We start from the raw sequence: 57,671 nt of genomic DNA, 5'->3' as shown, positions 1-57,671 counted from the left end.
CGGCATCCTCACCGGCACCGTCCATGTCGACGCTGCTGAACATGACGCCGGCTTGCCACATGCCGCCCTTCCAGATCAAGGTACCACGTATCAGAGAGGGGTCGGCCTCAGATACGATGCCAAGATCGTAGCTGTTGTAGGCCAGTGAGGCATAGAGCGGCCCATTGCTGTAGATACCGGCGAGCGAGATGTGATCGAACAGACCAACCAGTGCGTCATCGTCACCGGGATTGGCGCCGTCACCCAGCTCACCGGCGATTGCTGCGCCGACGAAAGACAAACCGCCCATCGATGGGGATACGTAGGCGATGACGTTGTCGACCCGATCCTCGCCCGGGATCACAGTCTTGATATCACCCGCCACATCGCCGAACTGATCGAACTTGCCCTGGGACATCTTCAGCGGTGTGTCGTGACGACCCAGGAGAACCGTACCGAACCCCCCGGCCAGTCCGGCATACTGGTTTCGGTCGCCGAGGCCATCGCCATCATCGTGGTTTATCTTGAATTCGAACTTGTAGACAGCCTTCAGGCCGCCACCCAGGTCTTCGCTACCTTTAACACCGACGCGGGAGTCGATGCTGTCGACACTCCAGACATCATCATCATTGGTACCGTCATCTTCAGAGGTGTTCTGGATAACCATATGGGCCTTGCCATACAGTGTTGCATCAGCCATGGCAGCAACAGGCGCTACCAGCGTGGCGGCAATCGCCAGTGAGAGAATTTTTTTCATTGGATACTCCGTGAACGGAAACAGACAATAGCTTCGAGCGCGTATTCTCATGAATTGAAGTTAAGGGAATACTATCCCTTTATTGCGATTCAGCTACAGTTCGCGGGCAAGTCTTATTAAACACGTTTCGCACAATCCAGCAGGCGTCATACAGTCTAATATTCAACCGCGGCTTGAAGCCCACAGCACGTCAGCTGATAAACGAATCGAACCGTAACCTCGCCGCATGGCCGCCAGCGAATCATCAACCGCTTTGTCAGGCAATCGGATGATTGCGTATACTATTAGGTTGGTTCAATTCAATGCTGTACTACCTCATCAAGAATATGGACACCATCAGTATTCGCGGCGCCCGCACCCACAACCTGCAAAACGTCGATCTCGAGCTGCCGCGGGACAAGCTTATTGTCTTCACCGGACTCTCCGGTTCGGGTAAATCATCACTCGCCTTCGATACCATCTACGCCGAGGGCCAGCGCCGCTATGTGGAGTCGCTCTCCGCCTATGCGCGGCAGTTCCTGTCATTGATGGAGAAACCCGACGTGGACCATATCGAGGGACTCTCGCCAGCGATCTCTATCGAACAGAAGAGCACCTCCCACAATCCACGTTCCACCGTCGGCACCATCACGGAGGTCTATGACTATCTGCGTCTGCTGTTCGCCCGGGTGGGGACGCCCCGCTGCCCCGAGCACGACACCACCCTGGAGGCACAGAGCATCAGTCAGATGGTCGACCAGGTGCTGGCGCTGCCCGAGGGCGAACGCATGATGCTGCTGGCGCCGGTGGTGCAGGAGCGAAAAGGCGAACACCACAAGCTATTGCAAGAGCTGCATGCCCAGGGCTATATCCGGGCACGCATCGACGGTGAAGTGTTCGAACTCGATGATGCCCCCACTCTGGAGCTGCACAAGAAGCACACAATTGAGGTTGTGGTCGATCGATTCAAGATACGTGAGGATCTCGCCACCCGTCTGGCGGAGTCCTTTGAGACCGCGCTCAACCTGGCCGATGGGCTGGTGCGGGTGGCCTGGATGGACGGCAGCCAACCGGAGCTGCTCTTCTCTTCCCGTTTTGCCTGTCCCCATTGCGGCTATAGCCTGACCGAGCTGGAGCCCAGGCTGTTCTCCTTCAACAACCCGGTCGGCGCCTGCCCCACCTGTGACGGCCTCGGAGTGGAACAGTTTTTCGACCCGGCAAAGGTGGTTGCCCACCCGGAACTCTCTCTGGCCGGTGGCGCGGTGCGTAGCTGGGACCGGCGCAACGCCTACTATTTTCAGATGATCACATCCCTTGGGCGTCATTGCGGTTTCGATCCTGAAACCCCCTGGGAGACCCTGACGAAAAAGGTACAGAAGATCATTCTGCAAGGTAGCGGCCGCGAAACGATTGAGTTCAGCTACTACAATGAACGAGGGCGTTCGGTGAAAAAGCGCCACCCCTTCGAAGGGATCATCCCCAACATGGAACGGCGCTACCGGGATACCGAGTCCAACGCGGTACGCGAGGAGCTCTCCCGCTATATCTCCAGCCAATCCTGTCCCGATTGCGCCGGCACCCGACTGACCCAGGCGGCGCGGCATGTCTTCATCGACAGGCACAACCTCCCCCAGATCACCTGCATGCCCATCGGTCTGGCCAAGCACACTCTTTCGTCCCTAAAACTGCCAGGGAAGCGGGGCAAGATCGCCCAGAAGATCCTCAAGGAGATCGATCAGCGGCTCCATTTTCTGGTCAATGTGGGGCTTGATTACCTGACCCTCGACCGCAGCGCGGAAACCCTCTCCGGGGGCGAGGCCCAGCGCATCCGCCTGGCCAGTCAGATCGGTGCCGGCCTGGTCGGCGTCATGTATGTGCTTGATGAACCCTCCATCGGCCTGCATCAGCGTGACAATCAACGTCTTCTCGACACCCTGACCTACTTGCGGGATCTGGGCAATACGGTGATCGTTGTGGAGCATGACGAAGAGGCGATCCGCAGCGCCGACCACGTGGTGGATATCGGCCCGGGAGCCGGGATCCATGGCGGTCGCATCATCGCTCAAGGCACCTCTGACGAGATTGCCAAAAGTAAATACTCACTGACCGGAGAGTACCTCAGCGGCAAACGTATCATCGACACACCGGCTTACACCAACGCGATCGATCCGGCACGCAACCTGGAGCTTCTCGGCGCTAGCGGCAATAATCTCAAGACGGTAGATCTGGCGATTCCGGTAGGCAGTTTCTGCTGCATCACAGGCGTGTCGGGCTCCGGCAAATCAACCCTGATCAACGACACCCTCTACCCGATCTGCGCCGCCGCCCTGAACAAGGCCAACACCTCCCCCGCACCCTACAGTGAAATACGCGGGCTCGATCATTTCGACAAGGTGGTGGACATCGACCAGAGCCCCATCGGCCGTACCCCCCGCTCCAATCCCGCCACCTACACTGGGCTTTTCACCCCGATCAGGGAGCTCTTCGCCGGCACCCACGAAGCCCGCTCCAGGGGCTATACACCAGGGCGTTTCAGTTTCAATGTCAAGGGCGGGCGCTGCGAGGCCTGCAGCGGCGATGGGGTGATCAAGGTGGAGATGCACTTCCTGCCCGACATCTATGTGCAGTGCGATGTCTGCAAGGGCAAACGCTACAATCGTGAAACCCTGGAGATCCGCTACAAGGGTAAAAGCATAGACCAGGTGTTGGGGATGACTGTGGAGGAGGCACTGGCCTTCTTCGATGCGGTGCCGGCAATCAAACGCAAACTGCAGACCCTGATGGATGTGGGACTCTCCTACATCTCCCTGGGACAGAACGCCACTACACTCTCCGGGGGTGAGGCGCAACGGGTCAAGCTATCCCGAGAGCTCTCCAAGCGGGACACCGGGAAGACCCTCTACATCCTCGACGAACCGACCACCGGACTCCACTTCCACGACGTCAACCATCTGCTGGAGGTGCTGCATCGATTGCGTAACCACGGCAATACCGTTGTGGTGATAGAGCATAACCTGGATGTTGTGAAGACCGCTGACTGGATCATCGACCTGGGACCCGAGGGTGGTGACCGGGGTGGTGAAATCGTGGCCCAGGGAACACCCCTGCAACTTGCGGACAACGCTGACTCGCACACGGGGTGTTATCTGAAAAAACTCAAAAAATAGACGGTTGAGAAGAGTCAGTCTCAGTGCCATCCCTGCAGTGCACGCCGAATAGTGTCACTGAATTGCTCGATGCGGACTGTATTCAAGTTCTCACTCTTGTAGAGGCAAAGATAGGTAAGTTTGCTCCTCTTGGCGCAGGTTCCCAGTAAAGCATGTTTGATTACCCGCCTCACCGGTTGCCGCAACAACAGCCGGTCCACCCACCAGGGCGAACCCAAAGTTGTAATCACAAGTACCCGCCTCAAGCGGTCCAAACGCGGTTTGATCGGACCGAAATCACTGGCATGATCATAAGCGAAGCCAGGCGCCCAGACCCGGTCAAACCAACCCTTCAGTATGGCGGGAAAACCGAACCACCAGGTTGGAAACAAAAGTACCAGTCCTTCCGCTTCGCACAAACGCTCCAGCTGTTCTGTAATATCCGATATGTGATAGCTGCCGCTGTAGTAGCTGGCTCGTTCGTCCACTGTCAGCGCCGGATCGAAGCCCTGGCCATAGAGGTCTTCCGTCGAAATCTCATGCCCCATATCCTTCAACTGAGCGATCACCTGGCGGGCAAACTGCTGGCAGAGACTCTCAGCCAATGGATGAGCCGTAACAACTAGGCACTTCATGCGCTTTTCCCGGTCCTACTATCTACTGTGCGGATTTGATTATACGTGTCCCAATTTTGATTCCTATATTTTTACCGGTTGAAACATGACAAAACAGTACGATTTAATCGCCATCGGCGCGGGCAGTGGTGGACTCTCGGTGGCGGAACGCGCCGCCAAGTACGGCGCCAAGTGCGCGGTTGTCGAAGCCAAGCGGATCGGCGGCACCTGCGTCAACCTGGGATGCGTGCCGAAGAAGGTGATGTGGTATGGCGCCGGGATCGCCCATACCCTGCATGACGCCGCGGATTACGGTTTCGACATCGATGTCAAAGGCTTCTCCTGGGAGACCCTGAAGCGGCAGCGTGACGACTATGTGGGAGGGATCAACAGCTGGTATCACACCTATCTGAAAGACTCCGATATCGATGAAATCACCGGTTATGCCCGCTTTGCTGACGCCCATACACTGGATGTGGATGGTGAGCAGCTAAGCGCAGATCATATTGTCATCGCATCCGGCTCCTACCCGGTGGTCCCGTCTGTGCCGGGCGCCGAATACGGCATCACCTCGGATGGTTTTTTTGCCTTGGAAGCGTTGCCGCAACGGGTTGCGGTTGTCGGCAGCGGCTATATCGCGGTTGAAATCGCCGGTCTGCTCAACGCAATGGGCGCGGATGTCACAATGCTGTTACGTGGCGAACAGTTGCTGCGACCATTCGACGCCATGCTGCGTGAGTGCTTGATGGAGGAGATGATCAGTGCCGGCATCAATATCGTCACCTCATCCCGGATCGGTGAAGTGAGAAAAGCGGCGAATGGGAAGCTGGACCTGATCTGTGCCGATACCGGGCAAAGCATAGGCCGTTTCGACCAGCTATTATGGGCGATCGGCCGGGCACCCGCGAGTAGCGGCCTGGATCTGGCCAATGCCTTCGTCACCACGGACGAAGCAGGCTACATCCCCACCGACGCCTTTCAAAACACCAATGTTCCCAATATCTATGCGGTCGGGGATGTCACCGGCCGGGCTCAGCTTACCCCGGTGGCCATCGCCGCCGCCAGGCGACTGGCCGACCGGCTTTTCGGCGGTATGTCTGAGCGCAGGCTCGACTATGAAGTGATCCCTACCGTGGTATTCTCTCACCCGCCCATTGCAACAGTTGGCCTGACCGAGTCCGAGGCAAGGGAGATCCATGGCGATGCGGTCAAGATCTATCAATCCCGCTTCACACCGATGTATCACGCCTTTACCCGACACCAGAGCAAAATGGCCATGAAGCTGGTTACCGTCGGCGCGCGGGAAAAGGTTATCGGTTGTCACGTCATCGGCACCGGAGCGGATGAGATGCTACAGGGCTTCGCGGTAGCGATCAGGATGGGTGCCACCAAGCTGGATCTCGATGACACAATAGCCATTCATCCCACTGCTGCGGAAGAATTAGTGACCATGCGTTGAAAGGAGTGACGATGGCAGAGCGGATTGCCTCACTCACGCCGCTTGGCCAATACCAGGGCGTCATAGAGCATGATGATCACTCCGACAGTGATTGCAGAATCGGCTACATTGAAAGCGGGAAAGTAGTGTTGCTGATAGTGAAAATGGAGAAAATCGATGACTTGGCCGAACAGAATCCGGTCGATGACGTTGCCGATGGCGCCGCCGATGATCAGGGAGAGGGCCACGGCGACCCACAGCTCATCCCGCTTCAGACGCCATAGCCATCCCACCAACACGATACAGACGACGATCGCCAGGACAATGAAGAACCAGCGCTGCCAGCCACCCTGGTCGCTGAGAAAGCTGAACGCCGCCCCCTTGTTATAGAGCAGGGTCAGATCGAAAAAAGGCAGCACACTGACCGATTCGTAGAGGGTCAGAGTGGACTCGGCCAACTGCTTGGTCGATTGATCCAGTAGGATCACCAACAGTGATAGCCATAACCAGCGTGTCATCCTGTCACTCCTCCCAGGCCGACTCAGGCAAAGTGGCGAGGTTCACCATCACCATCCACATTCTCGACACAGCGACCGCAGAGCTGCGGGTGTTCCGCATTGGATCCCACATCCTCTCGATGGTGCCAGCAGCGGACACACTTTTCATGACTCGACGCGGCGATGCTTACGGCAAGTTTCAACTCCTCATCAACTACCGCATCCGCCGGCTTCTCCTCAAAACCGGATACCCGGGCATGGGAGGTGATCAGCACAAAGCGTAGCTCATCCTCGAGCTTGTCCAAATCCGCCTTCAGTTCGTCGGAACAGTAGATATCGACATCGGCATCGAGAGAAGAGTTGCCCGCGGCGCGAAACGACTCCATCGCCTTGCCCACACTCTCCCTGACCGCGATGACCCGGCGCCAATAGTCGCGATCGAAACGGTCGTCGGCATCGAGGGGGAACAGATCGCCATACCACTGTTCGAGGAAGACACTCTCGCCACGCTCCCCCGGCATGGACTGCCAGATCTCGTCTGCTGTAAAACTCAGGATAGGCGCCAGCCAGCGGGCCATTGCCTCGATGATATGATACATGGCCGTCTGACAGGAGCGGCGCGGCAGGCTGTCCGCCTGGGTGGTGTACTGCCGGTCCTTGATGATATCGAGATAGAATCCGCCCAGCTCATTGACGCAGAAGTTGTGGATCTTCTGGTAGATGAGGTGAAACTGGTAGTTGGCGTAAGCGGCGACAATCTCCTGCTGCAGTTGCAGGGTACGATCCACCACCCAGCGGTCGAGTTCGATCATCTGCTCCGCTGCAACCTTGTTCTGAGCAGGATCGAAACCGTTGAGGTTGGATAACAGAAACCGCGCCGTGTTGCGGATACGCCGGTAGGCATCCGCGGTGCGTTTGAGGATCTCATCCGAGACACTCATTTCGTTGCGGTAGTCGGTTGCCGCCACCCAAAGACGAATGATGTCGGCACCCAGTGTCTTGAGCACCTTTTGCGGCGCCACCACATTGCCCAGGGATTTGGACATCTTGCGCCCCTCGGCATCCACGGTAAAACCATGGGTCAGCACTTCTTTATAGGGCGCGCAATCATTCATGGCCACCGAACTCATGAGCGAGGATTGAAACCAACCACGGTGTTGGTCGGAACCCTCAAGATAGAGATCAGCGGGAAAGTGCAGTCCCTCCCGTGCATCCAGTACACAGTGGTGCGATACACCGGAATCGAACCAGACGTCGAGGGTATCGGTGACCTTTTCATAGGCCTCTGCCCGGTCACCCAACAGGGTCTCGGGGGAGAGTTTGAACCACGCCTCGAACCCCTCGTCCTCAACCAATTTCGCGACCTGTTCGATCAGCTCCGGGGTCTGCGGATGGAGTTCGCCATCCTGTTTGTTGATGAACAGCGTGATGGGAACCCCCCAGGTCCGCTGTCGGGAGATACACCAGTCGGGGCGATTCTCCACCATGCCTTTGATCCGCGCATGCCCCCAGTCCGGCATCCATGTCACTTTGTCTATCTCGCGCAGTGCGGCCTGGCGCAGGCCATTCTGATCCATGCCGATGAACCATTGTGGTGTGGCGCGGAAGATAATCGGCGTCTTGTGTCGCCAGCAGTGAGGGTAGCTGTGGCGCAACCGCTCCTCGTGCATCAGGGCACCGCGCTGTTTCAGGACATCGATCACCTTCTCGTTGGCCGCCAGGACATGTTCACCGGCAAACAACTGGGTACCCTCGACGAAGCAGCCATTGCTCCCTACCGGGTTGTCCACCGGCAGATCGTAGCGAACGCCCACCATATAGTCTTCCAGGCCGTGGCCGGGGGCAGTATGTACCGCACCTGTACCGGCTTCAAGGGTGACATGTTCACCCAGTATCACCGGCACCTGTCGATCGTAGAAGGGGTGCTGCAGCTGCAAACCCTCGAATGCCTCACCCTTGGCATAACCCACCACCCGATAGTGCTCCACGCCATATCGATCCATGACATCCTGGAGCATCGCCTCGGCGATCACCATTCGTTCCTTACCGTGCCTGCCCTGGAACTCCACCAAGGCGTATTCGAGGGACGGATTCAACGCCACTGCCTGGTTGGCGGGCAGGGTCCAGGGTGTGGTGGTCCAGATCACCATCGAGATCGGCCCCTCGCCACACCCCTCGGGATTGTGGTGACAACGGGAGACCAGGTCAGTTTCATCGATGACGTAGAAGCGCACATCGATGGCGAAAGAGTCCTTATCCTGATACTCCACCTCGGCCTCGGCCAGCGCGGAACCGCAATCGGTACACCAGTGAACCGGCTTATAGCCCTTCTGTACATGGTTGTTGGCGACGATCCTGCCGAGGGAACGGATGATGTCGGCCTCGAATTGATGATCCATGGTCAGATAGGGATTATCCCAGTCACCCAACACCCCGAGACGTTTGAAGTCCTCCCGCTGCCCCTCTACCTGCTTGGCGGCATACTCACGACACGCCTTACGGAATTGCCCTGTGGTCACCTTCTTGCCGGGTTTGCCAATCTTCTTCTCCACCTGCAATTCAATCGGCAAACCATGACAATCCCAACCCGGTAAATAGGGGGCATCGTAACCATCCAGGGTACGGCTTTTTACAATCATATCCTTGAGGATCTTGTTGACTGCGTGGCCGATATGGATCTCTCCGTTGGCATAGGGCGGTCCATCGTGAAGGATAAAACTGGGCCGACCGGCGCTGACTTCGCGAATCCGGTTATAGAGCTCATTCTGCTGCCACCTTTTCAGCATTTCAGGCTCGCGTTGAGCCAGATTGCCTCGCATCGGGAAATCGGTTTTTGGGAGATTGAGGGTTTGCTTGTAATCGCTCACTGCCGGCTGCCTGTTGTGGGTGCGAAAAAATAGCGTATTGAAACTCAAAATCGCGCTTGGCGCAAAATTTCCCGGCTCAACTACAACTGTTTCTGTCCGGTAAGCACTTCAACCTTTGCAGGCTCCAGGTGTTTGTCTTTCATAATAGCGGCAGGTAAACCGCGTAAGGCCAGTCAACACAGGAATGTGCTGTCGGGGCGTTGAAGAAAGAGAAGCATCTGGCGCCGGCTGTCGAAGTGACGCACGCTGAAGAAATGCTCGGGTGTTAGTTTACAGTAGAAACGGATGAAATCGTCACTGAAAACAGCTAATTCATGCCAAAACAACCAAAAGCCCATCACAGTTGCATGCGTACACCGTGTTAATCGCCGGTACCGCTCAGGGATTGTCGGCCACAGCCAATATCTCTCTGGCCCGTTCCGCATCCCGCCATATCTGCTGCCGCAGCAACTCGAAGGATTCAAATCGTTGTTCATCCCTCAGTTTTTGCACGAACTCCACGCTGACGTGTTCGCCATAGACATCCTGATTGAAATCGAATAGGTGTACTTCCAACAGGTAGCGGTTATCCCCTTCCACCATGGGTCGATTGCCGATATTGGCCACGCCTGGCAGATCCTTGTCGCCTATCCCCTCAACTTTAACCGCATAGACCCCATGCAGCGGACTCACCAGACGATGCATGTTGATATTCATGGTGGGAAAACCGATTGTGCGCCCCCGCTTATTTCCATGCGCCACCCGCCCGCATAGCCGGTAGGGTCTGCCCAGGCACTGGGCGGCGCCATTCAGGTCGCCGAGGGTGAGAAGTTCTCTGATCCGAGTGCTGCTGACACGATCCGCATCCACTTTATAGGTGTTCATGTTCTCAACTTCAAAACCGTGCTCCTTCCCCATGTTCCGTAAAAGATCGAAATCACCCTCGCGGCCCCGACCAAAACGGAAATCGTCACCGACCGAGAGAAAACGCGTCCCCAATCCCTCCACCAGCAACTCCCTGACAAAGGCCTCAGCCGGCATGCCCGCCAATCGCTTGTTGAACTCCAGCACCACCACCCGCTGCACACCGGTCTCCTGAATCGCCTGCAGCTTTTCCCGCATGCGTGTAAGCCTGGCCGGCGCGGAGGCTGCCTGAAAAAACTCACGGGGCTGGGGCTCGAATGTGACGACCGTGGTGGGCAGATCGAGTTCCGTTCCCATTTCCATGAGGTGGCGGAAGACCGATTGATGGCCCAGGTGAACACCATCGAAATTACCGATAGTGGCCACACAGCCATGATGATCAGGTTTCAGATTGTGAAGTCCACGAACTATTTGCATTGATTAACCGCCCAAACTCGAGCGGTCAATTATAGGGCCTGTAGAGAAATTGGGCATCCCCGATTGGAAAAATGCTCATGCCGCGCATCGCGGGTGAAATTACAGCTGCTAAAAAACGCCTGCCAGGACAACTCATTGCCCTGACAGACAACACGCACCCATTCATCTGCTCTCAGGTGTCTGGTCAACACGCCACTCGGCATAGCGATCATGATTGAACACCATGTCTCCACCTGGTGCGCCCTGATGACAAGCGACACAACCCTTTGCCATCCCTTATCCAACGCGTCCCGCCAAGCTGACACCTTTGGGACTCTTTAACACCGATCCGTCCGGTGGGTGCTTGACCCAAAACCAATCCTTGATAGCGGCATCGAATCCTAACCTTCTTACATCACGGTAAGGGTGCAGAGATTGTCGTCCCTTTACCGGTCAATTCTGCTGCGCTTATACCTCTCCGGATGTCGTGGCATGATCAAAGTCAGGGCGTTGCCGTCGAAAAGGATGTCCCCATTATCTCATTATCCGACACTGCGAGTTGGGGATGGGACTGATCACGATTGTGTATCGCACCCAGAACAGGTGATCCCAACAAGCCCAGCGTGATCTGCAATGACAGTAAACGCACAACTTGCGGGGACATACTCCTCTCCAACTTGACCGGTAGAGATGCCCACTGCACCTCGATACTGATCTATACGCGTGAGAGAAGTCTATAGATTCATTTTTTTATCCTGATTTAACAGTTCCCCGAGTATCTCGTTTGGGTTGAACATTCAGAGTTTTTATCCTGTTCTTCAAAACTCAATAGATTGATAGGCAAATGGAATATGCAAAATCAAGCTCTATCGTTCTACACTGCGGAAATGGCCGGGACGGGCGCCAAGGAGAAACAGTGTCAGAAAGTAGACCATGATGGCTGAAGCAATCAGCCCGGCAAGCCACCATACCCTTGAGGTACCGGAACCCGCCAGCCATTCGCTGATATCCCCTGCCCCCCACCAGATAAAGATCCCCATGGCCAATGAGGCCAACAGGACTCGCAATAGCAATGCCGCCCAACCCGCCGCTGGGGAATAGATCCGTCCTATTATCAGCGCCCGAAAGAGCAGATAGGCGTTCAATCCGGAAGAGATTGTGGTCGCCAATGCCAATCCGGCATGGGCCAGGGGGAATACCAGTATGATATTCAACACCATATTTACGCTCATGGCGATTACACCGATCCGCACCGGTGTCTTGGTATCCTGGCGGCCATAAAAACCGGGGGCGAGGACCTTGATCAACATGATCGCCATCAACCCCGGGGCATAGGCCATCAGACTCCTTGTCGCCATCTCCACATCGTGATGATCGAAGGCATCGGAAAAGAAGAGTGTGGCCAACATCGGTCCTGCCAGTAGAAACAGACCTACCGCGGCCGGGAGCCCGAACAGGATATTCAGTCGCAAAGCCCAATCAAGGGTGCGGGAGAAGGCCTGTGGCGAGTTTTCGGCATGCCGTCGTGAGAGTGTGGGCAGAATAACCGTACCCAGGGCCACACCCAGCACCCCCACAGGAAACTCCATCAAGCGATCCGAATAGTAGAGCCAAGAGATACTGCCACTGACGAGAAAGGATGCAATCAGGGTGTCGAGCAACAGGTTGATCTGACTGACAGAGACACCGAACAGTGCAGGTACCATCAGACGCATGACACGCACCACACCCGGGTCCTTGAATCCCACTCTGGGTCTCGGAAACAGCTTAACCCGCCAGAGGAACGGCAACTGAAACATAAACTGTACAATACCTGCTATCAGCACCCCCCAGGCCAGCGCCACAATCGGCCTCTCCATCATAGGGGAAAGCCAGATAGCACAGCCTATCAGGGAGAGGTTCAACAGCACCGGCGTAAAGGCCGGCACCCAGAAGCGGTTATAGGTATTGAGAATACTGCCGGCGAAGGCGGTCATGGTGATAAAGAAGAGATAGGGGAAGGTCAGGGTGAGCATCTCAACAGTCAGCTCATATTTACCCTCACTCTCATTCCAGAATCCCGGCGCAAATATCATTACCAGGATCGGTGCCGCGACCACCCCGACCAGGGATACCAGCAGAACAACCAGCCCCAGTGAGCCCGCCATACGATCGGTGAATGTCTGAAGCTCCAGCTTGTTCCGCTTGGTCCGGTATTCGGTCAGTATGGGCACGAACGCCACTGAAAAAGAGCCTTCCGCAAACAGTCTGCGCAGGAAATTAGGGATTTTAAAGGCGACAAAGAAAGCATCGGTGGCTGCACTGGCGCCGAACCAATGGGCGAACACCAGGTCCCGTACAAACCCGAGTATGCGTGACAGCATCGTATGGCTGCCCACTGCGGTAAAGGCGCGAAAAAACGAGGCCAGGATAGGGTCCTTCTAAATTGTGTGAAAGAAACGATTCGCCTATCTGCGGAGCAAATCGGTTTCAACCCCCCGGCGAACACCAGCGCGCCTCACCGAGAGGCCAATCCAATGCCCGACTTGGGCAATCCAGATGCCTGAATGCACCCGCAGAGGCGACCATACCAGCAGAACAGAAAAGGATCAAAGATGTTGACACGGTGGAGAATATTAGGGAGAATTCGCCCCCTTTAAAAAGCTAGTTTCATCCCAGGAGAGAACCTTGGCCAACTCAGCCCAAGCACGAAAACGCGCCCGCCAGGCCGACAAAAGGCGTAGCCGGAACCAGGCACAGCGCAGCGAAATGCGTACCCATATCAAGCGGGTAATCAAACAGATCGCAGCGGGATCCAAAGAGGGCGCCGAAGAGGCCTACAAACAGGCTGTACCGGCGATCGACAGCGCTGTCAGCAAAGGTCTAGTCCATAAAAACAAGGCAGCACGCCATAAAAGCCGCCTGAATGTCCAGATCAAGGCCATGTGAACAAACACTGAATCAGAAAAAAACCGGCCACTGGCCGGTTTTTTTTGCCCGGCATATCGGCAGCCGCCGGATGCAGAATCGATTGTTATTCTGCCCCTCTGCGCCGATCCAGCAACAACAAGCCAATTACACCGCAACCCAATAACCAGAACGCGCCAGGCAGCGGTACGGGCGCCACGAGGTCATCGCCAGTGAAATCCTGGGTCCAGTAGGCATGTAGCGGAAAGGATATCTCACCGTGATCCCCCAAGATAGGGATTGTATCGTCCGGCTCCCAGAAATAGCCGACCCCTATCTCGTCAAACAGGACGCTGAGAATGTTCTCCCGATGGCCGTGGCTGCCCATCCAGCCACCGTCTCTCTGGTTATTGGTGGTTTGCCTCATAAAATTATGCCAGGCATTCCACCCATCACCTGAGACGCCCATGCCCACATCATCCCAACTGATCCAACTCTCCTGTGAGTTGGCAAAAAAGAATGCGTTCAGCTCATCCAGCTCAGCTGTGCCGTACATGACACTCCGCGCGGCATCCAATGGCTGCATCTCGACGGCGGGCGGGGAGGTGCGTCCATGTCCCCCAGCGATATTCTCACCGCCGTATGTCCAGCCGATATGGCCGGCCTCCCTGATACGATCGACAAAGGTGGTGCCATTGCTGCCTGCCAGTGTTGTATGGCTAAAGAAATTATTGTCGGCCATTGACTGTGAGTGGCCCAGCGCCGAAGCATGGAGTTGTTCATTCTGAATCAGGTGAGGCAGATTGTTGATTGATCGCTGCTGGTTGACCAGATCAAATACAGCTGCCTCACGAGGTGACCAAACCGCAGCAATGGAGCCGATCGGCGTGGCAAGCCCTGTAATTAAGGACAAGCCTATACAGAATATGCGCCAACTTGATTTACGACTATCACACAATCCATAAATACAGTGTTCCATCTATCCCGCTCCTTGAGATCGTGTATATGGGATCCCTACTTATTAATAAACCATCATCATGCTGATTTCAGTACCTACATTGTGATCACTCTCATGGCGCCGGTAAAATCCAATTCCGTGATCACGCACACACTTCAATTCTTTGTAACCAAATTCTCAAACTGGCAGTTGTGATTCAGGTAAGTCTCTTTATTTCGAATGGATATACAGAAGAAGTTAATATCACCGCTTTGGCGGTGTCAATTCAAACATTGTTCAGCATTCGATTTCATTGAAACGACACTTGCTCGTCTCACAGCAAGACGAGATTATCCCGATGGATGAGCTCATCTTCATCCACATAGCCGAGCAGTTCTTCAATCCGATGACTGGGCTTACCCATGATCCGCAAGGTCTCCTGGGCATTGTAATTAACCAGGCCACGGGCTACCTCGCTACCGGCCCGATCGAGACAGACCACCACTTCACCGCGGGCAAAATCTCCATTCACTCTACTCACGCCGACGGCCAACAGACTGCTGCCTTGCTCACGCAGTACACGTACCGCGCCATCATCCAGGACAAGACTACCGCGTGGTTGTAGCTGACCGGCCAACCACCGTTTTCTTGCTGCCTGGGGTTCCTGCACCGGCACCAGCAGGGTACCCACCGTTTCGCCCCGACTGATCGCCTCCACAACCCTGTTGCGCAATCCGGAAGCGATCACTGTCCCGGTGCCCGAGCGGGCCGCCAGCCTGGCGGCCCGCACTTTCGTAACCATACCGCCAAGCCCGAGTCCACCGACACTCCCTCCTGCAACAGTATCGAGTTGAGGGTTATCGACCCGGGTCTCATGGATCAGACTGGCTGAAGGATTAAAGCGAGGATCCGCATCAAACAGACCCTCCTGATCGGTCAGTAAAACCAACAGATCCGCTTCAATCAGGTTCGCCACCAGGGCGGCCAAGGTGTCATTATCCCCAAAACGGAGTTCGTCGGTGGTCACGGTATCGTTTTCATTCACCACCGGTACGACGCCCAACTCGAGCAGGGTGCGCAGTGTCGAGCGTGCATTCAGGTAACGGGAACGATCATCGAGATCGTTACGGGTCAGGAGAATTTGTGCCGTGTGCAGTCCATACTTTTGAAAACAGGCTTCCCAGGCATGCACCAGGCCCATCTGGCCGATCGCTGCAGCCGCCTGCAACTCATTCAAATTATGTGGACGGTTACTCCAGCCCATACGACTCATACCTTCCGCAACGGCACCCGATGAGACCAATAAAATCTCATGCCCCGCATGCCGCAGGGCCGCCATCTGCTCGACCCAGCCGGCGAGCACACCGTGGGAGATCCCTTTACCGTCAGCGGTAAGCAGCGCACTGCCGATCTTTATCACCCAGCGCTTGGAAGTCGCGATCTTTTCCCGGGAAATCATCAATCTGTCACCGTTAAATTCTATGCATCCGCTCTCAACCCTCTGTCAACTACGTAGAGGATCCCAGGGGCTATCTTCTCTCTCATCATCAATCGGCCTTTCATCCTGCCAAATAGTTTCCAGCCGCTGCATGAGAGCACCGATGAGATTTTTCACCCCCTCTCCTGTGACAGCAGAGATACCATATACAGGTCCCTCCCACTGAACCTCCTCGAGCAGCTCTCTACGCCGTTCCTGGAATATTTCATCAGGCAGTAGATCCTTTTTATTCAGTACCAACCATCGCTCCTTGTCCACAAGCTCAGCTGAATAACGTGACAACTCCTGTTCGATCTGCTTCACCTCGGCGGCACAATCCACACTGCTGTCCAGGGGAGCGATATCCACCAGGTGCAGTAACAGACGTGTGCGCGACAGATGCTTGAGAAACTGCAATCCCAAGCCGGCGCCCTCTGCCGCCCCCTCGATTACACCGGGTATATCCGCCACTACAAAACTGCGTTCGCTCCCCAGACTCACCACACCCAGATAGGGATAGAGGGTGGTAAAGGGGTAATCCGCCACCTTTGGCCGGGCACTGGAGATACGACTGATCAGACTCGATTTTCCGGCATTCGGCATCCCCAACAGGCCCACATCCGCCAACAGTATCAGTTCAAGATGGAGCTCCCGCCGATCCCCCGGCGTACCCTGTGTGAACTGCCTCGGGGTACGGTTTGTGCTGCTCTTGAAATGTACATTGCCGATCCCCCGTTCACCCCCTTTCGCCACCAGAAGCTGCTGCTGATGAGTCATCAACTCACCCAGCAGTTCGCCGGTCTCCTCATCCAGCACCCGTGTTCCCACTGGAACCCGTATAAACAGATCACCCCCTTTTCGCCCGCTACGCTCACGCCCCATGCCATTCTGTCCGCGTTCCGCCTTATGGGTTCGTTGGGTACGAAAATCAACCAGGGTGTTCAGGCCGCTGTCAGCGATCAGGTAGACGCTGCCGCCGTTGCCGCCGTCACCCCCGTCCGGCCCACCCTTGGGGATATATTTCTCACGGCGAAAACTGGCACAACCATCACCTCCGTCACCGGCTAGGACTTTAATTTTGGCTTCATCGACGAATTTCATGTTTCAGCTTACCTTCACGCATTTGTGGCAACCCTATTCGGGAACAGCTGAAAACCACATGCCAGGCAGTCCCTACCGAAGTAGACGGGTCCTAAAACTAAAAAGCCCCGTCGATCGACGAGGCTTTATGTGGCTCGACTACGAATCGGCCTACTCGGCGATAACGCTCACATATCTGCGATTGCGTGAGCCCTTCACCTCGAACTGAACCTTTCCATCCGCTTTCGCAAATAGGGTGTGGTCCTTACCTATACCGACGTTGGCACCGTTATGGAACTGGGTGCCGCGCTGGCGAACGATGATGTTACCCGCCTTGACTGACTCACCGCCGTAGATCTTTACACCCAGTCGCTTGGATTCTGAATCGCGACCGTTTCGTGTACTGCCGCCTGCTTTTTTATGTGCCATCTGACTCTCTCCTCAGCCGCTGATGCCGGTCACTTGAAGTTCGGTGTACCACTGCCGGTGCCCCTGGCGCTTCATGTGGTGCTTACGACGGCGGAACTTGATGATCTTGACTTTCTTGCCCCGGCCGTGGGATTTAACGGTTGCCGTAACTTTCCCGCCATCAACATAAGGCGTTCCGACCTTGACGTCATCACCGTTGGTGATCATCAATACTTTGTCCAGCTCGACGGAGGCGCCCTCGTCAGCGGTCAGCATTTCGACCTTGATGGTGTCGCCCTCAGAAACACGATACTGCTTTCCGCCGGTTTGAATTACCGCATACATTGCTTGAATCCCCGAAAAAATAGCGTTATGCCCCGCCTGACATCCGGGCGAGGTAAAGAGCGGGAATTCTACCTACAAGGCCCATGCCGGTCAACCACCTTGAGCAGAGCCCCCTCCTGGGCGCTATCCTATCGCCCGGTTCCCTAGTCAAAGTATCCCTTCAGAAGAATCCTGTTCGGTACAGTGAGATTTCGATTGACTGGGCCAGCGACCAGCCAATCACTTCCATGAACCACTAACTATTTGATGACAAACACTTTTCAGCCTCGATAAATATTCTCTTCACTTGTGGAAAGTGTTGTTTGATCATACCGTCCATGCCGCCAATCGCCGGCTCCACCTCATCCGCAGAGACGCTGTCCATGAAATCGACGCTCATGTTGACCAGCACAAAGTCCGTACCCATATGCATGGTCAGTACCTCGTTGACGCACGCTACCACGTCGATATCGTTTGCCATTTCCCGTATACCCTGCACGATAGCCTGGTTGGCACTCTCGCTTATCAATAACCCCTTGGTCTCGTAGGCAAGCCAGGCGGTGGTACCAACCAGGATCAAACCGATGATGATTGACGCTGTTCCGTCGAACAGAAAGCTACCGATTATCTGGGTCAACGCGACACCCGCGAAGGCAACGATGAACCCCAGCATTCGCAAAAATCAGGGATATTGAATAATATCATTTCAACCGCCCTGTTTTGGCAACCGTCTGGAATCCGAATTATCCGTCAAATCGTATGTAGTGATGACGGGAAGGTTTATCCCATCATGATGCGGTAATTTAATTCACAAAAAGCGACTCCGGAGGAATCGGAAATGAAATAAAGGGTCTTCTAATCGGGTCATACGGCTGCACCATTGGCAGTCCTGCTGTCACTCCCCTTATCACTCAGTGCGGTTGTTTTTCCCGGCGATTTAAACAGCTATGGGTGTGTCAATCACAGTGTGATTTACCCATCTGAAAAGCTGAGCCGGGCATGCTACAGACCCCGCGAGCCTTCTCTCAGGAATAGTTCTCACAATGCGAAAAAACCACTTAATCTCGATCCCGTTCTGCCGACAAGGGGAGTGACACTCTGTAAAGAGATGTCGGTTGTAATATGGTGTTGAGGCGATATAATTCATCAGCGTTCGTTTCACTCCAGAAACAACAAAAATACAATGAGTTACAGCAAGGTATGTGATGAGTGCCGAACACAATGAAAATCAACAGTCACTCCCTGACGGGGTGATGCTGAATGCCTATCCGGACAGTATTGGCGGAAAACTCTCCGATATTGTCGGTGTATTGAAACGGCCGGAACTGAAGGACGCATTCTCGCTGTTCTACATCCTACCCACTTTTTTCAATAGCGATCTCGATCGCGGCTTCTCCATCATTGACTATAACCTCAATGATGAACTCGTCTGCAAGCAGGATCTGAAGGAGTTGAGCAACCTCAACATCACCTTCAAATTCGACCTTATCCTCAATCACCTGTCTGTGGCATCACCACAGTTCAAGGATCTGTTGAAACGTGGCGACAAATCCGAGTACAAACACTTCTTTGTCGATTGGAACGAGTTTTGGCACTCTCACGGCCAAATGGGAGAAGAGGGTTACGTCATCCCAAAGGAGGATTTCTTAAACAAGCTGTTCATGCGCAAACCGGGATTACCGATTCTAAAGGTTGGTTTTCCAGACGGCTCACAACGGCCCTATTGGAACACCTTCTATCAACAAGTCGACTACAAACCGGTGAGTGCCGCCGATTTCACCGGCATTCAGGGTGTGACCCATGAAGCCGCAAAATCCATAGCGGCAATCGTAAATGAGAACATCGGGGTGGAGACGGATGCGAATCAGTTCAATCTTGACGGCTATGCCCATTACAAGAGTGAAATTCTCTCCGTAGTTGAGCGCAACCGGTCCTACCTGGGACAGATGGATCTTAACGCAAAGTCTAAGAAAGTCTGGCATTTTTATGAGGAGACGCTGAAAAAACTCAAGGATTATGGGGCGAAAATTATAAGACTTGATGCATTTGCGTACTTGCACAAAGAGCCCGGGGAGAGCAATTTCTTCAACCGACCGGGGACCTGGGACTATCTGGAGAGACTGAAACAGATGGCAAAACGTTATGGTTTAACCATCTTTCCCGAGATCCACTCAGAATATGGCGCAGGATTGCATGAAGAAGTGGCGCGAAAGGGATATCCGATCTACGACTTCTTCTTACCCGGACTTGTCATCGATGCCCTCGAACATGCCACTAACAGTCATCTACTCAAATGGATTGGCGACATTCAAGACAAGGGACTTCAAACCATTAATATGCTCGGATGTCATGACGGTATACCCTTGCTCGATCTTAAGGGTATTGAAAAGAAAGGAGTCAGGCGGGACGGCCTGTTGGATGACGAGAAGATTCAGACACTCATCGATCGCATCCTCGAGCGCGGTGGCAGGGTGAAAAACCTATACGGTCCGGATGGCAAGAAGATCGCCTACTACCAAGTCAATGCAACCTTCTTCAGTGCGCTTGGCGAGGACGAAGACAAGCTGCGTCTTGCGCGTGCGATTCAACTGTTCATGCCAGGCATTCCTCAGATCTGGTACCTCGATCTGTTTGCCGGAAAAAATAATTATCTGGCGGCAGACAATGGTGGTACAGCAGGCCATAAAGAGATCAACCGTACCAACCTCTCTCTGGAAGCTATTGAAACCGGCCTGAAGACACAGATTGTCAGAGACCAGATTGAACTCATTCGCCTGCGCAATTGCTCAAATGCCTTCAAGGGTGAACTGGAGATACATCCCACCGAACCCCACCTCCTTCACTTAACCTGGAAGCTCGCAAACGCAAGCGCCACATTAAAGGCTGACCTAAGCAGTTGCCGCTTCAGCATCGAACACTGCGACAGTAACGGAGAAAGCGCTCTCTTGAGCTTCTGATGCACGACCGATTACCCGACCACTTTGGCCTCGGCAGCGGTAATGCTCCAGCACAAACCAGCGCCTGTTAACACTAATTCAATAAATCCCGGATGCGTTGGCGTTATCGAATGCCGGTCTACTGCTTGGCATTCAATAATACAGAGGTAAAGGATTCCCGTTCAGGTAGAAGTGCCGTCAGCTCCGTTGCGGGCAGCGGGTGACTGAAGTAGTAGCCCTGCAGCTCATCGCAACCATAATCCTCCAGGCGGGCCACCTGCGATTCACTCTCGACACCTTCAGCAATAACCTCCAGATTCAGCCGTTTTGCCATATTTATGATGGTCAGAGTGATTTCTCTGACATCATCATTGGATTCTATTTCCCGGATAAAGGAGCGATCGATCTTTATCCTGTCCAAGGGGAAATGTTGCAGATTGCTCAACGATGAATAGCCGGTTCCAAAATCATCTATCGCCAGCTTCACCCCCAACCCCTTCAGGGCGCGCATTACAGCCTTTGCCTCTTCAAGATTCTGCATCACCGCGCTTTCAGTAATCTCAAGTTCAAGTTGGGAGGGATCGAGACAACTCTTTTCAAGCGTTTCGCACACTTCAGTAAACAAATTCTGATCAACCAGCTGCAAGGGAGATAGATTGACCGCTAAGCGCAAAGGCCCAAGACCGCACTCATTCCATTGCTGCATTTGTTTACAGGCTGAAAGCAATACCCAACTGCCGATCTCCCTTATTAGACCGGTGTGCTCGGCCAGTGGAATAAAGGTACTTGGATAAACCAGACCAAGTTTTGGATTATGCCACCGCAACAATGCCTCGACGCCGATCATACGACTACTTCCTGTAATTACCTGGGGCTGATAATAGACTTCGAACTCATCCCGTTTTATTGCGGAAATCAAAGCCTGCTCCAGCTGTGAGCGCTGCTCCACCTCCTTTGCCACCTGTATCGAATAGATACAAGTTTTAGTCAACTGCCCGACACGGGCACTGAACATTGCCATACTGGCATCACGCAGCAATGCATTGCCATCCGGACTCTCCTGTGGCCACAAACTGAGCCCCATACGTGGAGTCAGGAAGATCTGGGACTGTTCGAATTTAACCGGTTCCTGTAAAACATTGAGTAGATTATTCGCGATCTGTTGTGCACTGTCGGCGTCATTCAAGTTTTCTACCAGGACAGCAAAATCATCACCATTGAGATGGACGACCATGTCGTCACTACGAATTGCATTGCGTAGTCGCTGCGCTATGGCTATCAGCAGCAGGTCAGTCGCCGAATGTCCTACAAGCCCACCAGCCGAGTCCGACCACTGTATGTTTATAATTATAAGTGCGGCAATATTGTTATTGCGCCCATCCTCTCTTCCCAGTCGATTTAGCCTGCCCTCCAAGGCATACTGGTTTGGCAAGTCAGTGACGGCATGGTGCAGTGCCTGATGGTGCACCCGGTCGCTGAGGGAACGATTGATACGTCTCGCATGCAGATGGGAAAAGACTCCCCAGAGAGGGAATCCCAAAACCAGTGATGCTGTCACGGCCATCGGCGGAAACCACAACTGCTCTATCGACATAACCATACCGGCCACAGCAGGCACGCCAATCACCGCCGCCAGGAAGATAATCATTGCCGCCGGAAAACTTGCATTGAACATGAGCAGTGCGGCGATTGCCGTAATCAGGATGGTCAGTACCTGATAGTGGTTTCTGTCTATCTCTCTGATCAGGGTCCCCTGTAGTAGCCCGCTCAATACCTGGGCATTCAGTACGACACCCGGCATTCGCTGATGAACAAACGAAACCGGTGTCGACATGACATCCCCCAGCCCGGTTGCAGTCGAACCTATAAGAACATACTTACCCCTGATCGAGGAGGCCGCCTCATCATCATTCAAAACAACATGAGCCGAGAGCAGCTTGACTGCTTCGGGATTGGGATCGAAGGGAATCAGAAAGCGTCCCCGGCGCAACCACCCTACATGCTCCACCTGACGGTCATGTTGTAGAGCGTTCTCAGGTAGTGGGTTTACATCTGTCACCTGCAATAACGCAAGTGAGAGCGCCGGCCAATGTGCGTTGCTGATACCGGCATAGAGATAGAAACTGCGGCACAGGCCATCTCTGTCTATCTCGAAATCGACGTGGCCCAACCCTGCTGCAGCCTCCGCCAACATGCTCAACGGCAACACTTCTGAGATCGGCAGCTCGGCGCTCGACTTGCTCGGCGCCACCACAAGCACCGTTCTACCATTGCGATCGATGGCTTGAGCAAACAGACTGTCTGCCTGCGGATCGACAGTATCGGATTCAGCAAACAGGATATCGAAGGCAACGGCTTTTGCGCCCATATCGGTCAAACGGTCCAGCAATTGCCCATGCACACGACGTGACCATGGCCAATGACCCAGATTATGCAGACTGGCATCATCGATGGCGACGACGACAACCTCGTCACTGATTTGGTTTCCCTGCAGGTTGAGGAAATTGTCGTAGAGGAGAAGGTCAAAACGCTGAACAGCGGCATTCCCAGTCAATAGATAGGCGAGCACAATCAGCGAGATGACCAGGAACACACCCCGCCAGTTGAGCTTATTTACCAGCGGGTGGACCATCCCGCTAAATGAAGAACAGGCCTAAAATGAAGAGCACCGGGACGGTCCATACCCCCTGATCCAGTGGCGGTTCGATTTGCTGCACGCTGCCCCATGGCCCCTCGTAGCCATCCATGTCGATGGCACGTACCCTTAAGTAGAGAACCTGACCCTGTGGTTGATTAAAACTGATCTCCGGCTGATCGGTAATCTGATCAAGCTCAAGGGTACTGAAATCACCATCGAGGGCAACCTGCACCTGATAGCGTTGTCCTGCAGCACCCTCCCGCCATGAAGCCGTCACCTTATCATCTGCCGCTTCAATCGAGGGGTCGACAGCGTCGAGCGTGGGTTTGAGTTGCCATGAACGCACCACACCAGGCGGCCCCGACTCGTTGCCAAGAATCGCGGTGACACGCCAGTAATAGGTACCCGGTTTGGTGATCTGATCAGTTTGATACCGGGTGTCTTTCAGATCGTTTACCCGATGCACTATCTTGTCAAAGCCCTCATCCATGGCAATCTCCAGCAGATACTTGTCGGCTGTTTCAGATTTCGTCCAGTGCAATTCCGTGCCACCGCCCCGCTGAACCGCCCCATCCGGAGGACTGATGGAGATCGGTGGCTGCGGTTGCGCGTCGACTAATACCGAAGCGACACGGCTGACACCTTCCAGCCCATTGACATCGATACCGCGGACCCTGATCCAATATCTGCCATCCGGGAGTTCGGGTAGCGGGAAATTGGTCTGATCCGACAATTGATCACGCGCAAGAACATCCAGATTCTCATCCCTGCTGACCTCGATACGATAATTTACCGCATTATCAATTGCACCCCATTCCAAACGCCAGTCGATGAAACGAACCACCTCCGGGATCTGCTTGAAATCGGGGGGTGGCAGCAACTCCACGGGTGGAATCGGTGCCTTGCCTTTCTCAACCCGGGTACCGAACCCGGCAGAAATCAATCGTTGTTTATCGCCACCGCTCACCTCGACCTTTCCTTCCAAAACCTCGATATTTGAGGTGGTGCCGTCTCCGGTCACGGCCGCGCGATAGACGGTACCACGCACCGCGCTTATTGCCGAGGGCGTATATATCTCAAAACGGGAACCGGGACCCACAGATGGCCGTACCCTTGTCTGCAATCGCCCTTGGATCAGGTGCAGCCTGGAATCGACCATACCGGTATCGCCATGGGCACTGAGATGGTCAAACCGCATCTCGCTATAACTGTGCAGGGTCATGGCGCTGCTGTCCGCAAAAAGGATGGCGGCGTTGCTCTTGGGCCCTGTCCGCAAGATATCGCCTAGATGTATCTGTGTACCGGATTTGAGTGATGCCGCCTGAGAGCCGTCGGCGTGAATAAGCTGTACCTGGCCTTCAAAATCCGCAAGCCGCGCCGGCACGGCATTGCTTTTTATCCATTTCATCGGAACACGCAGCCAAGAACCGGGCTGTAGGCGTTTCGGGTTTTTAATATTGTTCAGTTTCTGCAGCTTCTTAAACCGCAGCACGTTGTCCAAGTACTTTTCGCTGAAGTCCCAGAGATTGTCCCCCTCCACAACGGTGTAGATCCACTCCGCACTATTTGCCTGAGACACAAACACACTAAGCAGTATTGCCACCACGAGAGCCCGGACTTGAAGTATGTATGACATCAATGAGTATCCCTTCACCCCGCTCAGTGAGGTTGCTGGACTGGGGCTTGCGATATTGTCATTTACATGCATGTCGATCTTGGCCTTCTCTATTCCAGTATGCCTGCCTTGGCCCTGGCACAAGTAATGTTAATTTCTTGGGCTTTCTTTCATTATACGTGATTTGTAAATCACAAGAGGGCACTGCACAAATCATTGATTATCAGCGTATTGCCTGACTTCTGATAAAAACCATCCCACCAGATGATCTAATAGCACATATATAACCAACAGAAAAGTAAGAGAATTAAATTCCAGCCGCAGAAACCGTATTTAGCTGATCACACAATCGGGGGGATATCGCCATCAGCATCAGCCGAATCCGGTGACAATGGACAGAGACTGCATTGCGATTGAACGACAATGTACGCCACCTTACACCCGGCCTGTCGAGTGTCAGTGACTTAACTCACTTGATTCGCTGCATCTCCCCGAAGCAGTCCATCCACTCGAACATGGGTAATGGATCGAGTGATGGAACGCTTCAGGTGATTGATTTATTTACAATAGTTGACAATTCACTTCCACAATAAGCGATCGAGAGAGACTAGGCCGCCGCCATGGCGAATGAGATAGAGCATAGCCAGCGCCCACCACATATGCACATTCCAGGCATCCGGGTAGACAAACAGCTGGATCACGGCAGTCATGATTAACAATGAGAGGGCCGCGAAGCGGGTGAAGAGACCAAGCACCAGCAAAATGGGAAAAAAGTGTTCCGCATAAGTCGCCATGTGGGCAGCAATATTCGGTGGTATAAGCGGCACTCCGTATTCGTGCTCGAACAGCAGAAAGGTGGAATCGGAAATATCCAGAAAACCGGACACCTTACTCCTTCCGGACGACCAGAAAGTGTAGGCAATGGCCCCTCTGGCCAACAGTGCAATCCCCCACTCCGGGATGGATTTGCCGATAAAGTCGAAAAGCCGTTGCATTGTATCGATGAGTGCGTTCATGGGAATCAACCATCCTAAATGTTATCTGTTATTGATCGTATTGTTGTTACGCAGAAACAGGTCATTCAGATTCTAAGAAACCGCTGACCAATTCAGAGGATTCCTAAAAATCACAGTGCACAGAAAGTTCCGTCGAACAGATATCGGGTAAAAAAGGTATTCAGGTCGAATTCCGGTTCCGTTTCCGCTGCATGGCTATAGGCCTCGGCAATGGTATCAGCGGATGCCAGCCTCTGGAGAAAAGTCAGGGCACCCGGGGTCATCTCCCTGATCTCAACCTCTGCCTTGGGGCGTATCACGACGATTTGCGACCCACCCTCATCAAGCGAGACGGTTTCATCCACCCGGTTACTCTGATTAGCCGACCAGATACGATAAATGGGATAAACGGATCCAATGCAGCGCATTGAAGGATGTGGCCTCAACCGGAGGTGATCCAGTTCATCCGAAGGCAGTTTGGCGATCTGCCGCTGTTCCAATGGCGCGGCATCATCGGCATGATAGGCGGCGGTCCATGCATACTCCAATCTTGCCACATCCGACAGGTAGGGTAGTCCGGAGAGTTCAGGCACCGCTGCAAGAAATTCGGCAAATCGCTCGCCATACAACAGCAGTGCACGATCCATGGGGGGATATTCGCGCACATAGGCTGTGGCCAGCATGCGAAAGGCTTCATCCCCCAACAGTTGTTTGATGACCGGATACATATCGGCAAGGGCATCACCGTTTAAAACGATGAAGTTATTACGATAGACGTTGAATCGCTGTACTTGAAGACCGTCATCCACAATCTCTTCGAGCAGCGCCTGAGCCGGGGGCTCCGATGAACGGAGGCCATCGCAAAACAACTGTTGCAATTCAGACAGTGGCTTCATGGTACTGGTCATTGGCTGTCCTGATAATCTCTTCGGCAAAGCAAACCTCTCTGAAGAGTTCAGGAAACTCAGGGATGTTGCTGTCCCATTCGATCAGTGTCGGTACCGTGCCGTTGCTGTTGATATAGTTTTCATACAGCCGCCACACTTCACTACAGACCGGCGAACCATGATCATCCACCCGTAGCGTTGATCCCTCCAGGTCCTGGGTTGAATGTCCGGCAAGATGTATTTCCTCCACCATATCGTGAGGAACCGCTGACATATACTCATCCAAAGACCAGCCATGGTTGCTGCAGGAGACGAAAACGTTGTTGATATCCAGGAGCAGGCCGGCACCGCTTCGCTTGGCGGCCTCGACATAGAACACCTGTTCCGGTATTTCGTTCTGTTTGAATTGTAGATATGTCGAAGGATTTTCGATAAGTATCTTCCTGCCAAGAAACTCTTGTACCTGATCTATATGTTCAACAATCAACTTCAATGTGGTTTCCGTATAGAACAGCGGGATCAAATCATTGGTATACCATTCATAACCATGGCTCCAGGATAGATGTTCCGAAACCAATCCCGGCTCAAACCGCTCCACCAACGACTTCAGGCTTTTCAAGTGTGCGGTATCCAGCGGCAGATGGCTGCCGAGTGATGTTCCGACACTGTGCAGGGAGACCGGATAGTCGGCACGGATACGCTCCAGGTAGTGCAGCGGCGGACCTCCACGCCCCATGTAGTTCTCCGGATGAATCTCGAACCAGCCTATATCCGGCTGCTGTTCGATAATCGCCTGATAGTGCTTCGGCTTCAATCCGGCCCCGGCCCTGACGGGTACCGGGGCTGCCACCGATTGCAGTGATATATCTTTCATCGGTTTTCGCGGTTAGCTTACTTCGCTTCCAGGCTACCGCCCACGATCTTTTCACAGGTACCTTTCAGCACAAGCATCCAGGCATTTCCCTGAGCATCGACCGTTGAGGTACCCGCGCAACTGGTACCCGGTCCTGCTGCACAATCATTCTTTCCCGCTTTGGCAACACCGTAGCACTTCTCGGTATCGGCGGCATTTGCCACGCTCATTGGCGACAGTGCCAATGCTGATGTTATGGCGCCGGCTACAATTGCGCTGGTGGTCGTTTTTTTCATTTCTCTCCTCCTAATTTCAGGACTGTACAAATAGTTAAATAGATAATGGCGAGGTATAGATTACTTTCGCTCTCGGCACTATTGTACTTCAAAAAATGCCACCCGATTTATTAGCGAATGGTGGCGTTAACATAAGCTTAACTTTGTTTTTTACACCTGACCTCATGTAACCACCTATTTAAATCATATAGTTACGTAATTCTCACAGAACAAGATCAAGTGTTGCGCCAAGAACGGTGAGAGCAATCGTGATACTCTCTTTATCTATTCGTTATAACCTTATTACAAAAAGACCATCTTAAAACCATCAATCTACTACTGTTGTACCTATACGTTGGTCAATAGAAGACAGATGCACTATCTGTCCCATAAGTGAATTTAACCCCGGCAATCTGTGGAGATCATGTTATGAAGGCTTCTGGGCTAATGGTGAAGTGTTTGGAAAACGAGGGTATCGAATATGTCTTCGGCGTACCGGGTGAAGAGAATGCCGACTTCATGATGTCGCTGGAACAGTCCGACAAGATAAAATTCATATTGACACGCCATGAGCAAGGTGCAGCATTCATGGCGGAAATCTACGGCCGTCTTAGCGGCAATCCCGCTGTCTGTCTGGGTACTCTCGGACCGGGGGCCACCAACCTGATCACTGGTGTTGCCGATGCCAATATGGACCGGGCGCCTGTGTTGGTTTTGACCGGACAGGGTTCCACCGCCCGCCTGCATAAAGAGTCACATCAGATCATGGATGTGGTGGAGATGTTCAAACCCGTCACAAAATGGGCCACCAGTATATACAATGCGGTGACCATCCCCGAAGTTGTGCGCAAAGCGGTGCGCATTGCGCGTACTGAAAAGCCTGGCGCTGTTCACATCGAACTCCCGGAGGATATTGCCAAACATCAGGTTTCGGCAGAACCGCTGGATCCGCGACGGTTTCGCCGTTCGGTGGTGGACGACAAGATTCTCGATCAATCCTTTGACTTGATCACCCATGCCAAGCGACCTGTCATCATAGCCGGCAATGGTGCAATTCGCCGTCGTGCCGCCAAACAGCTCCGCCTCTTTTGCGAGAAAACGGGTATCGGTGTCTTGAGTACCTTCATGGCCAAGGGCGCAGTCGATATGGATGCCGACTACTGTCTCTACACGATTGGACTTGGCAGCAAGGATTATCCGACACTGGCTATCGATGAGGCCGATCTGGTAATCACCCTTGGTTTCGATATGGTCGAGTACCATCCCCGATTATGGAATCCCCACAAGAACAAGCCCATCATTCATGCCGATTTCCTGCCTGCGGAGATCGATGAGTATTACCATCCTCAAGTCGAACTTGTTGGTGATCTCGCCCATACCTTGTGGATGCTGAATCAACGCCTGACGACCCACGGTATTCCCAAGTACGTCCTGGCCCAGCAAGCAGAAACCCGGCGATTGATGCAGAACGAATTGGCCGAACACGCCAACGATGACACTTCGGGGACGATACGTCCACAAAAGATGTTGTGGGATATCCGTCAGGTAATGGGGCCGGAGGATATCCTTCTCTCCGATGTCGGTGCACATAAGATGTGGATTGCACGGCACTACCACTGCCATCAACCCAACACCTGCCTGATACCCAACGGTTTCTGTTCCATGGGTTTCGCCCTGCCCGGCGCTATCGCTGCCAGCCTGGTGGCGCCGCAGCGACGCATCCTCGGCATATCAGGTGATGCCGGATTCTTGATGAACGTTCAGGAAATGGAGACTGCAAAACGGCTACACAGCAATCTGGTCATGTTGATCTGGGAGGATCATGCCTATGGTCTGATCGCCTGGAAGCAGGAGAGTGAATTTGGCCGGCATACAGACCTGTCATTCGATAATCCCGATTGGATGCAATTAGCCGGCGCATTCGGCTGGCACGGTCATCGCGTTGAGCAAAGTACCCAGTTTGCAGATACTTTGGAAACAGCATTCAGGCAACAGGGACCGAGCCTGATCGTAGTGCCTGTCGATTACAGTGAAAACATGGCCCTTACACGACGCCTGGGTGAGATGACAGAACCTTGCCCGGTCGCCAGTTGATATTAGAAAACCAGAAATTTGGTTGCGCATAACGGCCACACGTTGGATTAATAACAGATGGAAAGAACAAAGAGCGGAGTTCGACAATGATGACAGCAGTCACTGAAAGCTGGGTATTCACGATATTCGAGATACTGTCGGTTATGTTTGTTTTCTTTATCGGAATGGGCGTGCTCACATTGATCGTTCTCTACATCATCGATATCACTCAAACTCAGCAGACCATCCGACGCAACTACCCGGTGATCGGTCGATTTCGTTATTTCTTCGAACATCTGGGTGAATTCTTCCGCCAATACTTCTTCGCCATGGACAGGGAGGAGATGCCTTTCAATCGGGCAGAACGGTCCTGGGCCTATCGGGCCGCAAAGAATGAAAACAACACCATTGCATTTGGATCAACCAGGGATCTGCGGCCAATCGGCTCCATACTCTTTGTCAACTGCCCCTACCCGACCCTGGGCGAGGATGCGGTACCGGCGACGGAGGTGGTGATCGGCCCAGGTTGTAAAACACCTTATACAACCGACTCCCTTATCAATATCTCCGGGATGAGTTTCGGTGCCTTGTCGGTACCCGCGATACGCGCTCTTTCAGCCGGTGCCCGGCAAGCGGGATGCTGGATGAATACCGGCGAGGGGGGACTGTCACCCTACCACATCGAAGGCGGTGCGGACCTGGTATTTCAAATTGGCACTGCCAAATTCGGTGTGCGTGACCGGGAAGCAAACCTCTCAGACGAACGGCTGATGGAGATCGCCGCGCATGACAGCGTACGCATGTTTGAAATCAAACTCAGTCAAGGTGCAAAGCCGGGAAAAGGCGGCATACTGCCCGCCGCTAAAGTCACTCATGAGATTGCGCGAATTCGCGGTATCGAAGAGGGCCGGGATGCAATCAGCCCCAATCGACACCCTGACATCAACTGTGCGGATGACCTGCTGAACATGATCGAACGGATCCGGCGCGTTACCGGAAAACCTGTCGGCTTCAAGACCGTGGTCGGGGCCTATGGCTGGCTGGAAACGCTGTTCGAAACAATTAACAAAAGAGGCCCGGCATGCGCACCCGACTTCATCACGGTTGACGAAGCAGACGGCGGAACAGGCGCAGCTCCCATGGCGCTGATGGATTATGTGGGATTGCCGCTCAGCGAGAGCCTGCCCATGGTCATCGACATGCTGTGCGAATATGGTCTGAGGGAGCGTGTCAAGGTTGTCAGCTCCGGCAAGCTGATTACCCCTGCAGGGGTAGCCTGGGCATTAGCTGTCGGCGCCGATTTCGTCGCTTCCGCCAGAGGGTTCATGTTCGCCCTGGGTTGCATCCAGGCATTGCAGTGCAATAAGAACACTTGCCCGACAGGTATCACCACGCACAATCCGAAACTCCAGCGTGGACTGGTATCCAGCGACAAAGCTGTACGCGTGGCCAACTATGTAAAGAACATGAACTATGAGGTCGGCCTCCTGGCACACTCATGTGGTGTACGGGAACCGCGGGAACTGAAACGCTTTCACGCTAGGATAGTGATGGAAAATGGAAAGTCCATGCCGCTGGATGTCCTCTATCCACCAAAATCATCTGCTTCAGTCTGATCGCACCTGCAATCATTGTAACGCAATTTGGTGAAGCGGCTGCCGCCGTTAAGGAGATAAGAAGAGCCATAACAGACAGGGCGGTCAGAATACCGGGATCGATCAGGAAGCAGGGATAACCTCGGTTATCAAGCCTTGTCGAATCCAGCCTTTAAGCAAACCCGCCGCACGCATCGATACACTATCCAGATTGATCCGACTCGCCAGTATTTCACATGCATCTTCGAAGGTAGCGCCGTAGCGCAGAGAATCGAGGGCCAACTGTTCGTCCTCCTCAAGGGAACGGAATCGTGTGACCAGGTCCTGACGCCAAATCAACCAAGCGTCATTATGTGTCTGTGTACAGATCGATTCAACTTCGAGTGGCGGATCCGCGGTGAGCGCCTTCCAAATGGTTGGCACATTCCATTCAAGGTCGATTCGGCGGACGCACGGGCAAAATCCAAACCTCAGCATCGGCCATGCATCAGCAGGGATGGATGCCACTTCCCGCTCCGTGACGAGGTTACAATCCGCTGCATCGAATGCCTGTCCCAATGTCCATTCAAACTTTGCCAGTTCCGCTAACCAGGCTAAATCATGGATGTCAGGATTTGGGTCAACCTGCTCGCTTAGATAGTCTGGAAATCGACAGCCGAAATCGCGAAGACTGAAAAAATGTGAAGGGTGTTTTCGTATGTACCCTTCTGTGAGGAGATCGAAATGATCACCGCTGATAGCCATGCTGAGGGCGGGATAGTCATTCGTCAACACCTCTTTCAAACGTGCGACATAGGCATTCGCATATACGGAAAGCTGATAGCCTGCAGACGCGCGACCCCCTCCGTCTACCCAAGAGATCCGGTGTTCATTTCCAGGCTCCAGGATAAACTTCTGAAATCGGGACTGTAATTCACCCAGATGTTTCATTGTCGACACGCTTATGCCACCTGATCTTCAAAACTTGTTTCACCGATACGCCGCACGCGATCAAGTTCCCGCAACAAATCCGCAAGCGGCGGTATATTGTCATCGCGTTCGATCATCGTGCTGACACGGCCAAAGCGCTGAATAGCCTCGGCGTATAACTCATAAACCGGATCTGCTATAGGGTGATCATGGGTATCTATGATCAGGTTTTCCTCTTGTGTATGGCCTGCCAGATGAATCTGATAGATACGTTCACTGGGCATTGCCCGCACAAAATCAGAGGGATCGAAGTTATGGTTATAGGCGCTGACATAGATATTGTTGATATCCAGCAGCACAAGACAGTCGGCGCGCTCCACAACCTCGCGCAGAAACTCCCATTCACTCAATTGAGATTCACTATAGCTAATGTAACTCGATACATTCTCCAACAGCATCTGTCGCCCCAGATAGTCCTGCACTCTGGTGATGCGCTCTACCACATGATCAAGCGCCTCTTCGGTATAGGGCAAGGGCAGCAGATCGTGCAAATTCAGTTTGTTCACACCAGTCCAGCAGAGATGATCTGAAAACCACATAGGCTCCACCCTTTCTATCAACTCTTTCAATTTTTTCAGATAAGTATAATCCAGTGGTTCTATACTGCCGATAGACATCGACACACCGTGCATTACCATCGGATAGCGCTCACGGATTCGACTCAAGTAATGAAGCGGCTTACCCCCGTCCACCATGTAGTTCTCTGATATAATCTCAAACCAGTCCACATCCGGCCTCGACTCGAGCACGTCATCATAGTGCTGTCTGCGAAGACCCAGCCCATAGCCGAGAAAAGGCCTTTGAATTCCTACTGATTCATTCACAAAGCTCCCCCTAGGGACAATCAGTCAATTTGCAGCCCAGGATCTGGCAACACTATACTTGGATAGTGCGCCAGTCCGGCTCCGTCAGAACTATCCCTTTGGCTTTTCTGTTGATCCACCAATGTCTTCACAGGCTTTCTTTGACATATTCACAAAACCCTGGCCTTTGCACGAGGCTTGCCCTTTACAGGCATTATTGGCAGTCTTACAGTCATTATGTCCTTTACATTTGTTGACACCATAACAGTGTACATTCGCGTCACTTCCCGCCTGTACCGTAGCTACAGGTGCAACGGAAAACAGAGAAGCGGCACCTGAGGCCAGTGCAATCGAGGCAAACTTTCTGCGAGTAATCATAGATATCTCCTTCGGTTTTTTAATCATAACTGTTATTAACACCAAGGCCTTGCCATAGGCGTGATTCAATTCTTGTGAATAAATATCACGTAAGTATCACGGCAAAGTAACAATAGTTTTCACGCAACCTTTAAGCAGGAAACAGCATTTCGCATGCCGCAACAGTGGTTCTTACATTCAGTGACTGGATACAGATAGGTAATTGTTTGATTGCTTATAGTAATTGGGCAAGCCGGAGACACTGCCGCTTGAGGCGGATCTGCTATCTTGAGTAGGTAAGTGAATAGTTCGAGGGCCACCCAATGAGTTTATATGAACGCTTTTACAAGCGACCGATCATCACCTTCATCATCCTGATCGCATCCGGCCTGACCTTCGGTGCAATGACCGTCAATATTTTTCGCCTGTTTGCCGCCAACTGGAATTTCATCTTGACCTATGGGCTCTTGGCTTTACGTGAGGGTGCGTTAACACAGACGCTGGAACTATTGATAACCGGCATGCTTTCAATGGTATTTTTTCTAGTATTCAAGTTTTGTGAAAAAATATTGATTGACCGTATTAGCAGCTACACTTTTTCCCTAAAACGCATTGCGAACAAAAAGAAGACATAAGAGACTGCAGCATAAAATAGCGTGAATTAACCCCCGCTTCATACGGCAACCATCGTTATAACGTATTATTTATGTTTAACCTGTCGGTTTAAATTGAAGTTTTTATGGAGTTTTTTCTGTACCGACCACAGCACCGAATATACGATGAATGAGAGATGTTGATGATGTTATTTTTCCAGTATCAGATCCGATTTGGGTTTTGAGATACATAACAGACAGTAACCACGCCCAGGATTGATGGCCGGCACTTGAGTATATTCGACTTCACCTTGGACAAGCCTGGTACGACAGGAACCACACTCTCCCGCTCGGCATAGAGATTCAACTTCAACACCCCTGGATTCAGCGAATTCCAGCAACGAGTCATGTGATTGGATCAAACGATAGCACTTACCACTCTCGCTAAAGTTAACGATCACGTCCAATGTATGTTCAATCGGTGGTCTATCTATCGCCTCATCACAAACGCCATTTATATAAGTGGGTGACTCAACAGTAGAACTCTCTCCGGAATCGAGCAGAGTCTTGTCTCGCCGCAGCAACAACCGAATCCCCGCCGAGAAGATCGCGAGAACCAAAATGGCGGTAATTATGATTAAATCGCCCATTACCATATTCCTATCGATAAGGCCTGATATAGGACTGACCATCCTGAGTATGCATGGAATAGCTTAAGTAACGATGAAGTGGTCTGTGACAAGGATCACGGATAGACGAACCTTATAGCCTGCATGTGAATTCTGGCCATTAGCCACCCTCTTCACAGCCGATTCAAGTATGCATTTTCGGAGATAAAGGGCATCCAGCATGCACCGGCGTCGGTAATCGGGACGAGGGCATTTCGCGCAACCAGAGTTAAAGGACCAGTCAGTATTTGAGAATATTGGAGCCGGCGAGAGGATTCGAACCCCCGACCAGCTGATTACAAATCAGCTGCTCTACCAACTGAGCTACGCCGGCTGGAGAGTGCGAATTCTATGCGTTTCTGTGTCTTGTGGCAAACTTAACGGCACGCAGTCTCCTTTGCTTCGAGATCAGGAAACTTGGCGAAGAGATCATTCCAACCCTTTTTGTTATCTGATGTAGGTGTACCCTCTTGAAAATAGAGCCAATATTTGGTTTTTTGACGATAGCGTGGCTTGATAATCGCCTCATAACCGAGGTCTATAATCTCATTTTTCCGTGCCTCCGCACGCTCCTCGTTACGGAACAGGCCGAGTGATATGGCATGTACAAGTTCACCGCTGGTAAATCGCCACAAATCGCTCACACCGTCCCTCTCCAGGCGATTTGAGATTTCGATTGCTTCCCGCCTGGTGGCTTGCGGGGGGATCAAAACCCACACACCCGCCTGCTCATTACTGGTCTCCGACTGCAACTCCGGTTTCAAACCCAACGCCCGCAAACTTACGGAGACGATCTCAGCGTCAGAGCGACTTACCAGGTAACCGATCGTTCGACATACCGGTATCACTTCCGCTGTCGGTATCTCAGCCACAGCATTGTCACTCTCTGGCACGTCAAACCCGGGTTCGGCGGGAGTCTCAGCTTCGGCAATGGGAACCTCAGGCAGAGGCTCTGCAATCGGTTCGGTAGGGGCCAGCTCCTCTAAGGACAGATCAGTATCCGGTGTCTCAGTTCGATCATCAGATGAGTCCTGTTGTACCTGGTCGGCATCCGGATCGTTCACACCGGCAAGCACAACATCATCGGTAACGCTTGGCTCAGTTTTCAACGCCGCAATCTCTTTATAGAGAAAGAGTTCGCCCACATCCGGCAAGCTATTTTCAACACTTTTTTCTGCCTTCTGAGGGTAGACTAGGATAAACATCCCCAAATTCGCCAGCAGCAGAATGAAAAAGAGCCATTTCATAACAATACTTTATCTGTTGTGTTCATTTCGCATCCTGTGGCGAAGTCATACAGTGCGCTCCGATTGACCAGACTGTAAACGCAACCCGTTCAGAACCAGGTCATGTACGACTCGGTGGGACACTTCAAGATGGCGTGCCAACAATTCCGCATCGCCACCTGTAACAACGCAAATGACATCACCCATTTCCCGTGCCTGCAGTGTTTGATACAGCTTTTCCACGGTCGCGCATTGAGCCACAATGGCGCCAGTAAGGATGCCGGATGCTGTATCGGTAGCGAAGCAATCGCCAATCTCACCGGTTTCATAATGCGGGATATCGGTATTTTGTCTCAGACAATGGGCAAATACCCGCAATCCCGGCAAGATGATACCACCGATATGTCGTCCCTCTCCGTCCATGGCATCGATCGTTGTCGCTGAACCGCAGTCTACGACAATCTGGGGTAATTTCGAAAGGGCACGCGCCGCGATGAGCGCCAACCAACGGTCGACACCCAGTTGACCAGGCTTTTTATATCCGTTTGTTACTCCGTGCTCCAACTGCCGTGTTTCTGCGAATAACGGTATTATCTGCCAATGCCGTTCAATCCAGCTCAGTAGTTTCGCATCAATATCTTGTTGGCGCACACTGGCGATATAGACTGCTTCAGGCTTCTTCAGTTTAAGCCAGGCATGTTCAATCGCCGCTGGGAGATTGCTTGATTCCGCCTGATGCAGGATATCAACTTGCAGGTCATCTTCGGTTGCCCATTTGATGGCCGAATTGCCTATATCAACATAGAGTTTCATCTTCTTTCATCAATCAGTTGCCGAAGACTCACCTCGCCGGCGTGAAATGACTGCTCCTTGCCATTACATCGCAACCGGATCGCTCCATTCAGATCAATTCCCAAATGCTCCCCCGCGTGGACCTGGCTATGGCTGCGAATTTCCACCTCTCTACCCAATAACAGATCATGCCTATGCCACTCATCAAGAAATGACTGCATACCATCGGATTGATACTGCCGTATTACATCTCTCAGATGTTGGATCAACCTGCATACCAGTTCATTGCGGGTCGGCCTGGTGATATTTGGAATAGCATCCAAATCGATCCATGGTTGGTCTATATCACCGCCATGACTGCCCAACCGGGTATTCAGACCGACACCGATAACAATCTGCGAGGGACCACTGGCCTCCCCTGTTATCTCCAGGAGAAGGCCGGCCAGTTTTTTGCCTTGCCACAATATATCATTAGGCCATTTAAGTCCGGCCTGATCACAGTTCAGCTCATGCAACAAGCGTACAACCGCAATAGCCGATACCAGGCTGAGTCCCGCAATCTGCATTGGCGGATGTTCGAAACGCCACAACATTGAGAAATAGATATTACTACCGAAAGGTGAGATCCATTTACGACCATGCCTGCCCTTACCAGCCAATTGCTGTTCCGCCAAGCATACGGTCCCCGACTCAGCACCCGAAGCTGCCTGCTTCATCAACCAACTGTTGGTGGAATCTATAGAGGCGTGCAGAACCAATGCCGGTGGCACCTCATTATCGTTATCGCTCAGCAGTTTAAGAATGGCGTCATGATTCAGAAGATCAAGCGGTTCACGCAAGCGGTATCCTCTCCCTGTCACCGCATCGATCTCGAGATTATATTCCTCCTTCAATTGTTTGAGCTTTTTCCATACTGAAGAGCGCGTTACGTCCAACAGACGTCCCAACTCCTGACCTGAGTGAAACCGTCCATCCGCCAATCTATGAATTAAATCATGATGCCGGTACATGGCCCTTTAACCAATTGTTAAGACGTTGTTGCTGTATGCTACCGGGATGTTGAGGGAGATAGATGGTACAGGTATCAGCCTCAGCTGGATGCGCGGTGAAATGGATAACTTTTAACTCGTCCCTGCGAAATAGGTGCATCTCAATAGATACCTTCTCCTGTTGCCTTGCGATGTACTGCTCCATCTGTTTTGCACTCATGCTCAAGCCATCTACAGCAACGATCTCGTCACCCGCCGCCAACCCTGCCTGCTGAGCTCCACCACCATCAAATACCTGCAAAATCCGAATCCTCCTGTCCAACTGTTTCCATTTAGCACCCAATACCGGTTTGGCTGGAGCGGCCTTTGGCGGTTCTGTTACCACCCTGCCCTGATCCTCACTGGATTTAGCGGGAAGCAGGTGAAGCTCTACAGCAAACTCGGCCAAGATCTCGGCAAGCGGCAACTCTTCTGTTGAGCGGACGCCAAGATCAAACAGTGGCTGCAGATCCAGGGATGTCACTTCAGCCACAAGTTTTTCAAATCCATCCTCCGGAACACCCACTGAGCGGCGACCGTACCGTTGCCACATCTCGCGCATCACATGGTCAAGTGAGCATGTGTTGTCACTCTGCAGGCGTATGGTCAAATCGAGCAGCAGGGCGAGCAGGGCACCTTTGGCATAGTAACTTACGATCGCATTGGGCGCGTTCTCGTCCTGTTTATAGAATTTTGTCCAGGCATCGAAACTCGACTCCTCCAGGGTTTGTTTATGTCTCCCGCTGTTTCTCGTCACACGCGTGATTGTTTCCGCCATCATTTCAAAGTAGGCCTTGCGCTCAATCACGCCGCTCCTGACAAGGATCAGTTCATCGTAATAGGACGTGATCCCCTCAAAAATCCATAACTGACGGGTGTACACCTCTGCCGCAGTCCCCTGTTGCAGAAATACTTCCGGTGTTATCCGCTTGACGTTCCAAAGGTGGAAATACTCATGACTGCAGAGTGCCAACAGTTTTCGATAACCAGCTGTGACGCCTTCATCACCCCGTTTTGGCAGATCGTCCCTGCCGATCATAAGGCTGGTGGAGTTACGGTGTTCCAATCCCCCATAACCATTACCGACCACTTGAAGTAAAAAGAGATAATGCGATATCGGCAATTCACCAAACAGTTCCACCTCTTCATGGCAGATCCGGCCTAAATCACTGCAAAACCGCTGCAACTCAGCGTCATGTACACCACTGATCACCAACCGATGCCGTTGATCATTCACCAAGAAGTCAGCGTCGGTAAAATGTCCTGCCTCAATGGGATAGTCGATCAGCGCCTCATAACGGTCACAGAGGTAGTTACCGAACCCTGCTTCATCGATATGCTCCGCCGGCATAGCGGTAGCCAGACGCCACTCTTCGGCATAACTCTCACCCGGACGATCAATACTCAACCTGCAGGACTCATTCTCTAATCCAGTGACGCCTAAAAACAGACAAGGTCCATTGATATATGCTTGTTCGGTATCGAAATACGCAGTTCTGACAGTCAGTTCCCAAGCATAAACCGTGTACACGATACGCAGTTCACCTGCCACCGGTGAAACACGCCAACTCTGCTTATCAAGCTTGACCAGCTCAATGGGCTCACTTCCTGACAATGCCTGGATGGAAACTATATTGCGGGCGAAATCACGCACCATGTAGCTGCCGCGTATCCAACCGGGAAGGTAGATTACCTGCCCATTGGTATCGGGCTGCTTCACGGTCAGCTCGACTTCAAACAGATGCGCTTGGGGCGATTTGAAGCTTAGCTTGTACTCAATCATTACATGTCCCACTGCACGACTGCCTGTTCACCTTTTCGATTGACCGGACGTGCAATCAAACCGGCATGGTTTGCACTGACCTGGTAGTGAGCACCTGCTTCAATAGGCATATACACCGAACTGCCATACATTGTATCAACCATGCCAAAATGATCGGTCAGGTTAGCGATTATGCTGTCGATAATCTCATAATCCTCATGCAGATTATAAACCTTGATAACGCTATTACCCGGTACGATATTACGCCCCGACAGCGCATCCAAACGCACAACCGGATCCTTTCCAAGCAACGCAACCCACGGTTTCCATTTGATAAAACGCGCATCCAATCGCCACTCATGTGCTGAAAGAGCATAGATTTTGCGTTTACCGTCGACCGTCAACCTGAGGGATGCGGTTCCGGCGTCAACGGTAACGATCTCAACCTCAGCCAGTACACGCTCTTTGGTCAACTGAATATAGCTCTGAACATTAAACAACAGCATTGAGACAAAGGTTGCAACGAGCAGGACAAGCAGACCCAACAAGCCGTTCAGGCTTGCCGCAATGAGCTTCCTTTTGAAAACAAATTGACGAACCGCCAATCCAGTCAGCAGGAAACCGAAGACAAGTAGCGTCAGTGAGAGAACCATAATCTATTCAAATGCAGTCCGATTTCACGATCATTGAGATCACAATCTAACACGTTATCGTTAAATCCGAGTCTGGGAACCTATACTGGTTCACATCGAGACAAAAAAAAACCCCGGACCTTCAGGGTCCGGGGTTTTGCTGTAAAAACCTGGCAGTGTCCTACTTTTACATGGGGAGACCCCACACTATCATCGGCGCTATGTCGTTTCACTTCCGAGTTCGAGATGGGATCGGGTGGTACCAACACGCTATGTCTACCAGGTAAACTGTCGGAGTCGCTCCCTAGGAAACGACTCAGCATTCGGTTAGATCGCAAGGCTATATCTATGGGTGTTGCGTTTGCTTGAACTCAGCCCAAAATGTTTGGGTGTTATATGGTCAAGCCTCACGGGCAATTAGTACTGGTTAGCTTCACACATTGCTGTGCTTCCACACCCAGCCTATCAACGTTGTAGTCTTCAACGGCCCTACAGGGACCTTAAAGGTCCAGTGAGATCTCATCTTGGGAGGGGCTTCCCGCTTAGATGCTTTCAGCGGTTATCCTGTCCGTATTTAGCTACCCGGCAGTGCCACTGGCGTGACAACCGGAACACCAGAGATACGTCCACTCCGGTCCTCTCGTACTAGGAGCAGCTTCCCTCAAATCTCAAACGCCCACGGCAGATAGGGACCGAACTGTCTCACGACGTTCTAAACCCAGCTCGCGTACCACTTTAAATGGCGAACAGCCATACCCTTGGGACCGACTTCAGCCCCAGGATGTGATGAGCCGACATCGAGGTGCCAAACACCGCCGTCGATATGAACTCTTGGGCGGTATCAGCCTGTTATCCCCGGAGTACCTTTTATCCGTTGAGCGATGGCCCTTCCATACAGAACCACCGGATCACTAAGACCTACTTTCGTACCTGCTCGACTTGTCTGTCTCGCAGTCAAGCACCCTTATGCCTTTGCACTCGTTGCGCGATGTCCGACCGCGCTGAGGGTACCTTCGTGCTCCTCCGTTACTCTTTGGGAGGAGACCGCCCCAGTCAAACTACCCACCATACACTGTCCCTAACCCGGATAACGGGTCGAGGTTAGAACTCCAAATATATCAGGGTGGTATTTCAAGGTTGGCTCCACGAAGACTGGCGTCTCCGCTTCAAAGCCTCCCACCTATCCTACACAAACATATTCAAAGTCCAGTGCAAAGCTGTAGTAAAGGTTCACGGGGTCTTTCCGTCTAGCCGCGGGTACACTGCATCTTAACAGCGATTTCAATTTCACTGAGTCTCTGGTGGAGACAGCGTGGCCATCGTTACGCCATTCGTGCAGGTCGGAACTTACCCGACAAGGAATTTCGCTACCTTAGGACCGTTATAGTTACGGCCGCCGTTTACCGGGGCTTCGATCAAGAGCTTCGTCCGAAGACTAACCCCATCAATTAACCTTCCGGCACCGGGCAGGCGTCACACCCTATACTTCCTCTTTCGAGTTTGCAGAGTGCTATGTTTTTAATAAACAGTCGCAGCCACCTGGTCACTGCAACCCTCTTCTGCTCCGAGAGCAAGTCTCTTCACATACCAAGGGCGTACCTTCTCCCGAAGTTACGGTACTATTTTGCCTAGTTCCTTCACCAGAGTTCTCTCAAGCGCCTTGGGATTCTCACCCTACCCACCTGTGTCGGTTTAGAGTACGGTTACTTATTACCTGAAGCTTAGAGGTTTTTCCTGGAAGCATGGCATCAATCACTTCGTCTCACATGGAGACTCGTCATCACGTCTCAGAATTGCCGGTCCGGATTTACCTAAACCGACTCCCTACACGCTTAAACCGGGTAAACCAACACCCGGATGACCTAGCCTACTCCGTCACCCCATCGCAGTAATAAATAGTTCCGGAATATTAACCGGATTCCCATCGACTACGCATTTCTGCCTCGCCTTAGGGGCCGACTAACCCTGCGCCGATTAGCGTTGCGCAGGAAACCTTGGGTTTTCGGCGAGGGGGCCTCTCACCCCCTTTATCGTTACTCATGTCAGCATTCGCACTTCTGATACCTCCAGCATGCCTTACAGCACACCTTCGCAGGCTTACAGAACGCTCCTCTACCATGCGTGCAAGCACGCATCCGCAGCTTCGGTACATGGCTTAAGCCCCGTTAAATCTTCCGCGCAGGCCGACTCGACTAGTGAGCTATTACGCTTTCTTTAAAGGATGGCTGCTTCTAAGCCAACCTCCTAGCTGTCTATGCCTTCCCACATCGTTTCCCACTGAGCCATGATTTTGGGACCTTAGCTGGCGGTCTGGGTTGTTTCCCTTTCCACGACGGACGTTAGCACCCGCCGTGTGTCTCCCGCGATTACACTTCCACGTATTCGGAGTTTGCATCGGTTTGGTAAGCCGGGATGGCCCCCTAGCCGAAACAGTGCTCTACCCCATGGAGTGAGACGCGAGGCGCTACCTAAATAGCTTTCGAGGAGAACCAGCTATCTCCGGGCTTGATTAGCCTTTCACTCCTATCCACAGCTCATCCCCCCATTTTTCAACATAGGTGGGTTCGGGCCTCCAGCGCGTGTTACCGCACCTTCACCCTGGCCATGGATAGATCGCCCGGTTTCGGGTCTACTCCCAACGACTGAACGCCCTATTAAGACTCGGTTTCCCTACGCCTCCCCTATACGGTTAAGCTTGCCACTGAGAAGTAAGTCGCTGACCCATTATACAAAAGGTACGCAGTCACCCCCGAAGGGGCTCCCACTGCTTGTACGCATACGGTTTCAGGTTCTATTTCACTCCCCTCTACGGGGTTCTTTTCGCCTTTCCCTCACGGTACTGGTTCACTATCGGTCGGTAGAGAGTATTTAGCCTTGGAGGATGGTCCCCCCATATTCAAGCAGGATATCACGTGTCCCGCTTTACTCGATTTCACTGCGAATAGGTTTTTGTGTACGGGGCTATCACCCTGTATCGCCAGACTTTCCAGACTGTTCCACTAACCACATCGCAGCTTAAGGGCTAATCCCCTTTCGCTCGCCGCTACTAAGGGAATCTCGGTTGATTTCTTTTCCTCCGGGTACTTAGATGTTTCAGTTCCCCGGGTTTGCCTCTCGCACCTATGAATTCAGTGCGAGATACCTGTCTTACGACAGGTGGGTTTTCCCATTCGGAGATCTCCGGATCAAAGCCTGTTTGCTGGCTCCCCGAAGCTTATCGCAAGCTACAACGTCCTTCATCGCCTTCTACCGCCTAGGCATCCACCATATGCGCTTAATCACTTGACCATATAACCCCAAAAATTCTGGAACCTGGTCGCTCGTACAAATGCAACATACCCAAGTAACTAAGTTTGAGAACTTAGATACTAAATTTTAGATATTGGATGTCTCACGACATCCGCCTATCTGCGATCTAACCTAATTTTTAAAGAGCAGTACTTCGATAATACGAAGTGGCTAGCGTTGTCGCTAGGCACTTAGCACTAACGGCCTGAACCGTTCAGCTGTATTGGTGGAGCCAGGGAGGATCGAACTCCCGACCTCCTGCGTGCAAGGCAGGCGCTCTCCCAGCTGAGCTATGGCCCCTGAAGAGTCAAATGGTTCTGAATAAATATGGTGGGTCTGGGAGGATTTGAACCTCCGACCTCACCCTTATCAGGGGTGCGCTCTAACCAACTGAGCTACAGACCCAAGTCACTCAGCGCAGTACAGCTGCTTAGCTGTTTAACAGGTCTGTATCTGCTTCAACATCGGCTAGGTAACTTGTGTGGATGCTCCGAAGATCCGGGCAACTTTTTTAAAGGAGGTGATCCAGCCGCAGGTTCCCCTACGGCTACCTTGTTACGACTTCACCCCAGTCATGAATCACAAAGTGGTGAGCGCCCCCCCGAAGGTTAAGCTACCCACTTCTTTTGCAACCCACTCCCATGGTGTGACGGGCGGTGTGTACAAGGCCCGGGAACGTATTCACCGCGACATGCTGATTCGCGATTACTAGCGATTCCGACTTCATGCAGTCGAGTTGCAGACTGCAATCCGGACTACGACCGGTTTTCTGAGATTAGCTCCCCCTCACGGGTTGGCGACCCTCTGTACCGGCCATTGTAGCACGTGTGTAGCCCAGCCCATAAGGGCCATGATGACTTGACGTCATCCCCACCTTCCTCCGGTTTGTCACCGGCAGTCTCCCTAGAGTTCCCACCCGAAGTGCTGGCAACTAGGGACAAGGGTTGCGCTCGTTACGGGACTTAACCCAACATCTCACGACACGAGCTGACGACAGCCATGCAGCACCTGTCACTGGATTCCCGAAGGCACCAAACTATCTCTAGTAAGTTTCCAGGATGTCAAGGGCTGGTAAGGTTCTTCGCGTTGCATCGAATTAAACCACATGCTCCACCGCTTGTGCGGGCCCCCGTCAATTCCTTTGAGTTTTAACCTTGCGGCCGTACTCCCCAGGCGGTCAACTTATCGCGTTAGCTGCGCCACTAAACCCTTATAATGAGTCCAACGGCTAGTTGACATCGTTTACGGCGTGGACTACCAGGGTATCTAATCCTGTTTGCTACCCACGCTTTCGCACCTCAGTGTCAGTATTGGTCCAGGAAGCCGCCTTCGCCACTGATGTTCCTCCGGATATCTACGCATTTCACCGCTACACCCGGAATTCCGCTTCCCTCTACCATACTCTAGTGAGGCAGTATCAAATGCAATTCCCAGGTTGAGCCCAGGGCTTTCACATCTGACTTACCAAACCACCTACGCGCGCTTTACGCCCAGTAATTCCGATTAACGCTTGCACCCTCCGTATTACCGCGGCTGCTGGCACGGAGTTAGCCGGTGCTTCTTCTAAAGGTAACGTCAAGACTCGAGGGTATTAACCTCAAGCTTTTCTTCCCAATTGAAAGTGCTTTACAACCCGCAGGCCTTCTTCACACACGCGGTATTGCTGGATCAGGGTTGCCCCCATTGTCCAATATTCCCCACTGCTGCCTCCCGTAGGAGTCTGGGCCGTGTCTCAGTCCCAGTGTGGCTGATCGTCCTCTCAGACCAGCTATGGATCGTCGCCTTGGTAGGCCGTTACCCTACCAACAAGCTAATCCAACGCAGGCTCATCTAATAGCGCGAGGTCCGAAGATCCCCCGCTTTCCCCCGTAGGGCGTATGCGGTATTAGCTCGAGTTTCCCCGAGTTGTCCCCCACTACTAGGCAGATACCTACGCGTTACTCACCCGTCCGCCACTCGTCAGCCGAGAGCAAGCTCTCGCTGTTACCGTTCGACTTGCATGTGTTAAGCATACCGCCAGCGTTCAATCTGAGCCAGGATCAAACTCTTCAGTTTAAGCTTGATAGCTGCTTATGGCAGCCAATCCTTTTGACTCGAGATTCTCGGATAGAATTACTATCTTTGAATGCTCTCTGTCGATCTTTGGTTACCCATGATCAACGGAGCACCCACACAAATTACCTAACCTGATTGTTAAAGAGCATCCCGGAATTTTCTTCCGAGAAAGACCGTCTATTTTAAAGGACCCTGTACTTGTGTCAAGAAAATTCTCAATTTTCTTCAAGCCGCCGAGGCCTCCCGGTCCGTTCGAGAGCGCGTATTCTACAGCCCGCTTAGTCATTGTCAACAACTAAATCTAAGCACTAGAACCGAGACCCTCATGGCTTCCGAATCGGCTTCTTCAAGCCCCCCGAAAGAGTGGCGCATTATACGGAGTTCACCCCCTCCGTCAACAACTTTCAGACGGTTTTTCAGGAGATCTGTCATTACCTTGCAGGACCATCTCAATATCGAGCCGGGTAATGCTGATTTCTTCGGTCAATTCAAGGGTAACCAGCCCTCCGAAATGGATTGCAGCGGAGGGCAAGGGGAAAGATTCGGGATCCGTCAACGACTAATGCAGGCTGACGCGGGCAAATCTGCGCTTGCCCACCTGATATACATGGGTTGACCCTGCCGCAACAGTAAGGGTGTGATCTGTCACTCTCTCTCCGTCAATGCGCACCGCACCCTGCTTTATCATACGCATAGCCTCGGAGGTGCTCTTCACCAATTCGGCATCCTTCAGGAGATTGGCGATCGGATAACCGCCATTGGATGCTGTAAAGTCGAACTCGGCCATCTCATCGGGCATCTGACCTTTTTGAAAACGGGCAACGAAGGCCTCATGGGCCTTAACCGCCTGCTCCCTGGAGTGAAAGCGTTCCACCAACTCTTCGGCAAGCCGAATTTTCACATCCCGTGGATTGGCTCCCTGCTCAATCTCTCTTTTCCACTCTACGATCTCCGACATCGGCCGAAAGCTCAACAACTCGAAATAGCGCCACATCAGTTCATCTGAGATCGACATGACCTTACCGAACATCTCCTCGGGCGCATCGGTGATGCCTATGTAGTTGTTGAGGGATTTCGACATTTTCTGCACCCCATCCAACCCCTCAAGGATTGGCAGGGTGATCACTATCTGCGGTTCCTGCTGATAGGCCTCCTGCAGTTGCCGCCCCACCAGGAGGTTGAACTTCTGATCCGTGCCTCCCAGTTCCACATCGGCCTTCAACACCACGGAATCGTAGCCCTGGATCAACGGGTAGAGGAATTCATGCACAGCGATGGCCTGGCCGCTGGTATAACGCTTATTGAAATCATCCCGCTCCAACATCCGCGCCACCGTGTGCTTTGCCGCCAGCTGGATCAGATCCACTGCCGACATCTCTCCCATCCAGGAAGAGTTGAACAGGACCGTGGTCTTGGTGGGATCAAGAATCTTGAAGATCTGATGCTCATAGGTCTTTGCATTTTCCACCACCTCATCCCGTGTGAGGGGTGGCCGGGTAGCGCTTTTACCTGTGGGATCACCGATCATGCCGGTGAAATCACCGATCAGAAAGATCACCTCGTGCCCCAATTCCTGGAATTGTCGAAGTTTATTGATAAGCACAGTGTGCCCGAGGTGGAGGTCTGGGGCCGTGGGATCAAACCCTGCCTTGATCTTCAGTGGTTTGCCACGCTGCAGCTTTTTAATCAATAAATCTTCAGGCAGAACCTCTTCCGTACCTCGTTTAATAAGTTCCAGGGAACCAGTGACATCGGTCATTTAATAAATCTCTAAAATTAAGGCAATGGTTGCACACTCTACTAGAAGCATCTGATAAAATTAACCATTGTATAGTGTTATGCGCTACTATCCATTATGTGATCAGGCGCTGTATTCTTTCGTCAAGGGGCCGATACAGAGTATATATTGCCGTATTATTCAATCATGCAAGACTTTAAATCCTACACATTGGAGAGAAAACCGGCGCGCGGCCTACTCGGCCGAGGCCTATTGTTTGCTGCGGTTATACTCCTTCTCCTTGCCGCAGGAACCCTCTACTTCAGCCCGTCATCCCACCAAACCCCCGTGGATGACAATCCTCCCTCCTCTGAACAGATTGAAAACACAGACCAGAAAAGGATTCTACCACTACAACTACCCGGCCAATCCAGCAGAAAGTCCTTCACTCCCGATTCACCGGACCAGTCAATCAGCTTCATCAGGCAGGCGGTGGCCGTGGAGGCCGAGCCGGTTATCGAGACTGACATCCCGACTGTCGCAGTGGAACAGGAGACAGCGCCTGAGTCCCATACACTGACTTACGAGATTCAGAATGGCGACTCCCTGGCCAGCATATTTAAAAAGCATGATCTCAGCGCCAATCTGCTGCACCGCATTGTCCACTCCAGTGACACTGCAAAAAAACTGACCGATATTCGCCCCGGAGAGATCCTGCACGTGGAGCTGGATGGGGAACAGAATTTTCTCGGTCTACGTCTCGAACAGAGCAAGATCGACAGTCTCCAGATAACCGCCATCGAAGATGGGTTTAAAGCAGCCGAACTGAGCAGAGAAGTGGAGGTAAGGACCAATCACATCAGCGGCACCATCGAGAACTCTTTTTACGTCGCGGCTAAGGAGGCTGGTCTCTCAGAAAAGCTGATCATGCAGATGGCGGGTATCTTTGGTTGGGATATTGACTTCGCCCTGGAGATCCGCAGCGGTGATCGGTTCACGGTCATCTTTGAGGAAGATTATCTTGACGGGGAGAAACTACGCGACGGCCCCATTCTGGCCGCGGAATTCGTCAATCGGGGACGCTCCTACCAAGCCCTGCTATATACAGATGATACAGGTCGATCTGATTACTACAGCCCCGACGGCCGCAGTATGCGCAAGGCCTTTCTTCGGGCTCCTGTCGATTTCAGGCGTATTTCATCGCGCTTTACCCGGGAACGATACCATCCTGTACTGGGTAAAAAGCGCCCCCATCGCGGGGTCGACTATGCGGCGAAAACCGGCACGCCGGTGAAAGCCGCCGGTGATGGAAAGATCATTCACCGAGGCAAAAAAGGCGGTTACGGAAAGACCGTCATCATAAAGCATGGGCAGACATACACTACCCTGTACGCCCATCTTTCCCGCTACAACAAGAAGGCCAGGAAAGGAAGCAAGGTCAAGCAGGGACAGACCATCGGATATGTCGGCAGTACCGGGCTCGCAACAGGCCCGCACCTCCACTATGAATTCCGCCTCAATGGCGTGCACAGGAATCCTTTGACGGTGAAGCTCCCTGCAGCCAAGCCTATCGCAAAAAAATATCGTGAAGATTTTCAACTGAAGATACAACCCCTGCTGAGCCAGCTTGAGTTGATCAATCGCACCCTTGTTGCAAATGCCCAATGAATCGGTGTTTGTGGGACTCATCTCAGGCACCAGCCTGGATGGCGTGGACGCTGTGGTTGTCGACCTCTCCAGCAATCAACCCCGCCTGATATCGAGTCACGTCGAGCCTTATCCCACTCAACTCAGAACCTCACTGCGGGCCCTTTGCCAACCTGGCAGCAATGAAATCGACCGCATGGGGGAACTCGACAAACAGGTTGCCGTCACCTTCGCAACCGCCTGTCGTACCGTATTGGCAGACTCCGGCATAACACCACACCAGGTAACAGCCATTGGGAGCCACGGCCAGACCATTCGTCATCGTCCCGACGCTGAAAATCCTTTTACCCTGCAGATTGGGGATCCCAATACTATTGCCGAACTGACAGGCATCACCACGGTTGCTGATTTCCGCCGTCGCGACATGGCGGCGGGTGGCCAAGGCGCGCCACTTGTACCTGTCCTCCATCAGGCGCTGTTTCAAAAACCCGGAAGAAAGCGGATCATCCTGAATCTGGGCGGAATCGCCAACATCACCTGCCTGCCCGACAATAATGCAAAACCGGTTACCGGGTACGATACCGGACCGGCGAATACCCTGCTCGATCGCTGGATAGAAAATCACCGGACCGTCACGCTGGACCACCAGGGAGCATGGGCAAAAAGTGGCCATATCAACGATAGCCTACTGAATGATCTGCTGTCCGATCCCTATTTTCAGCAGCCTCCGCCAAAAAGCACCGGCAGAGAGTATTTCACCCTTGATTGGTTGCTGGAGAAACTGACTCCTCACCAGCTTTCAGCCGAGGATGTACAGGCAACCTTGGTTGAACTCAGCGCTGCCACTATTGCCCAGGCAATTCTCGATGAGGGCTATGATGAATCTGAGATTTTGGTGTGCGGCGGAGGAGCTCACAATCTCTACCTGCTGGAACGCTTAGGCAATCGACTGCCGAGTGCCGAGATACAGCCAACATCTGCCTACGGTGTGGACCCGGACTGGATCGAAGCCATCACATTCGCCTGGCTGGCGAAACGCACCCTCAGTGGACTCAATGGCAACCTGGCATCCGTCACAGGTGCTGACCGGAATGTGATTTTGGGTGGTATTTATCCCGCCTGAGAGGCCGACCCGCATCCACCCCTGTAGTTTGAGACGAGACCAGTCAACCACATTTCCATCGACCGAAGTTGTAGCTAGGGCCTGTTGACAGCCTTTCCGGCGAGAGAGTGGATAGCCGCTCCAATAGAAATCAGCAAAAAAGATGAATAAATGCCCTGCGTCAGAGAATTAGAAGTTATTAATTCTATAATGTATATAAACGCGGTAGCCATTTGAACTCCATGCGTACAGCTTCCATCGACAATCGAAACTTTTTACTGCGCCGATTGCATTCACTATTCGGCCTCCTGCCCGTTGGCGGTTTTCTGATCTTCCATCTGTGGGAAAATTCACAATCCCGTTTTGGTCAGCTCCATTACAACGAACAGGTCGTGGGCTGGCTGCAAAGTCTCAATTATCTGACATTGATGGAGATCTTCGTGATTGCCTTGCCGCTGCTATTTCATGCAGGATACGGTTTGGTCATTATCCACGGAGCTGAAGGCAACTGGTATCGCTATCCCTGGCTGCACAACCGTTTTTACTGGCTGCAGAGGATTTCAGGTATCGGCATCCTGCTGTTCCTTGTATTGCATGTGGGCTGGACCAGGATTTGGGGCATATGGCAACCCGAAATCAAAGCCGATCTCTTCAGTCATATGCAGCTTCTGCTTGGTAATCCCGTCACCTTTCTACTCTACCTGACAGGTCTTCTGTTGGCAGTCTTCCACCTGTGTAACGGTTTATGGACTATGGCAATCAGTTGGGGGCTCACTACAAGTGTCGATGCCCAACGTTACTGGTTCTATTTCTGTATGCTGCTTGCCCTGACACTGAGCGCCATGGGCGTACACGGAATGCTGGGATTCATCGCATGAAAAGACCGCGTAAAGTCATCGTTGTCGGTGGTGGACTGGGCGGCCTGTGGTCGGCATTACGGGTGGCGGAAGCCGGATTTCAGGTAGAGATCTTCTCCCTTTTCGAGGTCAAGCGTTCACACTCGGTATGTGCTCAGGGCGGCATCAACGCCTGCTTCGACACCAAAGGCGAACGGGACAGCGTCTGGCAACATATCGTCGACACGCTGAAGGGAGGCGCATACCTGGCCAATCAACCGCCGGTAAAGTCGATGTGTGAACAGGCACCCGGCATCATCCGCACTTTCGAACGCATGGGTGTTACCTTCTCCCGCACAGCAGAGGGATTGCTGGATCTCCGTCTTTTCGGCGGTGTCAAGAACCGGCGTACCGTATTTGCCGGTGCCAGTACGGGACAGCAGCTCTTGTACGGTGTCGATCAAGAGATCCGCCGCCTGGAGTCCCTGGGGCGTGTGCAGAAATATGAGTGGTGGGAGTTCCTCTCCCTGGTAAAGGATAGACAGGGTACCTGCAAAGGAATTGTCGCAATGAATCTGCGCACCATGGATGTCAAACATTTTCGTGCGGATGCAGTGATACTGGCGACCGGGGGTATGGGTCAGGTGTTTGGTCATCGTTCCACCAACTCTACCAACTCCACCGGTGCAGCCGCATGTCGTGCATACCGGCAGGGCGCCTGGCTGGCCAATACGGAATTCTTTCAATTCCACCCGACCGCCATGCTAGGCGACGACAAGACACGCTTGATGAGCGAAGCGGCTCGTGGCGAGGGTGGACGTATCTGGGTACCAAAAAATCCCCAGGAGAATCGACGTGCCGGCGATGTCCCCGAACAGGAGCGATTCTATTTTCTCGAAGAGTGGTACCCGAGCTATGGAAATACGGTACCACGGGACGTAGCATGCCGTGCGATCTGGAAGGTTGTGCATGAGATGGGACTGGGTGTTTCCGGAGAAAACAAAGTCTATCTCGATCTGACACATTTGAATCCCGGATTCATAGAACATCGCCTGCATGCGATCCTTGATATCTACCGCAAATTTCACGGTGCTGATCCCGTACATGAACCCATGGAGATCTATCCTTCAGCCCATTACGCCATGGGCGGCCTCTGGGTTGATTTCGAGAAAGATCAATCCGATGGCGGATTAAAACCGGGAAGTCCACGCAATCACGCAACCAACATACCGGGGCTCTACGCCTGTGGCGAGTGTGATTACGGTTACCACGGGGCCAACCGGTTAGGTGCCAACTCGCTTCTCTCAGCCTCATTCAGTGGCCGGGTCGCCGGCGAAGCGGTTGCAAACTACCTGAAGGGTCTGGAGGATGAACTGCTGAGCGTACCCGAACGGTTCTACCTGGATGAGGTTAAGCGACAGCAGTCGATCAACCTGAATCTGACATCAAGCGACGGCAGTGAGAATCCCTACACACTACATCGCGAGCTTGGCGAAATCATGTCGGGACAGGTAGGCGTCGTACGGGATAACGCGGTTCTCAACACTGCCATTGATTCACTGCAGGAACTTGAGCAACGCAGCCACTCAGTCAAGCTGGATGCGAGTAATGAATGGAGCGATCAGGGTTTGATTTATGTCCGTCAGCTGCAGGAGATGATACGACTCGGCGCTGTCATTGCCGGTAGCGCCCTGGCCCGGGATGAGTGTCGAGGCGCTCACTTTAAACCGGCTTTTGAACTGCCGACACCGAAGGATGCCTACCCGGGTGATCCAGCCTATGAAGCCTACCGCGAGAGCTGGAAAAAACAGAATCAGACGTGGTTGAAGACAACCGTCGCTGAACATTCGGCAGACGGTCCCAGAATCAGCTTTCGCGAGATTGACCTTTCGGTCCTGCCACCGGAAGAGCCACGGGACTATCGCTGAGGATGTCATGATGGGTAAAACAATCGATCTGCAGATTCGTCGGCAAGACACCCCTTATAGCCCACCCTATTGGCAGACATTCTCGATACCCTACCGCGAGGGTCATAACATCGTTTCAGCCCTGATGGTGATCCGCGAACATCCCCTCACGCAAGAGGGCCAACTCGTCGATCCAGTTGTCTGGGAATTCAACTGCATGGAAGAGGTCTGCGGCGCATGCTCCATGGTGATCAACGGGAAGCCTCGGCAAGCCTGCTCCACACTGATCGATTCCCTCGAACAACCTATAAAACTTGAACCCTTGGGTAAATTCCCCGTGGTACGGGATTTAATGATCGATCGCAGCAAGATCTTCAGCGATCTGAAGAGAGTGCGTGCCTGGATCGAAATTGACGGCGCCTGGGACATCCATCGGGGCGCACCCCGCATTTCGCCGGAGACATGGAAGGAGAGCTACCTCTACAGCCGCTGCATGAGCTGCGGTTGCTGCATGGAGGCCTGTCCGCAATATGGCATGGAAAAAGCGTTTGTCGGTCCCGCCGCCCTGGCTGCCGTCCGATTGATGAACAACCATCCCACCGGCAGCTATCATCAACAGCAGCGCCTGCATGCCATCATGGGCGATGGCGGACTCAGTGATTGCGGCAATACACAGAACTGCGTCCGGGTCTGTCCAAAACAGATTCCACTCACCACCGCTATCGGCGAACTGGGGCGTCAAACTACTCTGCAATTGCTTAGGGATCTGTTCGGCAAGAGTTGACAGCCCATCCCTTCATCAACACGATCATCCATCAACAATTGTGAAAATGTCGCATCGTTGGCAGTTACGATGTCCCGATATTGGTAGCATTAACCAATTGGCTGACGGAGACCACAGGAGATAAATGATGGCTATTCGAAGCACACTTTGTTGCCTTGTCGCAAGCATGGTCATGCTACAGGCATGTACCACTGTCGATCCCTACACAAGGGAGGAGAAGACCTCCAAGGCAACCACTGGCGCCATGATTGGGGCAGTCGCCGGAGCTGTTCTGGGAATTGCCACTTCCAAGGATAAAAAGAAGCGCAAAGAGCGCGCATTGAAAGGTGCGGGAATCGGTGCGATTGCCGGAGGCGGTGTCGGTTACTATATGGATGTACAGGAAGCCAAGCTTCGTCAACGCTTGGAAAACACCGGTGTCAGCGTAACCCGTGATGGGGACAACATCATCCTCAATCTGCCCAGCAACATCACTTTCGAAGTCGATAAATCGGATGTGAAGCCCAACTTTCTGGAGATACTCGGCTCGGTCGCCCTGGTGCTGCAGGAATACAAGTCGACCATGATTGAGGTGGCAGGCCACACCGACAGTACTGGCTCGGAATCCCATAACCAGATGTTGTCACAGCAACGCGCCCAGTCGGTTTCCAATGCCTTGGTTGAAAACGGTGTGGAAGGTGTCCGTATCGATACGGTAGGCTTTGGTGAAACACGGCCAACCGCATCCAATAAAACAGCTGCAGGACGGCAACAAAACCGTCGTGTGGAATTGACCCTGCTACCCTATGCCGAGGGCTGATCAAATATCACAAGGACTTACCCGCAAGAGCCCGCTTACCATGGAGTGGTGATGCGGGCGCCGGGTTGGGGAAATGATCAGACAGAAAACGAGGAGCCGCAGCCGCAGGTTGTGGTTGCATTGGGATTGCGGATGATGAACTGGGCACCCTGCAGGCCTTCCGTATAGTCAACCTCGGCCCCCATCAGATACTGCATGCTCATGGGGTCCACCAACAGGGTTACACCCCCTGTCTCGACCCTGGTATCGCCATCGTTTTCATTCTCATCGAATGAGAAGCCATACTGGAACCCGGAGCAGCCTCCGCCCTGTATATATACACGTAACATCAGGTCAGGGTTACCCTCTTCAGCAATCAGTGAAGCGACCTTGGAGGCAGCCGCTTCGGTAAAGATGATAGAATCGTTGTATGTATCTGCGCTAGTCATGATGATGGCCCTGCTCTCTCCGGCCTGGTATCCCAGGCGGGTCTAATAGTTGCCAAACCTAATACGGTTTGTCGCGGTAAATTATATGGAAGTATGCAATTACCGAGAAAAACAGTCAAGTATTATTCGCAAACCATCCCTGTTACGGCTCAACCCTCAGGAGTAATCACCTTCTCCCCATCGCTCACCACCGTCTCCTCCTGCTGTGGCTTCCCGTCATACGGCAGCTGCGGGGGATCCTGCTCAGAGGCGTGAATCAGTTTGCCGTTGACCTCCGCCCCCATCGCCATCTCCAGCATGGCGTAGGTCAATGTGCCGGTTATTCTTGCCTTGGGCGCCAATTCCACTCGGTTGCCTGCGATGACATCCCCGACAACCGTGCCATTCAACATCACATTGCCTACCCGGACGTTGCCATCTATGGTGCCTAATTCACTCAATGTCAGGGTCGCTGACGGATCCTGTGGATCGGACAGCACATCGCCCCTGATCACGCCATCCACATGCAGTCCATTGCTAAAGGTGATATCACCCTTGATTTCGGTGCCTGAACCGATCACTGTCGTAATTCGAGGTGAACGGAATTTTTTCTTACTCTTACCAAACATATTAATTTTTTCCTTTCTACATCAGGATATTGGTGACCAGTTATAGGCTTCACTCACAGGCTTCAATTTGGAACTGCTCGGCTTGACGTCGATCGTGATGGTTGCGGGTTCAAAACCTGTCGGCAAATGCAGCTTGCCTTCCACATTCTGGTAGTAGCGAAAACGCATCTTATGACTGCTGAGTTTTTCATCCGACAACTCTTCCAGCTTTAACAGCTTGGCCTGACCATCCTGCAGTCCCATGATTGACAACTCGATCCTTCCCTTCACGACACTACCGCTGTTTATTACCTGGCTGACGGAAAATTTATAGACAAACTGCTGCGCCTCAAGTCCCGCCTCCAACTTGAAATTCTGCACTCTAAGCACTTGTTGTTTGGATGAGGTGGAGACTATGCCACGCAGAAAAGTCAGCTCCTCCTCCATCTTCAAGCGCTCATCCTGCAGCTTCTTGATCTGCTCACGAATCGCAAGCAATGCCTCTCGGTCCACTTCGGCCGCCTGCTTCACCATGGCCAATTGACGCCTCAGTTCATTGCGTTCCTGCTCCAGGGTTTGCACATGATCCATGCCCGATTGCAGCCGGGCAAAGCCCTGGGCAAGACTGCTACCTCCCTGTTTGTAAGCCATCCAGGCCACCCCGCTCAGCAAGAGCAGCAGCAGGCATAATCGAATCCAGCGTGGTACACCCTCGTTGGCGCCGACGATCTTGGGTACACGATATTTCTTGATGTCTACCATGAATTCAAGGTAGCAGAGCGACCTGATTCAAACCACAATCTTCGTTCAGATCAAACATCAGATTCATATTCTGCACCGCCTGTCCCGCAGCGCCCTTCACCAGATTGTCGATCACGGAACTGACCACCACCACATCGCCTTCCCGGGGGGAGTGCACTGCGATCCGACAGTGATTCGCACCTTTCACGCTGCGCGTCTCCGGATGGGAGCCTGGCGGCATTATGTCGACAAAGCAGTCCTGCCGATAACGCTTCTCGAACAGTGCCTGCAGATCAACCGAGCGATCAGTCAACCGGGCATAGAGGGTTGCCTCGATACCACGAATCATCGGCACCAGATGGGGCACGAAGGTCAATCCCACCGGCTCGTCACTGACCCGGCTCAGGGTCTGTCGGATCTCCGGTTGATGACGATGACCGGGAATGGCATAGGCCTTGAAACTCTCGCCCATCTCACCCATCAGCATGGCAACGTTTGCGGATCTTCCGGCGCCGCTCACACCCGACTTTGTATCCGCAACCAGGAAGTCGCATGCCACAAGGCCATCTTCAATCAATGGAAGAAAACCAAGCGCAACGGCAGTGGGATAACATCCCGGATTGGCCACCAACCGCGCCTCCCGTATAGCCTGACGGTTCAACTCCGGCAGGCCGTAAACCGCCTCCGGCAGCAGCTCCGGACAGGCATGCCGCATCCCATACCACTGTTCCCACACGGCTTGATCGGCGATCCTGAAATCAGCGGCCAGGTCGATGACACGCACACCTCCCGCCACTAATTCCGGGACCTGAGTCATGGCAACACCATTGGGTGTAGCAAAAAAAACCAGGTCGCATTCACCCAATTGAGCCGCATCAGGCGCGACAAATGAGAGATCCGTAAGGCCACGCAGATTTGGGAAAAGATCGGCAACCGCCTTCCCGGACTCCGCGCGCGAGGTTATGGCAACGAGTTCGCATGATGGATGGGCCACCAGCAACCGCAGCAACTCAACACCGGTATACCCGGTTCCACCAACAACACCAACCTTTATCATATTCAAGGCAACCTGTTTTCTGCAGCCAGTGAATATTTACATCACCTTAGGATCAACAAGAGCGTGGCGCTCTGAGAAATATTCACAGACTGGATTAATGTTAAGACAGCTATCATAAGGCTTGGTTAATAAAAGAAAAAGTCAACTGTCAAGAAAACCTAAACAATTGTGAACTCGGGGGCTTTTAGAGCGCGAAATACAAACTTTAAGTGGAAATTCTATTCTATTGCCTCCACATTACTACAAAGATACTCAGCAGGAAGGCCGTTATGGAGACTATCGACACCCTTGCACTCACCCTAGGCGCGGGATGGGCCGCAGGCATCAATCTGTATGCC

Annotated in this window: 47 protein-coding genes, 3 tRNA genes and 3 rRNA genes (2 of these 53 cut by a window edge); 14 read left to right on the top strand and 39 right to left on the bottom strand. The window is 52.8% G+C overall.

Annotated features, from left to right (window positions below; all coding sequences use genetic code 11):
* On the bottom strand, nucleotides 1-736 hold the 5' portion of the coding sequence (locus CODIS_RS10930) for a porin (protein WP_069124849.1). The gene continues 278 nt to the left of window position 1, outside the view; only the first 736 of its 1,014 coding nucleotides appear in the window; its start codon is at nucleotides 734-736; its stop codon lies off the left edge, out of view.
* Nucleotides 737-1,062: 326 nt separating this feature from the next.
* On the opposite strand from CODIS_RS10930, the gene uvrA reads away from it, so the two are divergent.
* Nucleotides 1,063-3,882 carry an excinuclease ABC subunit UvrA gene (uvrA, locus tag CODIS_RS10925; protein ID WP_069124892.1) on the top strand — a complete coding sequence of 940 codons (2,820 nt, stop codon included), beginning with the start codon at nucleotides 1,063-1,065 and terminating at the stop codon, nucleotides 3,880-3,882.
* A gap of 20 nt (nucleotides 3,883-3,902) precedes the next feature.
* Here the strand turns inward: uvrA and CODIS_RS10920 are convergent, their stop codons facing one another.
* Complete coding sequence (locus CODIS_RS10920; RefSeq protein WP_069124848.1) at nucleotides 3,903-4,496, bottom strand: NAD(P)H-dependent oxidoreductase; 594 nt, start codon at nucleotides 4,494-4,496, stop codon at nucleotides 3,903-3,905.
* Nucleotides 4,497-4,581: 85 nt separating this feature from the next.
* Between CODIS_RS10920 and gorA the strand changes: the two genes are divergently transcribed.
* On the top strand, nucleotides 4,582-5,934 hold the full coding sequence (gene gorA, locus CODIS_RS10915; RefSeq protein ID WP_069124847.1) for a glutathione-disulfide reductase: 1,353 nt from the start codon (nucleotides 4,582-4,584) through the stop codon (nucleotides 5,932-5,934).
* Between the two features lie 29 nt (nucleotides 5,935-5,963).
* Here the strand turns inward: gorA and lspA are convergent, their stop codons facing one another.
* The 5 genes from lspA to murJ form a co-directional block, all read right to left on the bottom strand.
* Nucleotides 5,964-6,431, bottom strand: a complete 468-nt coding sequence (gene lspA / locus CODIS_RS10910) for a signal peptidase II (protein ID WP_069124846.1) — start codon at nucleotides 6,429-6,431, stop codon at nucleotides 5,964-5,966.
* A 23-nt stretch (nucleotides 6,432-6,454) separates the two neighbouring features.
* The gene (gene ileS, locus CODIS_RS10905) at nucleotides 6,455-9,277 is read right to left on the bottom strand and encodes an isoleucine--tRNA ligase (protein ID WP_069124845.1); all 2,823 of its coding nucleotides are present in this window, start codon (nucleotides 9,275-9,277) and stop codon (nucleotides 6,455-6,457) included.
* A 378-nt stretch (nucleotides 9,278-9,655) separates the two neighbouring features.
* A complete protein-coding gene (ribF, locus tag CODIS_RS10900; protein ID WP_069124844.1) occupies nucleotides 9,656-10,597 on the bottom strand; it encodes a bifunctional riboflavin kinase/FAD synthetase in 942 nt (313 codons plus the stop codon).
* Between the two features lie 481 nt (nucleotides 10,598-11,078).
* Entirely contained in the window at nucleotides 11,079-11,240 is a 162-nt protein-coding gene (locus tag CODIS_RS20955; protein WP_154723094.1) for a hypothetical protein, read from the bottom strand.
* 202 nt (nucleotides 11,241-11,442) lie between these two features.
* Nucleotides 11,443-12,984, bottom strand: a complete 1,542-nt coding sequence (gene murJ / locus CODIS_RS10895) for a murein biosynthesis integral membrane protein MurJ (RefSeq protein ID WP_083220692.1) — start codon at nucleotides 12,982-12,984, stop codon at nucleotides 11,443-11,445.
* A 259-nt stretch (nucleotides 12,985-13,243) separates the two neighbouring features.
* On the opposite strand from murJ, the gene rpsT reads away from it, so the two are divergent.
* Complete coding sequence (rpsT, locus tag CODIS_RS10890) at nucleotides 13,244-13,504, top strand: 30S ribosomal protein S20 (RefSeq protein WP_069124842.1); 261 nt, start codon at nucleotides 13,244-13,246, stop codon at nucleotides 13,502-13,504.
* Nucleotides 13,505-13,589: 85 nt separating this feature from the next.
* Here the strand turns inward: rpsT and CODIS_RS10885 are convergent, their stop codons facing one another.
* The 6 genes from CODIS_RS10885 to CODIS_RS10860 all read right to left on the bottom strand — a co-directional run bounded on the left by CODIS_RS10885 (nucleotide 13,590) and on the right by CODIS_RS10860 (nucleotide 18,361).
* The gene (locus CODIS_RS10885) at nucleotides 13,590-14,441 is read right to left on the bottom strand and encodes a CAP domain-containing protein (RefSeq protein ID WP_069124841.1); all 852 of its coding nucleotides are present in this window, start codon (nucleotides 14,439-14,441) and stop codon (nucleotides 13,590-13,592) included.
* A 292-nt stretch (nucleotides 14,442-14,733) separates the two neighbouring features.
* The gene (gene proB / locus CODIS_RS10880; protein ID WP_069124840.1) at nucleotides 14,734-15,858 is read right to left on the bottom strand and encodes a glutamate 5-kinase; all 1,125 of its coding nucleotides are present in this window, start codon (nucleotides 15,856-15,858) and stop codon (nucleotides 14,734-14,736) included.
* 45 nt (nucleotides 15,859-15,903) lie between these two features.
* Nucleotides 15,904-16,977, bottom strand: a complete 1,074-nt coding sequence (gene cgtA, locus CODIS_RS10875) for an Obg family GTPase CgtA (protein ID WP_069124839.1) — start codon at nucleotides 16,975-16,977, stop codon at nucleotides 15,904-15,906.
* A 150-nt stretch (nucleotides 16,978-17,127) separates the two neighbouring features.
* Nucleotides 17,128-17,385, bottom strand: a complete 258-nt coding sequence (gene rpmA, locus CODIS_RS10870) for a 50S ribosomal protein L27 (RefSeq protein ID WP_069124838.1) — start codon at nucleotides 17,383-17,385, stop codon at nucleotides 17,128-17,130.
* Between the two features lie 12 nt (nucleotides 17,386-17,397).
* Entirely contained in the window at nucleotides 17,398-17,709 is a 312-nt protein-coding gene (gene rplU, locus CODIS_RS10865; protein WP_069124837.1) for a 50S ribosomal protein L21, read from the bottom strand.
* Nucleotides 17,710-17,944: 235 nt separating this feature from the next.
* Entirely contained in the window at nucleotides 17,945-18,361 is a 417-nt protein-coding gene (locus CODIS_RS10860; protein WP_069124836.1) for a cation diffusion facilitator family transporter, read from the bottom strand.
* Between the two features lie 532 nt (nucleotides 18,362-18,893).
* Between CODIS_RS10860 and CODIS_RS10855 the strand changes: the two genes are divergently transcribed.
* A complete protein-coding gene (locus CODIS_RS10855; protein WP_069124835.1) occupies nucleotides 18,894-20,645 on the top strand; it encodes an alpha-amylase family protein in 1,752 nt (583 codons plus the stop codon).
* A 118-nt stretch (nucleotides 20,646-20,763) separates the two neighbouring features.
* Here the strand turns inward: CODIS_RS10855 and CODIS_RS10850 are convergent, their stop codons facing one another.
* The 6 genes from CODIS_RS10850 to CODIS_RS10825 all read right to left on the bottom strand — a co-directional run bounded on the left by CODIS_RS10850 (nucleotide 20,764) and on the right by CODIS_RS10825 (nucleotide 27,908).
* The gene (locus CODIS_RS10850; RefSeq protein ID WP_069124834.1) at nucleotides 20,764-23,256 is read right to left on the bottom strand and encodes a putative bifunctional diguanylate cyclase/phosphodiesterase; all 2,493 of its coding nucleotides are present in this window, start codon (nucleotides 23,254-23,256) and stop codon (nucleotides 20,764-20,766) included.
* 4 nt (nucleotides 23,257-23,260) lie between these two features.
* Nucleotides 23,261-24,898: a FecR domain-containing protein gene (locus tag CODIS_RS10845; RefSeq protein WP_069124891.1), complete on the bottom strand. Its 1,638-nt coding sequence runs from the start codon at nucleotides 24,896-24,898 to the stop codon at nucleotides 23,261-23,263.
* Between the two features lie 557 nt (nucleotides 24,899-25,455).
* Nucleotides 25,456-25,893, bottom strand: coding sequence for a DoxX family protein (locus CODIS_RS10840; RefSeq protein ID WP_069124833.1), 438 nt, complete (start codon nucleotides 25,891-25,893; stop codon nucleotides 25,456-25,458).
* Between the two features lie 110 nt (nucleotides 25,894-26,003).
* Nucleotides 26,004-26,780 carry an HvfC/BufC N-terminal domain-containing protein gene (locus CODIS_RS10835; protein ID WP_069124832.1) on the bottom strand — a complete coding sequence of 259 codons (777 nt, stop codon included), beginning with the start codon at nucleotides 26,778-26,780 and terminating at the stop codon, nucleotides 26,004-26,006.
* Complete coding sequence (gene bufB / locus CODIS_RS10830) at nucleotides 26,752-27,633, bottom strand: MNIO family bufferin maturase (protein WP_069124831.1); 882 nt, start codon at nucleotides 27,631-27,633, stop codon at nucleotides 26,752-26,754. The genes CODIS_RS10835 and bufB (CODIS_RS10830) overlap by 29 nt, the downstream gene beginning before the upstream one ends.
* A 17-nt stretch (nucleotides 27,634-27,650) precedes the next feature.
* Nucleotides 27,651-27,908, bottom strand: coding sequence for a BufA1 family periplasmic bufferin-type metallophore (locus CODIS_RS10825; protein WP_069124830.1), 258 nt, complete (start codon nucleotides 27,906-27,908; stop codon nucleotides 27,651-27,653).
* Nucleotides 27,909-28,316: 408 nt separating this feature from the next.
* Here CODIS_RS10825 and CODIS_RS10820 point away from each other — a divergent pair, with 408 nt between their 5' ends.
* Together CODIS_RS10820 and CODIS_RS10815 are read left to right on the top strand one after the other, a co-directional pair.
* The gene (locus CODIS_RS10820) at nucleotides 28,317-29,981 is read left to right on the top strand and encodes an acetolactate synthase large subunit (protein ID WP_069124829.1); all 1,665 of its coding nucleotides are present in this window, start codon (nucleotides 28,317-28,319) and stop codon (nucleotides 29,979-29,981) included.
* An 86-nt stretch (nucleotides 29,982-30,067) separates the two neighbouring features.
* Nucleotides 30,068-31,576, top strand: a complete 1,509-nt coding sequence (locus tag CODIS_RS10815; RefSeq protein ID WP_305782109.1) for an FMN-binding glutamate synthase family protein — start codon at nucleotides 30,068-30,070, stop codon at nucleotides 31,574-31,576.
* Between the two features lie 102 nt (nucleotides 31,577-31,678).
* Here CODIS_RS10815 and CODIS_RS10810 read toward each other — a convergent pair whose 3' ends face one another.
* From CODIS_RS10810 to bufA2, 3 genes are all read right to left on the bottom strand, one after another.
* Nucleotides 31,679-32,485 (bottom strand): HvfC/BufC N-terminal domain-containing protein, encoded by an 807-nt coding sequence (locus CODIS_RS10810; RefSeq protein WP_069124828.1) that lies wholly within the window; start codon nucleotides 32,483-32,485, stop codon nucleotides 31,679-31,681.
* Between the two features lie 11 nt (nucleotides 32,486-32,496).
* On the bottom strand, nucleotides 32,497-33,348 hold the full coding sequence (bufB, locus tag CODIS_RS10805; RefSeq protein WP_235615195.1) for an MNIO family bufferin maturase: 852 nt from the start codon (nucleotides 33,346-33,348) through the stop codon (nucleotides 32,497-32,499).
* Nucleotides 33,349-33,438: 90 nt separating this feature from the next.
* Nucleotides 33,439-33,705 carry a BufA2 family periplasmic bufferin-type metallophore gene (gene bufA2 / locus CODIS_RS10800; RefSeq protein ID WP_069124889.1) on the bottom strand — a complete coding sequence of 89 codons (267 nt, stop codon included), beginning with the start codon at nucleotides 33,703-33,705 and terminating at the stop codon, nucleotides 33,439-33,441.
* Between the two features lie 302 nt (nucleotides 33,706-34,007).
* On the opposite strand from bufA2, the gene CODIS_RS10795 reads away from it, so the two are divergent.
* The gene (locus CODIS_RS10795; protein WP_069124826.1) at nucleotides 34,008-34,319 is read left to right on the top strand and encodes a hypothetical protein; all 312 of its coding nucleotides are present in this window, start codon (nucleotides 34,008-34,010) and stop codon (nucleotides 34,317-34,319) included.
* A gap of 167 nt (nucleotides 34,320-34,486) precedes the next feature.
* On the opposite strand, the gene CODIS_RS21555 is transcribed toward CODIS_RS10795, so the two are convergent.
* The 13 genes from CODIS_RS21555 to tyrS form a co-directional block, all read right to left on the bottom strand.
* Complete coding sequence (locus CODIS_RS21555; RefSeq protein ID WP_069124825.1) at nucleotides 34,487-34,927, bottom strand: 2Fe-2S iron-sulfur cluster-binding protein; 441 nt, start codon at nucleotides 34,925-34,927, stop codon at nucleotides 34,487-34,489.
* 276 nt (nucleotides 34,928-35,203) lie between these two features.
* A tRNA-Thr gene (locus CODIS_RS10785) sits at nucleotides 35,204-35,279 on the bottom strand.
* Between the two features lie 43 nt (nucleotides 35,280-35,322).
* A complete protein-coding gene (locus CODIS_RS10780; protein ID WP_069124824.1) occupies nucleotides 35,323-36,192 on the bottom strand; it encodes an SPOR domain-containing protein in 870 nt (289 codons plus the stop codon).
* A gap of 45 nt (nucleotides 36,193-36,237) precedes the next feature.
* Nucleotides 36,238-36,984 (bottom strand): type III pantothenate kinase, encoded by a 747-nt coding sequence (locus CODIS_RS10775; RefSeq protein WP_069124823.1) that lies wholly within the window; start codon nucleotides 36,982-36,984, stop codon nucleotides 36,238-36,240.
* Complete coding sequence (gene birA, locus CODIS_RS10770; protein ID WP_069124822.1) at nucleotides 36,981-37,973, bottom strand: bifunctional biotin--[acetyl-CoA-carboxylase] ligase/biotin operon repressor BirA; 993 nt, start codon at nucleotides 37,971-37,973, stop codon at nucleotides 36,981-36,983. Before birA ends, CODIS_RS10775 begins: the two co-directional genes overlap by 4 nt.
* Nucleotides 37,957-39,774: a M61 family metallopeptidase gene (locus CODIS_RS10765; RefSeq protein ID WP_069124821.1), complete on the bottom strand. Its 1,818-nt coding sequence runs from the start codon at nucleotides 39,772-39,774 to the stop codon at nucleotides 37,957-37,959. Before CODIS_RS10765 ends, birA begins: the two co-directional genes overlap by 17 nt.
* Nucleotides 39,774-40,406, bottom strand: coding sequence for a hypothetical protein (locus tag CODIS_RS10760; RefSeq protein WP_069124820.1), 633 nt, complete (start codon nucleotides 40,404-40,406; stop codon nucleotides 39,774-39,776). Before CODIS_RS10760 ends, CODIS_RS10765 begins: the two co-directional genes overlap by 1 nt.
* Before the next feature lie 147 nt (nucleotides 40,407-40,553).
* Nucleotides 40,554-40,669: ribosomal RNA gene (gene rrf, locus CODIS_RS10755) — 5S ribosomal RNA — on the bottom strand.
* A 112-nt stretch (nucleotides 40,670-40,781) separates the two neighbouring features.
* Nucleotides 40,782-43,673: ribosomal RNA gene (locus CODIS_RS10750) — 23S ribosomal RNA — on the bottom strand.
* A 224-nt stretch (nucleotides 43,674-43,897) separates the two neighbouring features.
* A tRNA-Ala gene (locus CODIS_RS10745) sits at nucleotides 43,898-43,973 on the bottom strand.
* Between the two features lie 28 nt (nucleotides 43,974-44,001).
* Nucleotides 44,002-44,078, bottom strand: a tRNA-Ile gene (locus CODIS_RS10740).
* Nucleotides 44,079-44,186: 108 nt separating this feature from the next.
* Nucleotides 44,187-45,728: ribosomal RNA gene (locus CODIS_RS10735) — 16S ribosomal RNA — on the bottom strand.
* Together the 16S, 23S and 5S rRNA genes with 2 tRNA genes alongside form the textbook arrangement of a ribosomal RNA operon.
* 559 nt (nucleotides 45,729-46,287) lie before the next feature.
* On the bottom strand, nucleotides 46,288-47,487 hold the full coding sequence (tyrS, locus tag CODIS_RS10730; protein ID WP_069124819.1) for a tyrosine--tRNA ligase: 1,200 nt from the start codon (nucleotides 47,485-47,487) through the stop codon (nucleotides 46,288-46,290).
* 165 nt (nucleotides 47,488-47,652) lie between these two features.
* On the opposite strand from tyrS, the gene CODIS_RS10725 reads away from it, so the two are divergent.
* The 6 genes from CODIS_RS10725 (at nucleotide 47,653) to CODIS_RS10700 (ending at nucleotide 54,520) form a co-directional block, all read left to right on the top strand.
* Complete coding sequence (locus tag CODIS_RS10725) at nucleotides 47,653-49,113, top strand: peptidoglycan DD-metalloendopeptidase family protein (RefSeq protein WP_069124818.1); 1,461 nt, start codon at nucleotides 47,653-47,655, stop codon at nucleotides 49,111-49,113.
* A complete protein-coding gene (locus CODIS_RS10720; RefSeq protein WP_069124817.1) occupies nucleotides 49,103-50,215 on the top strand; it encodes an anhydro-N-acetylmuramic acid kinase in 1,113 nt (370 codons plus the stop codon). The genes CODIS_RS10725 and CODIS_RS10720 overlap by 11 nt, the downstream gene beginning before the upstream one ends.
* 221 nt (nucleotides 50,216-50,436) lie before the next feature.
* Nucleotides 50,437-51,072, top strand: coding sequence for a succinate dehydrogenase/fumarate reductase transmembrane subunit (locus tag CODIS_RS10715; RefSeq protein ID WP_069124816.1), 636 nt, complete (start codon nucleotides 50,437-50,439; stop codon nucleotides 51,070-51,072).
* On the top strand, nucleotides 51,069-52,958 hold the full coding sequence (gene sdhA / locus CODIS_RS10710; RefSeq protein ID WP_069124815.1) for a succinate dehydrogenase (quinone) flavoprotein subunit: 1,890 nt from the start codon (nucleotides 51,069-51,071) through the stop codon (nucleotides 52,956-52,958). Before CODIS_RS10715 ends, sdhA begins: the two co-directional genes overlap by 4 nt.
* A 7-nt stretch (nucleotides 52,959-52,965) precedes the next feature.
* On the top strand, nucleotides 52,966-53,721 hold the full coding sequence (gene sdhB, locus CODIS_RS10705) for a succinate dehydrogenase iron-sulfur subunit (protein ID WP_069124814.1): 756 nt from the start codon (nucleotides 52,966-52,968) through the stop codon (nucleotides 53,719-53,721).
* Between the two features lie 127 nt (nucleotides 53,722-53,848).
* The gene (locus CODIS_RS10700; protein ID WP_069124813.1) at nucleotides 53,849-54,520 is read left to right on the top strand and encodes a YiaD family glycine zipper/OmpA-like lipoprotein; all 672 of its coding nucleotides are present in this window, start codon (nucleotides 53,849-53,851) and stop codon (nucleotides 54,518-54,520) included.
* A 77-nt stretch (nucleotides 54,521-54,597) separates the two neighbouring features.
* Here CODIS_RS10700 and erpA read toward each other — a convergent pair whose 3' ends face one another.
* The 4 genes from erpA to argC form a co-directional block, all read right to left on the bottom strand.
* On the bottom strand, nucleotides 54,598-54,948 hold the full coding sequence (gene erpA, locus CODIS_RS10695) for an iron-sulfur cluster insertion protein ErpA (protein ID WP_069124812.1): 351 nt from the start codon (nucleotides 54,946-54,948) through the stop codon (nucleotides 54,598-54,600).
* A 149-nt stretch (nucleotides 54,949-55,097) separates the two neighbouring features.
* Nucleotides 55,098-55,556: a bactofilin family protein gene (locus CODIS_RS10690; protein WP_069124811.1), complete on the bottom strand. Its 459-nt coding sequence runs from the start codon at nucleotides 55,554-55,556 to the stop codon at nucleotides 55,098-55,100.
* A 21-nt stretch (nucleotides 55,557-55,577) separates the two neighbouring features.
* On the bottom strand, nucleotides 55,578-56,297 hold the full coding sequence (locus CODIS_RS10685) for a DUF6776 family protein (RefSeq protein WP_154723092.1): 720 nt from the start codon (nucleotides 56,295-56,297) through the stop codon (nucleotides 55,578-55,580).
* A 4-nt stretch (nucleotides 56,298-56,301) separates the two neighbouring features.
* Nucleotides 56,302-57,333 (bottom strand): N-acetyl-gamma-glutamyl-phosphate reductase, encoded by a 1,032-nt coding sequence (argC, locus tag CODIS_RS10680; RefSeq protein WP_069124810.1) that lies wholly within the window; start codon nucleotides 57,331-57,333, stop codon nucleotides 56,302-56,304.
* Nucleotides 57,334-57,602: 269 nt separating this feature from the next.
* Between argC and CODIS_RS10675 the strand changes: the two genes are divergently transcribed.
* Nucleotides 57,603-57,671: the 5' end (the start) of a DUF4126 domain-containing protein gene (locus CODIS_RS10675; RefSeq protein WP_069124809.1), read on the top strand. Its footprint extends 636 nt past the window's final position; only the first 69 of its 705 coding nucleotides appear in the window; its start codon is at nucleotides 57,603-57,605; its stop codon lies off the right edge, out of view.

The sequence above is a fragment of the Candidatus Thiodiazotropha endolucinida genome, from assembly GCF_001715975.1.
GTDB classification, from domain to species: Bacteria; Pseudomonadota; Gammaproteobacteria; order Chromatiales; family Chromatiaceae; genus Thiodiazotropha; species Thiodiazotropha endolucinida.
Note: the sequence above shows the minus strand (reverse complement) of the source record. Positions and strands in the feature narration are given on the sequence as shown.

What these genes read in the sequence shown, in the direction of transcription:
- CODIS_RS10760 (WP_069124820.1), bottom strand. Translation starts at nt 40,406, where the DNA reads ATGGTTCTCTCACTGACGCTACTTGTCTTCGGTTTCCTGCTGACTGGA.
- lspA (WP_069124846.1), bottom strand. Translation starts at nt 6,431, where the DNA reads ATGACACGCTGGTTATGGCTATCACTGTTGGTGATCCTACTGGATCAA.
- CODIS_RS10860 (WP_069124836.1), bottom strand. Translation starts at nt 18,361, where the DNA reads ATGCTGGGGTTCATCGTTGCCTTCGCGGGTGTCGCGTTGACCCAGATA.
- CODIS_RS10810 (WP_069124828.1), bottom strand. Translation starts at nt 32,485, where the DNA reads ATGAAACATCTGGGTGAATTACAGTCCCGATTTCAGAAGTTTATCCTG.
- CODIS_RS10920 (WP_069124848.1), bottom strand. Translation starts at nt 4,496, where the DNA reads ATGAAGTGCCTAGTTGTTACGGCTCATCCATTGGCTGAGAGTCTCTGC.
- CODIS_RS10765 (WP_069124821.1), bottom strand. Translation starts at nt 39,774, where the DNA reads ATGATTGAGTACAAGCTAAGCTTCAAATCGCCCCAAGCGCATCTGTTT.
- sdhB (WP_069124814.1), top strand. Translation starts at nt 52,966, where the DNA reads ATGATGGGTAAAACAATCGATCTGCAGATTCGTCGGCAAGACACCCCT.
- proB (WP_069124840.1), bottom strand. Translation starts at nt 15,858, where the DNA reads ATGATTTCCCGGGAAAAGATCGCGACTTCCAAGCGCTGGGTGATAAAG.
- erpA (WP_069124812.1), bottom strand. Translation starts at nt 54,948, where the DNA reads ATGACTAGCGCAGATACATACAACGATTCTATCATCTTTACCGAAGCG.
- bufB (WP_069124831.1), bottom strand. Translation starts at nt 27,633, where the DNA reads ATGAAAGATATATCACTGCAATCGGTGGCAGCCCCGGTACCCGTCAGG.
- ribF (WP_069124844.1), bottom strand. Translation starts at nt 10,597, where the DNA reads ATGCAAATAGTTCGTGGACTTCACAATCTGAAACCTGATCATCATGGC.
- CODIS_RS10825 (WP_069124830.1), bottom strand. Translation starts at nt 27,908, where the DNA reads ATGAAAAAAACGACCACCAGCGCAATTGTAGCCGGCGCCATAACATCA.
- argC (WP_069124810.1), bottom strand. Translation starts at nt 57,333, where the DNA reads ATGATAAAGGTTGGTGTTGTTGGTGGAACCGGGTATACCGGTGTTGAG.
- CODIS_RS10720 (WP_069124817.1), top strand. Translation starts at nt 49,103, where the DNA reads ATGCCCAATGAATCGGTGTTTGTGGGACTCATCTCAGGCACCAGCCTG.
- CODIS_RS10690 (WP_069124811.1), bottom strand. Translation starts at nt 55,556, where the DNA reads ATGTTTGGTAAGAGTAAGAAAAAATTCCGTTCACCTCGAATTACGACA.
- birA (WP_069124822.1), bottom strand. Translation starts at nt 37,973, where the DNA reads ATGTACCGGCATCATGATTTAATTCATAGATTGGCGGATGGACGGTTT.
- CODIS_RS10795 (WP_069124826.1), top strand. Translation starts at nt 34,008, where the DNA reads ATGAGTTTATATGAACGCTTTTACAAGCGACCGATCATCACCTTCATC.
- tyrS (WP_069124819.1), bottom strand. Translation starts at nt 47,487, where the DNA reads ATGACCGATGTCACTGGTTCCCTGGAACTTATTAAACGAGGTACGGAA.
- bufA2 (WP_069124889.1), bottom strand. Translation starts at nt 33,705, where the DNA reads ATGATTACTCGCAGAAAGTTTGCCTCGATTGCACTGGCCTCAGGTGCC.
- CODIS_RS10780 (WP_069124824.1), bottom strand. Translation starts at nt 36,192, where the DNA reads ATGAAATGGCTCTTTTTCATTCTGCTGCTGGCGAATTTGGGGATGTTT.
- CODIS_RS10815 (WP_305782109.1), top strand. Translation starts at nt 30,068, where the DNA reads ATGATGACAGCAGTCACTGAAAGCTGGGTATTCACGATATTCGAGATA.
- gorA (WP_069124847.1), top strand. Translation starts at nt 4,582, where the DNA reads ATGACAAAACAGTACGATTTAATCGCCATCGGCGCGGGCAGTGGTGGA.
- CODIS_RS10820 (WP_069124829.1), top strand. Translation starts at nt 28,317, where the DNA reads ATGAAGGCTTCTGGGCTAATGGTGAAGTGTTTGGAAAACGAGGGTATC.
- CODIS_RS10775 (WP_069124823.1), bottom strand. Translation starts at nt 36,984, where the DNA reads ATGAAACTCTATGTTGATATAGGCAATTCGGCCATCAAATGGGCAACC.
- CODIS_RS10685 (WP_154723092.1), bottom strand. Translation starts at nt 56,297, where the DNA reads ATGGTAGACATCAAGAAATATCGTGTACCCAAGATCGTCGGCGCCAAC.
- uvrA (WP_069124892.1), top strand. Translation starts at nt 1,063, where the DNA reads ATGGACACCATCAGTATTCGCGGCGCCCGCACCCACAACCTGCAAAAC.
- CODIS_RS20955 (WP_154723094.1), bottom strand. Translation starts at nt 11,240, where the DNA reads ATGTCCCCGCAAGTTGTGCGTTTACTGTCATTGCAGATCACGCTGGGC.
- CODIS_RS10835 (WP_069124832.1), bottom strand. Translation starts at nt 26,780, where the DNA reads ATGACCAGTACCATGAAGCCACTGTCTGAATTGCAACAGTTGTTTTGC.
- cgtA (WP_069124839.1), bottom strand. Translation starts at nt 16,977, where the DNA reads ATGAAATTCGTCGATGAAGCCAAAATTAAAGTCCTAGCCGGTGACGGA.
- sdhA (WP_069124815.1), top strand. Translation starts at nt 51,069, where the DNA reads ATGAAAAGACCGCGTAAAGTCATCGTTGTCGGTGGTGGACTGGGCGGC.
- CODIS_RS10840 (WP_069124833.1), bottom strand. Translation starts at nt 25,893, where the DNA reads ATGAACGCACTCATCGATACAATGCAACGGCTTTTCGACTTTATCGGC.
- rpmA (WP_069124838.1), bottom strand. Translation starts at nt 17,385, where the DNA reads ATGGCACATAAAAAAGCAGGCGGCAGTACACGAAACGGTCGCGATTCA.
- CODIS_RS10715 (WP_069124816.1), top strand. Translation starts at nt 50,437, where the DNA reads ATGCGTACAGCTTCCATCGACAATCGAAACTTTTTACTGCGCCGATTG.
- rplU (WP_069124837.1), bottom strand. Translation starts at nt 17,709, where the DNA reads ATGTATGCGGTAATTCAAACCGGCGGAAAGCAGTATCGTGTTTCTGAG.
- CODIS_RS10725 (WP_069124818.1), top strand. Translation starts at nt 47,653, where the DNA reads ATGCAAGACTTTAAATCCTACACATTGGAGAGAAAACCGGCGCGCGGC.
- CODIS_RS10885 (WP_069124841.1), bottom strand. Translation starts at nt 14,441, where the DNA reads ATGGAACACTGTATTTATGGATTGTGTGATAGTCGTAAATCAAGTTGG.
- CODIS_RS21555 (WP_069124825.1), bottom strand. Translation starts at nt 34,927, where the DNA reads ATGGGCGATTTAATCATAATTACCGCCATTTTGGTTCTCGCGATCTTC.
- CODIS_RS10855 (WP_069124835.1), top strand. Translation starts at nt 18,894, where the DNA reads ATGAGTGCCGAACACAATGAAAATCAACAGTCACTCCCTGACGGGGTG.
- CODIS_RS10850 (WP_069124834.1), bottom strand. Translation starts at nt 23,256, where the DNA reads ATGGTCCACCCGCTGGTAAATAAGCTCAACTGGCGGGGTGTGTTCCTG.
- CODIS_RS10700 (WP_069124813.1), top strand. Translation starts at nt 53,849, where the DNA reads ATGGCTATTCGAAGCACACTTTGTTGCCTTGTCGCAAGCATGGTCATG.
- CODIS_RS10845 (WP_069124891.1), bottom strand. Translation starts at nt 24,898, where the DNA reads ATGTCATACATACTTCAAGTCCGGGCTCTCGTGGTGGCAATACTGCTT.